We start from the raw sequence: 57,671 nt of genomic DNA, 5'->3' as shown, positions 1-57,671 counted from the left end.
TGTTATTTTTGCCTTCATCGCCTATCTAATTTGGGGAGTCGCACCCGCGTACTTCAAGCTGATCAAACAGGTTCCTGCTGACGAAATTCTGACTCACCGGGTGATCTGGTCATTCTTCTTTATGTTAGTGCTGCTCTCCGTCAGCCGCAGCTGGGGCGATGTCCGGCGGGTACTGGGACAACCGAAGAAAGTCGGCATGTTACTGATTACTGCCCTGCTTGTCGGTGGGAACTGGCTGATTTTTATCTGGGCGATAAATCATGATCACATTCTGGAAGCCAGTCTCGGCTACTTTATCAATCCGCTGGTGAATGTGGTGCTCGGTATGCTGTTTTTGCGGGAAAGGTTCCGCAGTTTACAATGGTTTGCCGTCGCGCTGGCTTTTGCCGGGGTACTGGTGCAGGTATGGATTTTTGGTTCGGTACCAATCATCGCCATCGGGCTGTCACTGACGTTTGCCTTTTACGGTCTGCTGCGTAAAAAAATCGGTGTGGATTCGCAAACCGGTATGCTGATTGAAACGCTGTGGCTGCTGCCGGTTGCGGGAATATACCTGTTCTTTATCGCCAACAGTCCGACCAGCAATCTGGCCGCCAATCCGTGGCCGCTGGATTTACTGCTGATGGCTGCCGGGATTATTACTACCATTCCGCTGCTGTTCTTCACCGCCGCCGCCGCCCGCCTGAAGCTTTCAACGCTGGGCTTTTTCCAGTATCTCGGCCCGACGCTGATGTTCCTGCTGGCGGTGGTGTTTTACGGTGAAACCGTCAATACGTCGCAGCTCATCACCTTTGGGTTTATCTGGGTGGGCTTGCTGTGCTTTATCACCGACGCGCTTTATACGCAGGGCCGTTTACGTCGAGGAGGACGCGGGCACAGCGCTGCGTGAAATAAAGCGCGCCATCGCCGGACCGGTTGCCAGGATGGTGATCAAACGCAACGTCTGCATCGCCATCACAAACCCTAAATCCGCATGACTGCCCGCCGCAATTATCGCCACGGTATCCAGCCCGCCCGGGCTGGTCGCCAGATACGCCGTCAGCATATCCACACCCAGCAATTTGGTCAGCACCCACGCCATACCGCCGCAAATCAGCATCAGCCCGATAATCGACGCAATCATCTGCGGCAACGTGCGCAATGCCAGTTTGAAAATAGGACGCGTGAACCGCAATCCGACACTCCAGCCAATCAGCGTGTAAGCCATCGCAAGTAACCATTCAGGCACCTCTAAGGTCACGGTTCCGGTGGAATGTAAGACCGCACCGACCACCGCCGGAAGCAGTAATGCGCCGGAAGGAATACGCAGGCGCGGCCCGAGCCAGACGCCCGCCAGCGCCAGAAATAGCGTGGCGAAAAAGCGCCACGTCAGAGGCGGAAACCACACGACCGCAGCCGCCAGCGACGCGCTGTCGCCCATCGCCATACGCGCTACAAATGCGGCAGCCGTGGCAACAAACAGCACGCGCAGATACTGCATAAACGCCACCAGACGCACGTCTGCCCCGAAATCACCGGCCATAGCCACCATCGCACTGGCACCGCCGGGGGATGAACCCCACGCACCGGTCGGGCCGGGTAGCTGGCTAAAACGCACCAGCAACCAACCGGAAAGTCCGCTGGCGAGCAGCGTGGCGACCAGCACCATCAGCACCAGCGGCCAGTCATTGAGTAACGGGGGTAATATCGATGGCGACAAGCTTTGGGCAATCATACAACCCAAAATGCCCTGAGATATTTTGAAAAATAGCGGGTGGATACGCACGCTGGCGCCCAGCAGCCCCATGATGACGCCGATAATCATCGGCCCCAGTAACAGTGCGGCTGGCACATGGAAGGTCTGAAAAATAATGCCCAGGACAAGCGAGGCAACAACGAGGATAAACCACTGGCCCGCCGGAGCCATCCTTTCCATCAACATGGGTTCTGGTCTGTAGTTAAGAGAATTCAACGCTCTTTATTAACATATTTCAAACACCGGTGGGAACCGCAGGGGGAAACAACGCAGGAATTTCCCTCTCAGAATGCGCCTGAGAGGGAGAAATTTTGTCTGTCCGGTTATAACCAGTTTTTACGTTTGAAGTACAGATAAGGTGCCAGACCGGCGAGGATCATCAGTGCAATCGCACCCGGATAACCGAATGACCATTTCAGCTCAGGCATGAATTCGAAGTTCATCCCGTAGCTGGATGCCACCAGCGTTGGTGGCAGGAATACGACGGATACCACCGAGAAAATCTTGATGATGCGGTTCTGCTCGATGTTGATAAAGCCCATCGCCGCCTGCATCAGGAAGTTCACTTTCTGGAACAGGGATTCGTTGTGCGGCAGCAGGGATTCGATATCGCGTAATACTTCGCGCGCCTGCTCCAGCTGACCTGCCGGTAAACGGGCTTTACGCACCAGGAAATTCAGCGCGCGCTGGGTATCCATCAGACACAGACGGACTTTCCAGCCGATATCTTCCAGTTCTGCCAGCGTGGAAAGCGCGGCGTCATATTCGTCGCCCTGATGCCCTTCCATAATCACGCGGCTGAGTTTTTCCAGATCGCTGTAAATATTTTCAATTTCGTCCGCCAGCTGTTCGATTTTGGTTTCGAACAAATCCAGCAGCAATTCATAAGCATTTCCATCGACCAGTTTCTGGTTGCGGGCACGCATACGGTAAAGGCGAAATGCCGGTAATTCGCGCTCACGCAGAGTGTACAGACGGCCTTCGCGCACGGTAAATGCGACGGTGCTGTTGCCCGCATGGTCTTCGGCATCTTCGTAATAAAAGAAGGAGTGAATGTGCAGACCGTCTTCGTCTTCAAAGAAACGCGCAGAGGCTTCGATGTCGTCCAGTTCAGGACGCGTCGCCAGGCTTTGCCCTAATTCACATTGAACGCGCTCACGTTCCTGCTCGTCAGGCTCAACCAGATCGACCCACAGTGAAGTTTTGAGATCGTCTGACTCGTCCAGCTCTAAACGGGATAAGCGGCTGTTTTCTAATTTAAAAGCACTCAGCATGTGCCCGTTCTCCCAAAAATTACGGAAAGTGGACAACGCGTTGAAGCACAGAAAATCACGGAGTGAAAAAAGTCACCGGCGTAATTCAGACCAAATTCAGATCTGACTCACAGCGACAGAACGGGGGTCGCTGACAACCACTAAGGCCATCAGCAATGAGGAGGGCCTTAGAAGTGGTACCTGGAAAACAGGTTATTGAGCCAGTATCTACTGGGTGTGTCCAAGGCGCAGTTCCTCATTGATAATAGTGCGCGCATGTTACGACGGTAATAAAAAGACTGTCAACCGCCAACAAATCTATTCTGGCAACATTAATGCATAAATTTCAGGCGGTATTGATAACCTTTCCCGGCTTATGTCTGGCCGTTTTTTTGGCTACACTCAGACACCGTATTTCTCCGATACCAGGCTTCTCAGGCAGAGACTGAAATGATTAAACAAATAAACCAGGACACGCTGTGTGATCTGATCACCAAAGCCGCTCATTCCCCGCGACTGCGCCAGAATCTGAATATCCATCCGGCACCGGAAGATGACGTGCAACGTCTGGCAATTGCGATGGAACCGGGTACATATGTGCGCATCCACCGCCATCCGCACACCTGGGAAATGCTGACCGCCCTGCGCGGACGTTTTCTGGTACTGATTTACGATAACAGCGGTAAAGTCACCGACCGTCTGTGGCTCGGCGCAGAAACCCGTCTGCTGGAAATCCCGGCCAATACCTGGCACAGCGTGTTATCCCTCGACGAAGGTGGCGTGATTTTTGAAGTGAAACATGGCGCGTATCAGCCCGTGCAGGAACAAGACTATCTGTCAGGCACGCCGCCGGAAGGCGAAGAAGGCGTAAAAGAAACGCTGGAATGGTATGCGAAAGCCGAAGTGGGTGAGGTTTTCGCCCTTTAATACACCGCTGTGCAAGCGTCAGCGGCGCAGGGCTTTTGAGTGCGGACAGCGCGCAGCAACCGGAGCGTACTAAAGTACGTGAGGATTGCGAGCACTGCCCAAGCTCAAAAGCACCAGTAAGCTAGTTTGCGGCTTCTAACCTGGCGTAGGCGGCAACGAGCCACTTGATCCCCTCGCCCGGAAACGCCACTTGCAACCGGCTGTGTTCGCCGCTGCCTTCCATGTTGACGATGGTGCCTTCACCGAATTTTGGATGCGTGACGCGCTGACCGAGTTTGAAACCGGTATCGCTGACGCTGGTTGGCGTGCCAACGCTGCGGTTGCTCATCGGGCGTGACACGTTGGCGCGCATCCTGACTTCTTCGACACAATCTTCCGGTAATTCACCAACGAAACGCGACGGACGATGTGAGACTTCTTTGCCGTATAAGCGGCGGGTTTCGGCGTAAGTCAGGGTCAGTTTCTGCATGGCGCGGGTGACGCCAACGTAGGCCAGACGACGTTCTTCTTCCAGACGACCGCCTTCTTCCAGCGACATCTGGCTCGGGAACATGCCTTCTTCCATCCCGACGATAAACACCTGCGGGAATTCCAGACCTTTCGCCGAGTGCAGCGTCATCAGCTGGGTGGCATCCTGATTGGCATCCGCCTGCCCTTCACCTGCTTCGAGCGCAGCATGCGACAGGAACGCCTGCAACGGCATCAGGTCTTCGTCTTCATCCTGATAGCTGAACTGACGCGTCGCCGTCACCAGTTCCTCTAAGTTTTCAATTCGCGCCTGACCTTTTTCGCCTTTTTCCTGCTCATACATAATGAACAGGCCGGAATCCTTGATCACCCGGTCAGTCTGCACGTGCAGCGGCATGTCTGACGTTTCATGTGCCAGCGCGTCCACCAGTTCGGTGAAACGTTGCAGGGAAGACGCTGCACGGCCCGCCAGCACCTTCTCCTGTAACAGCGCACGCGTAGCCTGCCACATGGTCAGCTGACGGTCACGGGCGGTCTGGCGCACCACATCGAGCGTGCGGTCACCGATGCCGCGCGTCGGGGTGTTCACCACGCGCTCGAACGCCGCATCATCATTGCGGTTGGACATCAGGCGCAGATACGCCAGCGCATCTTTGATTTCCTGACGGTCGAAGAATCGCTGCCCGCCATAAATTCGGTAAGGCATCGCCATCTGCAACAACGCTTCTTCCAGCACACGCGACTGGGCATTGCTGCGGTAAAGAATGGCGCAATCTTTCAGTGCACCGCCGTTGTCCTGCCAGGTTTTGATGCGGTTAACCACAAACCGCGATTCATCCAGTTCGTTGAATGCGCAATACAGTGAAATCGGTTCACCCTCGCCGTCTTCGGTCCACAGGTTTTTCCCCATACGACCGTTGTTGTTTTCAATCAGCGAGTTAGCGGCTTTCAGAATGGTGCTGGTCGAGCGGTAGTTCTGCTCCAGACGGATGGTTTCCGCATTCGGGAAATCTTTCAGGAAGCGCTGAATATTTTCGACCTGCGCCCCGCGCCAGCCGTAGATCGACTGGTCATCGTCGCCGACGATCATCACGTTATTGTTGTCGCCCCCCAGCAGACGGATCCACGCGTACTGAATGCTGTTGGTGTCCTGGAATTCGTCCACCATCAGGTTGGTAAAGCGTTCGCGATAATGCTGCAAAATATGCGGCTTGTTCAGCCAGAGTTCATGGGCGCGCAGCAGTAACTCGGCGAAATCCACCAGCCCGGCGCGGTCACAGGCTTCCTGATAGGCCTGATAAATGCGTAACCAGGTCGCTTCGACAGGATTGTTATACGTTTCAACGTGCTGTGGGCGCAAACCCTCGTCTTTTTTGCCGTTGATGTACCACATCGCCTGACGCGGCGGCCATTGTTTCTCGTCGATGTTCAGCGCTTTGATCAAGCGCTTAATCAGCCGCATCTGGTCGTCGCTGTCGAGGATTTGGAAATCCTGCGGCAGATTAGCGTCCAGATGGTGCGCACGCAGCAAGCGGTGCGCAAGGCCGTGGAAGGTCCCAATCCACATGCCACCCTGACTGGTACCAATCAGCTGGTCGATACGGTGGCGCATTTCCGCCGCCGCTTTGTTGGTGAAGGTGACCGCCATAATGGAATATGGCGAGCACTTTTCTACTGCCAGCAGCCATGCAATGCGGTGAACCAGCACGCGGGTTTTGCCACTGCCTGCCCCGGCCAGCACCAACAGATTGCTGCGCGGCGCGGCCACGGCTTCACGTTGTTTTTCATTCAGGCTGTCGAGCAGGTCAGAAACGTCCATAGGCACCGTTTGTCAGGATGAGAAAAGCACTCACCAGGTGAATGCTTTTCTACTGTGAATTTATACAGAGTAATTTAAGAAGGGATTATAGCAATGCTGTCAGCGATGCCAACTGCGAAATCTCAATATGCGGTAACAGGCGGGCATCCTTAATGTGCATCAGGTCGCCTTCGCGCAAATTAATCCAGCACGATTGCATGCCGCAACGCACGGAACCCGCGACGTCCGTCGTCAGGTCATCGCCTACATGGAGGATGTTTTCAAGCGGAATATCCAGCTTCATCGACGCCTTTTTATACATGTCGGCGTAAGGTTTCGCCCGTCCATGATCGCCCGCACGCAAGGTAAACTGGAAATATTGCGCCAGACCGCAGGCGTGCGGATCGGCATTGCCGTTGGTGATCGCCACTAAAGGCCAGCGTTCGGCAAGAGAGGCCAGCGCGTCGTGATTTTCTCCCGGCACATAAATCCGGCTACGCCACAGGGCGAAGGTTTCCATCGCGGCTTTTGTGCCGAGTTTCGCGTCACTTTCGCTCAGGCCCGCACGCGTCATTGCCAGCAATACGGCCTGACGACGCCATTCGGTGACGTCGTGATAAATCTCAGCGTCCTCTGCCAGCAATTCTGCACGCATCAGGCGGATGGTGTCCGGTGCCATTTCAGCCAGTGACGGATGGAAACCCTGAATCGATTTCAGCGTTTCAGAATCGGTACGACGAATAACATCGTAATTGTCATACAGCGTGTCGTCTAAATCGAAAGTGATCGCTTCAATGCGTTTCAGCGGACGATAGAACTTCATCATGATTTTCCTCGTTTTGCGCGGGGATGCGCGGCGTCGTAAACCGTCGCCAGATGTTGAAAGTCCAGATGGGTATAGATTTGTGTCGTGGACAAATTCGCGTGGCCCAGCAGTTCCTGTACTGCGCGTAAATCACCGCTGGATTCCAGTACATGCGTGGCAAACGAGTGACGCAGTTTATGCGGATGAATATGGCTGTTGACGCCCTGTTTCACGCCCCATTCGGCAAAACGCTTCTGAACATTCCGCGCAGAAATACGGCTGCCTTTGCTCGACAAAAACATCGCGTCATCCTGCGGATTAAAATCAGCGCGGCGTTCCAGCCAGTGCTTGAGCCAGGTGACGGCAGTGCGCCCGATCGGCACCTTGCGTTCTTTACTGCCTTTACCCAACACGCGCACTTCGCCGGAGGCCATATCGATATGCTTACAGTCGATACCCACCAGTTCAGAAAGACGCAGTCCGCCGCCGTACATCACTTCCAGCATCGCGCGGTCACGCACGGAAAGCGGATCGTTGAGGTCGATTTCCAGCAGTTTATTCACCTCATCGACATCAAGATTCTTTGGCAGATGTTTCGGTGAGCGTGGCGTGGAAATCCCTTTGGCAGGATTGGCGCTTAATACGCCCTGACGCACCAGCCAGTCGAGAAAACTGCGCAGCGAAGACATGCGCAGCGCCAGACTGGAAGGCCCTAAACCGGCGCGCTTGCTGCGCGCGAGTAACATGCGGACTTTTGGCGCATCGAGTTGCTGCCAGTGAGAAATACCTATTTCGCCGGAAATGGCGATCAGGGCTTCTAACTGGCGGCTGTAATTGGTGGTGGTAAGCGGACTGAGTTGACGTTCGACGTGCAGGTAACGCAGAAACGCCTCCACTGCGGGATAGAGAGGCGATTCGGTGTGGCTCATACCCGTTCTATCCAGCGTTCCAGCAGGCCGGGTAACATTTTAGCCAGCTGATCGAGTAAGACCGTGCCCATCCCCGGCTGATAGTGTTGCGGGTCGCGGCTGCTGAAAATCAGCATGCCCAGTTCGCCCTGCTCACCCATCAGGGAAAGCGCGACGGAACCGACAGCTTTGGCCTGCGGCAATAGCAGCAACAGTTCAGGACCATTCAGGCCGCCGAGATAGTGCGGGGTTTCACCCAGCCGCTGAATACGCATTGATTCAAACGCCCCGCGACTCACCGCCAGATGGGTGAAATCAGAAGGGGCACCGATACGCCAGCCTTCACTGAACAGACGCACATTGGCGCCCGCCAGTCCGAGACTGCGCGCCCAGCGTTGCAGGCGGTTAAGCATATCCTGCAAACTACTGGCCGCCGCGAGCGTGGCCTGCAACTCGATCATCCGTCCGAACAACGATTCGTTGATCGAGGCCTGCTCCATCAGCAAGGTAATTTCTTCTTCAAGCTGCGCAATCTGATGACGCTGACGTCCGAGCTGCCATTCAACCAGCGAAATGCTGCCTTTCACCGGATGCGGTACGTGCATCTGCTCGACACTGCGGGCATTGCGAATAAAGAAATCCGGGTTTTGCAGCAGATATTGCATCACGCTGTCGTCGTCGAGTGCTATCACCGGTTCAATCTGGTCATCAAGATTGTTCATAGATGAATAAATCCGTCGTAAACATGAGTGGCAGGTCCGGTCATATACAGCGGGTGACCCGGCCCTTTCCAGCGAATTTCGAGGCTGCCTCCCGGCAGTTCCACCTGAACTTCTTCAGCAAGTAACCCTTGCTGGATACCGACTGCAACAGCGGCACAAGCACCACTTCCGCACGCCTGTGTTTCACCGGCACCCCGTTCGTACACGCGCAATTTCACGCTTTCCGGACTGAGGATCTGCATGAACCCCACGTTCACACGCTCGGGAAAACGCTCGTGGCTTTCCAGCAACGGCCCGAGGACATCGACTTCTGCCGTTAACACGTCCTCGACCTGCAATACGCAGTGCGGGTTTCCCATCGACACTACGCCGCAGAATACTGTGCGCTCTTCTGCACGCAGAATATAGGTCTTTTCCGGTTTCGCTGCACGGAAAGGAACCTGTTGCGGTTCAAACACCGGCTCACCCATATTGACCTGAACTTCTTCATCTTCCGTTACCGTCAGCACCATGCGGCCAGTCTGCGTACTGACGCGAATATCGCGTTTGTTGGTCAGACCTTTAATGCGGACAAAGCGGGCAAAGCACCGCGCGCCATTGCCGCACTGCGCCACTTCGCTGCCGTCTGCATTGAAAATACGGTAATGAAAATCTAATTCGGGGTCATAAGGTGGCTCTACCACCAGCAGCTGGTCAAAACCCACGCCACGGTGACGATCGGACAAACGGCGGATCAACTCAGGCGAGAAGTAGACATTTTGAGTGACGGCATCAACGACCATAAAATCGTTTCCCAGGCCGTGCATTTTGGAGAACTGCATAACTGACTCCGTTTACCGCTGGTCAAATCCAGTCGCGATGATCCCTGAAGGAAAGGGCTCCGGCAGTACTGCACGAAACCCCCGGCACTGGCCGGTTAATCTCTGGAATTAGTCGTGAGATCTTCTGGTGATACACCTTTCTGCTGCGATGAACCGTCGTTAGCAGTACCTGGAACATTACTGGTTTTCTGAGTCGTTGATTTTTCCGGTGGTGGGAAATACAACGGCCCTTTCAGTCCGCAACCGGAGAGAGAAAATAATATCGTCGCGGCCAGAGACCAGCGTAAAGCGTTTTTCATTTTATGAATGCCCGTAATTCATGCGACCAAGCTCTCTATAATCGCAGGTGGATCATGAAAAGCAACAGGAATCGATAAAACACGCGGGCACATTTTCAGGGTTTAAGGAGAAGGAAAGCCAGATATTCTGCCGCGTGTCCGGGATTGGGACGTCTTTTCTAATGCAACTGAAATTGCTGTTTCAACCGGGAAGGTTCGACTTCAGTTTCAGGCAAAGGCGCGCAGGTCGCAGATAACGCGTTGCTGCGAAATGGGATCACCTGAATGCGCTCATCAAGGGACACAATCTGGTAGAACTGCGGCAGGTTAAAGTTGATGAAGCTTGAGCCGTAGGTAAACCGGTCGTGCGAGGAGGAGTAAAAGCGACTGACGTCACGCACCAGATCTTCTTTACTGCCTTCACAATGGTGATAGACCTCGACGCGGTTCGACTCGTCGAGAATGTAGATATTAAAACCAATGTCGTCAGCGCTGTCTTCAAAGAAGAACTGAATGATCCCTTCGCTGGCGTAGCCGTCAATGACCGCAGGCAAATGCGCCTGGTCAGTCTGCAATTTCACCGACAATCCGTGCAGTTTGTTGTTGGAAATCGCACCGTAAAACTCGATGGCGTTTTCCAGCTTCTGCACTGAAACACTCAGGCGTTCGAAGAACAGACCCCAGGTTTGTCCCGCGACACGCACGGCTTTGAAACGGCCAGGTTCGAGACGTTTGCTCGAGAGGCGAAGTTCGATGCATTCCGACACCAGCTGCTGAACACGCGTGCGGATAAGGCCGCGTAAATGCTGGCTGTAGCAGAACACTTCCACCGATTCCGGCGGTGCGGCGTCCTGATGCATTTTGCCCAGAATGGTTTTCAGCGCTTCCAGCACCGCCTGTTCACCGCTGAAGTGCAGCGTACGCACTTCGTTCCACGAGTTGCGATAAAGCAGGTCGATACTGCCGACCATACATTCCTGATTCTGCCCGAAGCTGAAAACATCCAGTTTACGGAAATCGAAATGCACCACCTGATTGCGGAAGGCCGCAGTCGGATCGTGTTCCAGATTGACGATAATTGCTAAGTGGCGAATTTCACACGGGCTGTACAGCGCTTTCGGCGTCGGTGCAGCCAGTCGCAGCGGGAAGTTATGCGAAACATCCGCCACCAGTTCGCGCAATTTAGCGATATCACACAGACTGCCACTTTTAATGTGCAGGCGCGTGGTGGACGTCAGCAGACCGTTGAAATAGGCCCACGCCACCAGTTTGTTCAGATAACGGTTATATTCCAGCGGCTGATGGCTGACGATGGATTCCATCGACGGCGACTGGTTATACAGATACCAGCCGGTGCGGTTTGCACGACCAATCGGCACATGAATAAAGGTTAAATCGTTCTCAGACAAGTCAGGCGAAATCTGCGGGTTCACCAGCGTCACTTTGCCCGGCAGCGCTTCAAATGCGGCATACAACTTACGGGTCAGCACGCCGATATCCTGCGGGCTGGCGCTGACACTTAAATTGTTGCGACGGGCAAAGCGGATCAGGTTGCGATAGCTTTGCATCATGGCATCGAGCAGTTCGTTATGCGCTTCGCGCACACGTTCGATTTTCCAGTTCGCCCGGTTATCCAGGATCGCCAGACGCTCTTCATCCCAGCCCCATTCCGCCACCAGCTGGCTGAGAATTTCACGACGCCAGCCAACCGATGCACGTGCCCGGGAGAGTTTTTCGCAGACTTTTAAATAGAAACAGCGGCGGACTAAATCGAGGCGGGTAGTGTCTTCAATCTGGGTGAGATAGCGGGTCACGCGGTCGAGCATCATACAGTAAGGATCCAGCCCGAAGCTGACAATCTCACCCTGATGCAGACGTTGTTTGATATCCATCGCCAGTAACTGGGTTTGCGGGTATTCCCACGAATAGGCTTCCAGCAATAGCGTTTTAAGCACCGCTTTATAAGGAGAATCGATACTTTTATATAACTGCCACAGACTCGCGCCGAAATACTCTTCCGCCGAAAGCGTGCTGAGGCCGCCCAGATCCAGCCATTCATTCGGCGTCAGGGCGCCCTGCGCGTAAAGCGAAAGGACATATTCATCGTAATGGGCTTCTTCTTCGCCCGGCACCATATTCCACAGAATGCGTTTACCGGCCATACGCACCGCAGTGCGATAGAATTCGTCGAGTAATAAGATGTGCTGCGTTGAACCGCAGTCTTCGCCGCCCAGACTGCCACTTTCGTTATGACGGAAGCGGTTTTCGTCGATCAGGAAGAAGCTGACTTCCACGCCCAGCGAGGCCGCCCATTTTTCTAACAGGCTGCATTTTTGCTGTAAGCGGTTGCGTTCTTCGTTATCGAGCCAGGACTGATGACAGACCCAGATATCCAGATCAGAACTTTGGCTCTGACCGATTGAGGAGGTGCTGCCCATCGAATAGACGCCGGTTATCGGCAATTCGCCTTTAACCGTAGGTTCAAGTGCGCTGCCCCATTTATCTTCGAGGTCAGTCAGATAGGATTGCTGGGATTCATCAGGCGTGAAAATGCAGATACCATGCGGAACCTTACCTTCAAGGTATCCCGGCATCAGAGGGTGATGTTGATGTAAAAAGACAGGAAGCAGTGTGTAGACCTGTTGAAACGCAGGACCCATGGCTGCCAGCGCACGATCGACTCGTAACTGGTTGATCGCATCCAATCTTTGCTTCAATGTCTCGATGTAGAGGTACAAGACGTTTCGCCTGATTATACAGTGTCTGGAAATAACCCCGTTCCAAATCCGTCATTTATCGTGATGCTTATGCTTTGAACAATCATGATTGTGCAAATAGTTGACGAATAATTGCTGGAAACGTGATCAATTTAACACCTTGCTGATTGACCGTAAAGAAAGTAACGCACCACAATTACTCTTCCGCTTCTCTGGATTTTACCGTCTGTTCCATTAAGGAACAATTCCCCGCAGTAACCGTTGCCCTACTTTTCCGAATGGCTTCTTACGCTGACAGCTTTCTATTGTCAGTGGTAGGATGGTCACAGAGACAGTTAAACGGTAACAAACATGTTAGACAAAATCATTCGAATTGCCACCCGACAGAGCCCTCTGGCTCTGTGGCAGGCACAATATGTTCAAAGCCAGCTGATGGCCTGTCACCCCGGTTTGCAGGTGGAACTGGTCCCGATGGTCACTAAGGGCGATATCATTTTAGATACCCCGCTGGCCAAAGTGGGCGGCAAAGGTTTGTTTGTGAAAGAGCTTGAACTGGCGATGCTCGATGGCCGCGCGGATATTGCTGTGCACTCTATGAAAGATGTGCCGGTGGAGTTCCCGGAAGGCCTGGGACTGGTCACAATTTGTGAACGCGAAGACCCGCGCGATGCTTTCGTCTCAAATCATTATGCCAGTCTGGCCGAGTTGCCTCATGGCAGCGTAGTGGGTACCTCAAGCCTGCGCCGTCAGTGCCAACTGCGCCAGAAACGTCCGGATCTGGTGATCCGTGATTTGCGTGGCAATGTGGGCACCCGGTTATCCAAACTCGATAACGGCGAATACGATGCCATTATTCTGGCCGTCGCCGGACTCAAACGCCTGGGTCTTGAGAATCGTATCCGTACGGCGCTGACGCCGGAAGAGTGTCTGCCAGCGGTCGGACAGGGTGCCGTCGGCATCGAATGCCGTCTCGACGATCAAACCACCCGCGATTTACTCGCACCCCTGGCGCACCGCGAAACCACGGTACGCGTTGAGGCTGAACGGGCAATGAATATGCGCCTCGAAGGCGGATGTCAGGTGCCGATTGGCAGCTACGCTGAACTCGACGGCGACCAGCTGTGGCTGCGTGCGCTGGTTGGCGCACCCGACGGCAGCCAGATGGTGGCCGGCGAACGTCGCGGTCCTGCCGCTGACGCACACAGTATGGGCGTGGAACTTGCCGAAGAACTGCTGGCCAACGGGGCACGTGAAATTCTGCAAGAGGTCTATAAAGGGAACGCTCCCCAATGACCATTCTGGTTACCCGTCCCTCTCCGGCAGGAGAAAAGCTGGTTAACCGGCTGCGTACACTGGGCCGGGTAGCCTTTCATTCTCCGCTGATTGAATTTGCGCCGGGGAACCAGCTCGCAATGCTGCCGAACCTGCTATCCTCATTAAATCAGCAGGATCTGGTATTTGTACTCTCTCAACATGCCGTGAACTACGCCGATCGCGCATTACGTCAGTCTGCCACCCGCTGGCCGGATAACGTCAGCTATTATGCGATTGGCCGCACCACAGGCCTGCTGTTTCATCGTGCCAGCAGTCTCCCGGTTATCTATCCACAGGATGGGGAAACCAGCGAGATGTTATTGAATCTCCCGGCGTTGCAACGCATACAAGGCAAAAAAGCGCTGATATTGCGTGGCAATGGCGGAAGAGAATTGCTGGCCGAAACGCTCACCGAACGCGGCGTTGAAGTGACCTACTGCGAATGTTATCAGCGCAGCCCGGTTTACTATGATGCCAGCGAACAGAGCGCTCTCTGGCAACGCGCCGGAATTGATACGCTGGTCGTGACCAGCGGAGAAATGCTGCAACAGCTGTACCAGTTAGTTCCTGATTACTACCGAAACTCATGGTTACTGCGCTGTAATCTGGTCGTGGTCAGTGAACGTTTGGCAACCCTCGCCCGCCAGCTCGGCTGGCGTGCTGTTCGGGTTGCCGAGAATGCAGACAATGATGCGCTGATCCGCGCATTACAACTACCTGACTAAGGGATGTGCCAAAATGACGGAACAAAAAAAACCTTCCGCGCCGGATGAGAATGTTGTTATCTCCCCAGCGGTTGAGAGCCCCCAGCCAGAAGCTTCAGACCGTGACCAGGAGCTGACAACGCTGCGTAAAAAGCAACGTACCGCGCCGGTGTTAGGCGCTATCGCGATTGTATTAGTGATCGCACTTGGTGCTGGTCTTTACTATCACGGACACCAGCAATCGCTGGCCCAGGCCGCCTCCAACGAGGCGCTTTCTGCACAGCTTGATGCCCTGCAAAAAAGCCAGCAACAGGATAAGCAGCAAATCGCCGCCCTGCTCGCTCAGCAGGATAAAACCCAGCAGGCCGCTGACCGCCAGCAGGCGTCGTATGGCCGTCAGCTGAATGAGTTACAAGATAAAGTTGCCAGCATTTCAGGCAGCGATGCCAAAACCTGGTTACTGGCTCAGGCCGATTATCTGGTGAAACTCGCAGGTCGCAAGCTGTGGAGCGATCAGGATGTCACCACTGCGGCCGCACTGCTGAAAAGCGCCGATGCCAGCCTTGCGGACATGAATGATCCGAGCCTGATTGACGTGCGCCGCGCGCTGAACGAAGACGTGGGCAGCCTTTCTGCTGTTGCACAGGTTGATTTCGACGGTATCATTCTTAAGCTGAATCAGCTGTCAAATCAGGTGGATAACCTGCGTCTGGCCGACAATGACACTGACGATTCCCCGATGGACAACGACAGCTCAAGCCTGTCCGGTTCAATGACGGAATGGCGTCAGAACCTGACCAAAAGCTGGCACAACTTTATGGATGACTTCATCACCATACGCCGCCGTGATAGCAGTGCCGAGCCGTTGCTGGCCCCGAATCAGGATGTGTATCTGCGCGAGAATATCCGTTCGCGCCTGTTGATTGCCGCACAGGCCGTTCCGCGTCATCAGGATGAAGTCTACAAACAGTCGCTGGAAAGCGTATCGACATGGGTTCGCGCCTATTTTGATACGTCTGATCCGTCAACCAAAGCTTTCCTGGAAGAACTGGATAATCTCAGCCAGCAGTCCATTTCTATGGATGTACCTGACGAGCTGAAAAGCCAGCCGTTGCTGGAAAAGCTGATGCAGACCCGCGTGCGTAACCTGCTCCAGCAGCCCGCCGCCGCCACGCAGGGGGAATAACGCATGTTACGAGTCTTCGTGTTATTCCTGATTGTCTTCGCCGGGATTATTGTCGGCCCGATTCTGGCCGGCCACCAGGGCTATGTCCTGATCCAGACAGACAACTACAACATTGAAACCAGCGTCACCGGTTTAGTCATTATGTTGGTCGTGCTGATTCTGGTGCTGTTCTTTATTGAATGGATCCTGCGACGCGTTCTGCGCACCGGTGCACGTACCCGCGGTTGGTTTGCCGGGCGTAAAAGCTCTAAAGCACGCAAGCAAACTCATGCTGCGATGCTCAAACTGGCAGAAGGCGATCATCGCCAGATGGAAAAACTGCTGGCACGCAATGCCGATCACGCTGAACAGCCGGTGGTGAACTATTTACTGGCTGCGGAAGCGGCACAGCAGCGCGGCGATGACATCCGCACGAATCAGTATCTGGAACGTGCGGCCGAAATCGCTGATACCGATCAGATGCCGGTGGATATTACCCGCGTGCGTATTCAGCTGGCGCAGGGTGAAATTCATGCCGCGCGCCACGGCGTTGACCATTTACTCGGGCAGTCGCCACGCCATCCGGAAGTTTTACGTCTCGCGGAACAGGCCTATCTGCGTACCGGCGCGTACGGTTCGTTGCTGGAAATTTTGCCTTCGATGGCCAAAGCCGATGTTCGTAGTGACGATGAAATCCGCGTTCTTCAGGAACAGGCCTATATCGGCATGATGAATCAGCTGATGGCAGAAGAAGGCAGCGAAGGTCTGAAACGCTGGTGGAAAGATCAGAGTCGCAAAACCCGTCATGAAGTGGCGTTGCAGGTGGCAATGGCGACGCATCTGATTGAATGCAACGATCAGGATCTGGCGCAGGAAGTGATCCTAGACGGGCTGAAACGTCAGTACGACGACCGTCTGGTCGCGCTGATGCCTAAACTCCGTTCGGGTAATCCTGAGCAGCTGGAGAAAACTCTGCGTCAGCTCATCAAACAAAACGGCACCACACCGTTGCTGAGCAGCACGCTGGGTCAGTTGCTGATGAAGCATGGCGAATGGCAACTGGCGAGCGATGCGTTCCGTGAAGCGCTGAAACAACGTCCTGACGCGTATGATTATGCGTGGCTGGCTGACGCGCTGGATAAACTGCACAAACCGGCAGAAGCGGCCGAGATGCGCCGTGAAGGGCTGATGCTGACGCTGAATAATTCACAGCAACCGTAATAGAATTGCTGTTTGTAAAAGGCTCCTTCGGGAGCCTTTTTTATGGCGGTCGTAAATTTCAGGCAAAAAAAACACTTGTCTGGAAGACAAGTGTCTAAAAACAATCAGGTCTAGGACAACAGATTTAGTGCCTCACTCAACGTTTTGCCTTCTGGATGATAACGCTTGCGCGATATCGGTCAGGATGACAATAGGCACTGTAAATTGGCTCTGCATCATTCCCAGGTTTATGAAGCCGGAGCAAACATAATGGGTGGAATGAGCATCTACGGCGGGAATATTGCAGGACACGTGCCAGGATGGCAAGTATCTGTTTAAATTTTTCTATTTATATAATAATTAACGACTTTATTTTATCAGGCTATGGCGCTTAGTTTTTGCCGGAGGCCGGCATCACACGGTTAACCGCCATTCTGTCGCCGGTAAACGACGTTTGAATGTCAGCTTATGTGACCCTTTAATTATCAATAAGATAAGTGTCTCCTGAAAGAGACAGGCATACAGAGGAATGTCGCGGATAAACAACAAGATGAGTTGGAATACTACACACGAAAAAAAACCTGCTTAAAAAAGCAGGTTTTTCAAATGTGGTCGGCGAGAGAGGATGACGCGCATCTTCGATGCTTGCCCTGCGGGTCGTTGCTAAAGCAACGTTGTCTCGCTTCGCTCGGCTCAAACCTCCTTCGGAGGTTCTCATCCTCATTTACTTCAGACGAAAAAAAACCTGCTTTAAAAGCAGGTTTTTCAAATGTGGTCGGCGAGAGAGGATTCGAACCTCCGACCCACTGGTCCCAAACCAGTTGCGCTACCAAGCTGCGCTACTCGCCGATGTCGTGCATCTTACTACTTTCTGATGCTAACTGCATCATTTAAATGAAATTTGTGTGTGGTGCGAAGGGAGGGACTCGAACCCTCACATCCGAAGGACACTAACACCTGAAGCTAGCGCGTCTACCAATTCCGCCACCATCGCATGTCACAATCACAAAATCATTTTTAGAGTGGGGTGGCTAATGGGGCTCGAACCCACGACAACTGGAATCACAATCCAGGGCTCTACCAACTGAGCTATAGCCACCATATCTCTAACTACTAACGTGAACTGTCAGACTTCAACATTTCACCGCAACTCTAGCGCATACTAAATGGTGCGCCCGACAGGATTCGAACCTGAGACCTCTGCCTCCGGAGGGCAGCGCTCTATCCAGCTGAGCTACGGGCGCTTAGCGCCGTTGCGGGTGGGGATACTACGGTTTTAACGCTTGGCTGTCTAGTGCTTTTTTTCAGAAATATTGCGTTTGATTACGCTTTATCCAATACGCCTTAAAAGTAAACGCCTTCCCTTCCCCACCCATGACTTACAGCGTTATTTTGTCTTTTCCACCGTCAGCGCGGCACGTTTGTGCATACCGAGGCCGAAGTATATCAGCGACACCGCCGCGATGAAAATACCGCCTACCAGTAAAGAAACTCGTGTATCCGGATTAATTGCCATTCCCACCAGCACGCACGCCAGGAAAATCAGCGTCAGGTAATTGGTATAAGGGAAGAGAATCGATTTAAACGGATGGTTTTTCAGTTTCTCTTTATGCGCATCACGAAAACGCAGCTGACTGACCAGCACCACAAACCACGGCACCATACCCGGCAATACGCTGGCGCTGTAGACGTACACAAAGACTTTCTCAGGATTCGGGATGATGTAGTTCAGACATGAACCGACCAGCAGACACAAGATGGTTATCGCAATCCCGTAAACCGGCACGCCGCTTTTCGAGACGTTGCTCAGAAACGCAGGCAACTGACGATTCTGCGATAACGCATAAAGCATGCGCCCGCAGCTGTACATGCCGCTGTTACAGCCCGACAACGCTGCCGTAAGCACCACAAAGTTGATGATGCCTGCCGCTGAAGCGATACCAATCTTCGCGAACGTCAGCACGAACGGGCTGCCGTGCGTGCCCATTTCGTTCCACGGAAATATTGTAATGATGACGAAAATCGCGCCGACGTAGAAAATCAGAATACGCCACAGGATATTATTGATGGCACGTTTAAGCGTAACTTGCGGATTCTTCGCTTCACCGGCGGTGATCCCCACCAGTTCCACGCCCTGGTAGGACGCCACCACAATACACAGCGCAAACAGGAAACCTTTCCAGCCACCGGCAAAGAAACCGCCGTGTGCCGTTAGGTTCGCAAAACCAACAGCTTCTCCGTGATTACCAAATCCGAAGAAAATCACTGCCAGGCCGACCACGATCATCACAATGATGGTGGTGATTTTGATCAGCGCGAACCAGAACTCCATTTCGCCATACAGTTTGACCGCAGCCAGGTTTGCTGCTGCAACGATTGCGACCGCCGCCAGCGCGGGGATCCACTGCGGTAAATCCGGGAACCAGTACTGCGCGTAAACGCCAATCGCGGTGATTTCGGAAATCCCCACCGCTATCCACATGAACCAGTAACTCCATGCGGTGAGATAGCCGTAATACGGCCCGAGATATTTATGCGCATATACCGCAAACGAACCGGCGACAGGCTCAAGATGGAGCATTTCGCCCATCGAGCGCATGATAAAGAAGACAAATACACCGGCCAGAATGTACGCCAGTAATACTGACGGCCCGGCCCATTTCAGGGTGCTCGCCGCGCCCATAAATAATCCGACACCGATGGTGCCGCCCAGTGCAATCAGCTCGATATGTCTCGCTTCAAGCCCCCGGTGCAGACCCCCCTTCTCTTCTTTATTCTCCATAGATCCTCAATTTCTCTGTAATTGTGTTTGCCTTCCGGAAGGACCGGAATGTTATTTTTATGATGAAAATGCCCGTATAGGGCGGAAAAACGGCGTTATGTTTCCGTATTTCCCGAAGAGTTGCAAACGTCTATTGAGAAAGATAAGCATTGATATGCAGAGCGGGTAGTAAAGGCAGGCAAAAAATGAAGAAATGAGAGGTGACACGCCGTCCTGAAGATTCAGAACGGCGAATTCGTTACAGACGACCGGTGTAGTAATAACGAACGAATTTGAGAAGTTTGAGCTGACGGCGCAAACGGCTGGGCTGTGAAATCAGACGATAGAGCCATTCCAGCCCCATGTTTTGCCAGATTTTCGGCGCCCGTTTAACGTGGCCGGTGAAAACGTCATAGGTGCCTCCGATGCCCATGTAGAGCGCATCCGGATGAACCAGACGGCAATCACGCATCAGGATTTCTTGTTTCGGTGAGCCCATCGCCACCGTCACAATCGCGGCCCCGCTGCCTCTGACGCGTTCGAACAACGCGCCGCGCTGCTCAGGCGTAAAGTAGCCATTCTGGCTGCCGACAATGTTGACGTTCCACTGCGTGCGCAACTTTTCTTCCGTTTGTGCCAGAACGTCAGGTTTACCGCCAATCAGAAATACCGGCGTTCCTTCACGACCGGCGCGTTCCATCAGGCCCTCCCAGAGATCAGCACCGGCGATACGGGAAACCTGCGCCTGCGGGTATTTACGGCGGATAGCCCGCACCATGCTGATACCGTCGGCATATTTGTATTCCGCGCGGCCAATCAGTTCGCTCATTTCCGGATTACTTTCGACGGTGAGCACTTTCTCGGCATTCATCGCCACCAGCGCACCAGTTTTCACCTTGTGGCCGGCAAAAAGGTAATCGAGAAAATGCGCCATATCACGAAAGCCCCAAAGGCGTATCCCGCGGATATCGTATTGCGGAACGTTATTCTCCAGATTCATGACTCTTCCTTACTGCCAGCGGCTCCATGAGGTTTTTTCTGCGGGGTATTTTGACACGTATCAGTCCGGCGGCGTCAAACATCCAATACAACAATTTAGCGACTACCAGACACGCCCCGAAAACAACGCAGAAAAAGACCACCCGTGAAAAGAAGGAATCCACGCCTTCACGGGCCAACACAATCATATTAAAGACCGCACCGAAGCAAAAACTTTGCAGGATAGCGGCTTTGTAGCGGTTGATGTCTGCTTTGCCTTTTTCATATAACCAGTCGAACCATTTGATGATCATACCGACGGCAACAGCGCCCAGCGGGATGAACCACACGCCGCCCATCACAACCAGGGAACCAATCAGCGTCGGCGAAATCGCCAGTCCGGAATGGTTATCCAGCACATCCCAGGTGAAATAGTTGGCGGTGTTGAGCACCACGCTTGGGCGGTCGTGCCACAGCCAGCTCGGGATAAAGACGTAGAAGTCGCGCACAATAGGCGCCAGCCCCTGAAAACTGATTTTGTCGTAGTTTTGCAGCAGCAGCCCCAGATTCTCCCACGGCGAGAACGTATCGCGCGTCAGATAAAGGAACGTATAAATGGCTTCAGGACCGCTGACGTTCAGACCGTAGCGTTTAAGCGCCAGCCAGAACATCCCGACGATACCCAGCACCCCCGCCGCCGCCAGCATCCACAAGCTGATCCAGCCGCGGACAATGCCAATAAATAAAAACAGGGCGAAGGCGATAATGATATTAGCGCGGGTTCCGCCGACGATCACATAGGTCAGGAAACCAAACGCCACGGTACTGGCGAGGAAAAACAGCCAGCGTCGCACGTCGGGTTTAAGGAAAAAGACCACCAGCATGGCCGGAATAAAGAAGTAGAAGAAGCGTTTGAGCGCCACACCGGATACATCGCTGGAAAATATCTGGCTGTAAGATTTCAGTTTAAACAGCAAAAAACCGTTATGCATAAAGAAGATGGACACTGTTACCACCGCAATCAGCGCCAGCATCATCCAGGTGAGATGGGTTTCCACACGGTTCATGGTAAACAGCGGGCGCGAAGGCCCGTCACGCTTTGCCTTCAGCCGCGTTTTATAGCTGACGTAGTAGATACCGTAGAAACACGTAGCTGCCAGCATGGCCTGCAACAGGTTTTCGACCGGCACCACTTTTACGTCAAACTGAAAAACCAGCAGGCAGGTCAGCGGGAAACCGAAATAAAAAGTCAGCAGATAGAGCAGTGAAAACAAGACATTGAAGTTAAAGCGCACGCGGCGGAACTCTTTATACGTCAGCGTCAGAATGAACAGCAGCGAGAATGCATACACCAGTGACAAGCCACCCAGCTGTGTCAGCGTCATGATGCGTCTCCCGCCGCCAGCTGCAAGGCCTGCTGCCAGCCTGCAATGTAATTCGGATTAAAGAAGGCGATATTTTCACGGTCTGCGCTCAGTAACTGGCGGCGCGCTTCTGCCACTGTTCTGGCATCCAGCGCATCCCCGTAAAACAGTACCGGCAAATGCTGCTCAGCCAGATCCTGCCAGAACGGGTTCTGACGGCTGACCACAAATGGCACACCAAACTGGATAAGCAAACACTGCGTCCCAATGCCCTGCTGGCGGTCGAAAATAAAATACCCCAGCGAACAGCGGCGCAGCACATTGAGATAGTCGTCAAACGCCATCGCGCCGGTCATCAGTTCAATGTTTTCAGGCGCAAAAAGTTTTAACGCTTCACTGCGAACCTGTTCAATATAGGCGTCATTATTGACCGGATAGCCCATCGGGATAATCACCCGGATATCAGCACCGAACTGCTGATGCAACGAACGCAGCGCTTCAATATGGCGGTTAGTCCGGTCGCCGGAGTTGCCGACCAGAACCGTCACCGGTCCTTCCGGCTCTGGCAAATCCGCAGACTGCGTCAGCGCCGGATCCATCCGGGTCGGGAAATAAAGCAACGAAGACGGCACTCGGGGATGGCGCTGATGGAAGTGAATCAGGTCTCCGCGGGTCGCGAAAACATGCCCGATACGCCCCTGTGCCAGCCGGCGCATGAGGTAAAACAGCCGGTATTTCAGACCGCCCGCCGATTCATAGAGATCTGCACCCCAGATATGCCAGCTGACCTGCCGTGCTTTAATTTTGCCAGTCAGCAGTGCCAGCCAGAGCGTCGGGTTAAACTGACCGTGGAAGAATAAGTGATGCGTCCGGTCCTGCGCGCGGGAAATCACCGCCGACGCCAGCGCCTTTTTATCCGGATAAACACGAATATCCAGACGCGTGAATTCTGCAAATGCCGAAGCATCCGCCGCCGCGACCATAAAATGACAAATCAGCTTTTCTGGCGCGCATCCGGCCAGCACATCATTAAAAAAGCGCAGTACGGTGACATTATGGTGGGGAATGTCAGATCCCAAAACGTGAATCAGCGTTGTCATGCTCGTCTACGATAGATAACAAATACGGTGCAACACAGGGTGAAATAGACGATGTAGGTCGCCATATAAGCCTGCGCTGCGCCAAGAGAACCGTGTATCGGGATCAGCCAGTGAGAGAAACCTGTCAGTAACGCGAACTGACTGATTTCAGTCAGCACGTAAAAGCGCAATGACGCTCTGGCGATCACCAGATACCCAAAAACATACGAGCCGACTTTCAGCACATCGCCGACCAGTTGCCAGGCGAATAAATCGCGCATCGCGATAAATTGTTTTGAAAACAACAGCCAGATAGCGAAGTCCCGCAGCAGCCAGACGGTAAAACTGACCGCTGCCACGGCAGGCAAAACGAATTTCAGCGATTTCACTATCTCGCGCGTGACGTCCCGTTTGTCGGTCAGGCGCGATAATGTTGGCAACAGATATACGCTGAAAGAGGCGGTAATGAACTGCAGATAGGCATCTGAAATACTGCTCACACCCTGCCAGATCCCCACATCTTTCCAGCTGTAATGTTCCGCCAGCAGGTTTCGCATCATCACATACGCTACCGGCAAGGTAACGGATGTAATCAGCGCCATCAGCGTAAATTTGCCAAGATGGCTGGCGATAAAACGATCCCAGCCCGGTTTTAAATAGTGCAGCGGGAAGGATTTTCGCCGCCACAACATACCGCCCGCCGGCAGGACAACCAGCGCAGGCACCAGCGCCAGTCCGGCCAGCGCGCCTTCATAGCCGCCGAGTTTAAAGCACAGCAGATAGGCCAGAAGGCCGATCAGGCTGCCGCCGATCACCGCCAGCGCGTTGCCCATGGCATCGCGATAGCCTTTCAGGATCGCCTGGAAATAGTTGGCGTAGGCGATACCCATCTGAATCAAAGCCACAAAGCGGACAACCGCCTGATAGCGGTCATGGCCGAACAGCGCGACACTCACCGGTCCGGCGGCCAGCAGAAAAACAGCCGCCAGCACCGTCGAGAAACTTAAAATCAGCGTGGAGGACGTGCCGAGAACCGCATGTAACCGCTCCGGGTTTTCATGATGTTCGGCGACGTATTTGGTGACGCCGTTGAAAATTCCGGCGCCGGATAGCACGCCAAGCACCGTCACCAGCTGGCGGAAATTCCCCGCCTGCCCGACACCATCAGGTCCGAAAGCCACAGCCAGCAGTTTCACCACCAGAAGCCCGGCACCAATTTTAATCAGCGTGGAACCGGCGGTCCAGACGGACGCTTTTGCCAGCGACATATCAGGCGAAGTATTGCAGCATAGCCGCAATTACCGTGCGCTGCGTGTCATCAGTCATGTTGTAAAACAACGGCAGACGCACCAGACGTTCGCTCTCTTTTGTCGTGAAGCGGTCCACGCCAGCGAAACGACCAAAATCTTCACCCGCCGGACAAGCGTGCAGCGGAATGTAATGGAAGACGGTCAGGATATCGGCCGCTTTCATGTGACGAATAAACGCGTCGCGGTCTTCGATATCGTTCAGGCGCACATAGAACATATGGGCGTTCTGCACGCAATCTTGCGGTACTGAAGGCAACTGCACGCGGCCCGCATCGGCCAGATCCTGCAACGCTTCGTAATACTGATTCCAGATACTCAGACGACGCTGGTTTATCTTTTCCGCGGCATCGAGATTTCCCCACAGATACGCGGCCTGTAAGTCAGACATCAGATAGCTGGAGCCGATATCGCGCCAGGTGTATTTATCCACCTGTCCGCGGAAGAACTGACTGCGGTTGGTGCCCTTTTCGCGAATGATTTCAGCGCGATCAATCAGTTCCGGATCGTTAATCAGCGTTGCCCCGCCTTCGCCACCCGCGGTGTAATTTTTGGTTTCGTGGAAACTGAAACAACCGATGTGACCGATAGTGCCCAGCGCTTTGCCTTTGTAAGTCGACATCACACCTTGCGCCGCATCTTCCACTACGAACAAATGATGTTTTTCGGCCAGCGCCATAATAGTGTCCATTTCACAGGCCACTCCGGCGTAATGCACCGGAACAATCACTTTAGTTTTCTCAGTGATCGCCGCTTCAATCAGAGTTTCATCAATATTCATGGTGTCCGGACGGACATCCACAAACACGATTTTGGCGCCACGCAGCACGAACGCGTTAGCGGTCGAGACAAAGGTGAAACTCGGCATGATCACTTCGTCGCCGGGCTGGATGTCGAGCAATAACGCCGCCATTTCCAGAGAAGCGGTGCACGAAGGGGTCAGCAAAACTTTCGGGCAGTTAAAACGTTGTTCGAACCACTTCTGGCAGCGCAGGGTAAATCCGCCATCGCCACACAGTTTGCCGCTGCTCATCGCCTCGCGCATGAAATCAATTTCAGTACCCACAATCGGTGGCGCATTAAAAGGGATCATCGTTTCACCTGTACAACCAGTACGCCGTGCGGATGACTTTGCCACCGCTGGCGTGATAAAGATTCAAAGCCGCAAGATTGCTGGTTTGCGTGGCGACATACAATCGCGTCACGCCCTGTTCAGCACACCATTTTTTCGCAGCCGCCATTAACTTTTTGCCCGCTCCCTGTCCCTGAAACTCAGGTTTCACAGCCAGCAGACCAATTCTTACTTCATCTGCAGAAAGACGCCGCAGGGTAACAAATCCCAGTCCGTTGCCCTGTTCATCGTCTGCCCACAGGCAAAGGTGATCAAAGGTGCCAAGGACCGCTTTTTCCGCCCACATCGCGTAGAACCGCGCGCTGTCATCCGGCTGATACCAGGGCGCGCGAAAACGGCTGAGGCGAAATGCCTGACGGGCAATCGCCGTCACATCCGCAATATCTCCCGTCACCGCCAGACGGCCTGACATCAGTGCGTTATCCTGCGCAGTTACCGCCACGCAAAGGTCAGTTTCACCCTCTGCCAGCCGGAAACCCAGCGTCGAAAGCGCGTCCAGCGCGTGAGTTTCTGATGCATCCACTTTTGCCTGCACCAGCGCATAGTTATCCAGCGCCTGCGTCGTAATATCTGTCGCTGCGGTATCCGGTGTCAGTCGCGCGCTTTTCAGCCGGAAGAATTCACTCTCCCAGACGAGTGGTTCAAGCACGGCGCGCAACGACAGGTTTATCGCCATACGCCTTTGGTATCCACAATCCATGACTGTTGGATCTGATCGGCGGGGATCGCTTTAAACGATTTATGATCGACCAGCATCACCAACAGATCGGCTTCTTTCAGTGCACGATCCAGCGGTTGAAGGGTGACTTTTTCCGCGAGAGCAACAGGAAGCTGATGCACATTAGGCTCAACCGCCCAGGTTTCTCCTGAGTGCCAGTCAGCAATCAGATGGGTCACTTCCACTGCAGGGCTTTCACGCAGATCGTCGATATTCGGTTTGAACGCCAGACCGAAGCAGGCGATTTTGATGTCGGCAGCCCGCTTACCGGTCACGGTCAGGCAATCAGCCAGCGCGGCTTTCACACGATCGACTACCCAGTGTGGCTTGCTGTCGTTCACTTCGCGCGCCGTGCGGATCATCCTTGCCAGCTCAGGGTTTTGCGCCACAATAAACCACGGATCAACCGCGATACAGTGGCCGCCAACGCCCGGACCGGGTTGTAAAATGTTTACGCGCGGATGACGGTTCGCCAGACTGATCAGTTCCCAGACGTTAATCCCCTGCGCATCGCAAATCAGCGAAAGCTCGTTCGCAAAGGCAATGTTTACGTCACGGAAACTGTTCTCGGTCAGCTTGCACATTTCGGCGGTGCGGGAATTGGTAATCACGCATTCGCCTTCGAGGAAAATGTTGTACAAATCGCTGGCACGCTGTGAACAAACCGTGGTCATGCCACCAATCACGCGGTCATTTTTAATCAATTCAACCATCACCTGCCCCGGCAAAACACGCTCCGGACAGTAGGCAATGTTGATATCAGACTGTTCACCGGCCTGCTGAGGGAAGCTCAGATCAGGGCGGGCTTCTGCCAGCCACTGCGCCATTTGCTCTGTCGCCCCGACCGGAGAAGTGGATTCCAGAATAATCAGGTCGCCTTTCTTCAGAGCCGGCGCCAGCGAGCGGGCGGCGGATTCGACGAATTTCATATCCGGCAAGTGGTCGCCTTTAAATGGCGTCGGGACAGCAATCAGGAAAGCGTCAGCAGGTTCAGGCTGCGTGACTGCGCGCAGGAAACCTTCGTCAACGGCACGCTTTACCAGCACATCAAGATCCGGCTCAACAATATGGATAGCCCCGCGGTTAATGGTCTCCACGGCGTGCTTATTGATATCTACGCCCACCACTTTTTTCTGGCGGGAGGCAAAAGCGGCGGCGGTAGGTAAACCGATGTAACCCAGGCCGATAACAGAAATAGTGTTAAAACTCATTGTGATACCCAATGATTTTTCAAAGCGTCAAGAATATGGCGGCAGGCATGCCCGTCACCGTAAGGATTGTGCGCCCGGCTCATGCTGTTGTATTCATTTTCATCGTCCAGTAGGCGATTCACTTCCTCTACTATTTTAGCGGGGTCTGTCCCTACCAGCCGTACCGTTCCGGCATCCACCGCTTCCGGACGCTCTGTGGTTTCGCGCATCACCAGCACCGGTTTACCCAGCGACGGCGCTTCTTCCTGCACGCCACCGGAATCAGTCAGGATCAGGTACGCTTTATCCATCAGATAAACAAACGGCAGATAGTCCTGCGGGTCAATCAGAACAATATTATCAATGCCTTGCAGAATGCGGTTCACCGGTTCACTGACGTTCGGATTGAGATGCACCGGATAAACGATTTGTACGTCAGGATGCTGGCGGGCAATATCGGCCAGCGCCGAGCAGATGCGCTCGAAGCCGCCGCCGAAACTTTCGCGACGATGGCCGGTGACCAGGATCAACTTTTTAGCGGCATCAAGGAACGGATAGCTGTCAGCCAGTTGCTGAGCCAGCGACGCATCACTGCTAAAGCGGTCGCGCACCCACAGCAGCGCATCAATCACCGTATTTCCGGTGACAAAAATGCCCTGCGGGGAAATATTTTCCTGCTGCAAATTTGCGCGGGCATTTTCCGTCGGCGCAAAATGCCATTTTGCCAGATGTCCCGTCAGAAGGCGGTTGCCTTCTTCCGGCCAGGGCGAGGAGAGATCACCGGTACGCAATCCGGCCTCAACATGACCGACAGGGATCTGGTGATAAAACGCGGCGAGGCTTGCCGACAAGGTAGTCGTCGTATCACCATGAACCAGCACGACATCAGGCCGGAACTCATCCAGAACGGGTTTTAGCCCGGTCAGGATGCGGCTGGTAATTTCAGTCAGCCCCTGCCCCGGTTTCATGACGTTAAGATCATAATCCGGTGTAATTTCAAAGAGTCGTAATACCTGGTCGAGCATTTCACGGTGCTGAGCCGTGACACAAACTTTGGATTCAAATGCCGCATCCTGCGACAAAGCGAGCACCAGCGGGGCCATTTTAATGGCCTCCGGACGGGTGCCGAAAATCGTCAACACTTTCACAATGTGTTTCTCTTATTTTTACGACGAGTCAGGGCCACGCCAGCCCCGATTAAACCACCGACAATTCCCCACATAATCATCAGTAATACCCTGCGGGGACTGTCACGTTTTACTGGCTCTTCCGGCGTTCTCAGATAACGATAAGTCTGGAATTTCGCGGTCAGCGTCGGGCCGACATTGAGGGTGGAAAGCATCGCGCTGTTCTGGTCGTAATCGAGATCAAAACCCGGGCCTGAAGCCTGCAATAATTCCAGACGCGCTTTCAACATCGGTACGCCCAGCAGGAACATATCGGAATCTGGCAGCTCTTCGGCAGGCGTATCGGTCACGCTTTTATTGATATTTTGCTGCTGAGCTATCTTTAATGCCTGCTCGGTATTGTTGGTCGTGCGGGCGAAAATGGCCTGCGCAACGGCTTCCTGACGTTTCACCTGGGCTTTCATGGACTGTGTCCGAGCGGCCCACGCGCCTTCAAGTTCATCATATAAATGCTGTGCCGCGCGCTGGCTGGCGAAATTAACATACTGACGCAACAGCTTATTGGCGTCAGGGGCGTTTTCCGCCGTCAGTTTAACAATGTCATTCGGGACTTTTGCCGCATCACGCGCGGTAAACTGAATATCATTGATCAGTTCATCGAGCAGAACGGCATCCGCACGCGGGTCATTTTCCTGACGCTGCTTGTAATAAGGACTTTTCAGCCAGAAATCGCGGCGTGTGTCATAGGCCGCCAGCTGCATCACAAACTCGTTATACGCTTCATCAGAAATCGCCGGACGGCTGACGTCCGATTGCGGCGCATTACGGATATCTAAATTGCGCAGGAACTGTGCCTGGGAGAAATAAGAAGACAGGTTGTTCACGGTCGGACGATCGGTGATCGCCGTGGAACTCCACTCCTGTTTCATCAGATAAGACGAACCCAGTGCCACCAAAGCAAACAGTATCGCCAGGCCAGCAATCCAGAATTTACCTTTCCATAGCGTGCAGCACAGGCCGCGAATATCGAGTTCATTCTCGATGTCGTGTTCGTTCTGGTTTCTGATCATTTCTGGTTTATCCACAGCTGGTATGCCCCTGCTTAAATATAGGATTAATGAGCGGTCAAGCGACGAATGCGTCTTTTCATTCGTTTAACAAATCGCGCGACTTTCCAGGCTCGTTTTATGCAGACCCCGTAGAGCAGGAACGCGAAGAAGAATAAAACTAACATCGCCCATTCGGGCACGAAGGAGAGATGTTCTCCGATAACGCCTATAGCCGCCAGTATTGCGGCAGCCAAAGTAATCAAAACAAAAGCCTGACGGGAAGTAAAACCGGCGCGCATGATCAAATGATGAATGTGCTGGCGATCGGCTGAGAAAGGGCTCATTCCCTTACGCAGACGGCGGTACATAATAGCAATCATATCCATCAGAGGAATGGCGATAAGCCAGAGCGCGGTTACCGGGTTCATAGGGTGTGATTCCCCTTGCGTGCTTTGCAAAAGGATCCAAATTACCGTGAAACCAATCAGCGTGCTGCCCGCATCACCCATAAAGACTTTGTAACGTGGCCCCAGAATTCCAAGGTTTAGAAGGATATAGGGTAGCGTCGCCGCAATCATAGCAAAGCACCACAGCGCCAGTTCCATATGCCCGCTGTCATACATGATGATGCCTAATGAGCCAAAGCTGACACAAGACAGGCCGCCCAGTAATCCATCGATACCATCGACCATATTAAAGGCATTGATTGCAGCCCAAACGGCAAACAGGGTGATGAGATAACCAAATGGCCCAAGCAGCATTTCCCAGGGACCAATAAGATGTCCGAGATTTCGTAAGGTAAGGTTGGCGAAGCTCATCATCAGAACAGCGACTGCAGCCTGCACAAGCGCGCGGACTTTAACGCTGATGTCGTATCTGTCGTCCAGCGCGCCGACGAGCACCAGCAATCCGGCACAGGCCAGATAAAGCGAAGCGTGAGGAATACGATAATCAGTGATCAGGAAGGTAAAGCAAATTCCTGCGTAGACGGAAATTCCGCCGACCAGAGGTATCATCCCCTGATGACGTTTACGAAAGTTGGGTCTGTCAACCAAGCCGACAATATTCGCCATCTTCCGGATAACGAATAAAAAGAGGAATGAAAACACAAAAACACTGGCTAGCTCAGTACTCATATTGAGTAAATTCACAGTTAAGAGATCTCTTCTGCAAAAATAAGGCGCGGGGGATCGGAAACATCATAAACCTCACAGCCTTAAATCATATCCTATGGTGACAGTTATGGTTTTGTCTCGGGCAAGACCTTATCTGCTGCCATTTCTCGGGCAATCTACCGACAAAGTAAAGAAAGGGCATGTGAAAAACCATCAGCTATTATCCGAATAGTCTGACAATCTTCCCAAAGTAGCATTATGGTAGCTACCAAAAGCAAAAAACGCCACGACTGAGCGTGGCGTTAGACTGAGTTTTACACCAACTTACGAACGTTTCATCATGTCGAAGAAGTCGTCATTGGTTTTGGTCATGGCGAGCTTGTTAATGAGGAATTCCATCGCATCAATCTCACCCATCGGATGAATGATTTTGCGCAGGATCCACATTTTTTGCAGCTCTTCAGACGTGGTCAGCAGCTCTTCTTTACGGGTACCAGAGCGGTTGTAGTCAATCGCAGGGAATACACGTTTTTCAGCGATTTTACGCGCCAGATGCAGTTCCATGTTGCCGGTACCTTTAAATTCTTCATAGATAACTTCATCCATTTTAGAACCGGTATCGACCAGCGCTGTAGCGATGATGGTCAGGCTTCCGCCCTCTTCCACGTTACGTGCCGCACCGAAGAAACGTTTTGGACGATGCAGGGCGTTGGCGTCCACACCACCGGTCAGGACTTTACCTGAAGCGGGAACTACGGTGTTGTATGCACGCGCCAGACGGGTGATGGAATCCAGCAAGATAATAACGTCTTTCTTATGCTCAACCAGACGCTTCGCCTTCTCGATAACCATTTCGGCTACCTGAACGTGACGGGATGCAGGCTCGTCAAAGGTAGAAGCGATAACTTCGCCTTTTACCAGACGTTGCATCTCGGTCACTTCTTCCGGACGTTCGTCAATCAGCAGAACCATCAGTACGCAATCAGGATGGTTGTACGCGATGCTGGTAGCGATGTTTTGCAGCAACATGGTTTTACCGGCTTTCGGCGGCGCAACAATCAGACCACGCTGGCCACGGCCAATCGGGGAAGCTAAATCGAGTACGCGAGCGGTCAAATCTTCTGTTGAACCGTTACCACGTTCCATACGCAGACGTGAATTTGCATGCAGAGGGGTTAAGTTTTCGAACAGGATTTTACTGCGGGCGTTTTCTGGTTTGTCGTAGTTAACTTCGTTAACTTTCAACAGGGCAAAATAACGTTCACCTTCTTTAGGTGGGCGGATTTTACCGGAAATGGTGTCGCCAGTGCGAAGGTTGAAGCGGCGGATTTGGCTTGGTGATACGTAGATGTCGTCGGGGCCTGCGAGGTAGGAACTGTCTCCGGAGCGGAGGAAACCAAATCCATCCTGCAATATCTCCAGTACGCCATCACCGAAGATGTCTTCTCCGCTTTTCGCATGCTGCTTCAATATTGAAAAGATAATGTCTTGCTTGCGCATGCGGGCCTGGTTTTCCAGTCCCATATTTTCGCCGAGTGCAATAAGGTCAGAGACCGGCGTATTCTTTAATTCGGTAAGATTCATAATGGTGGGTTCTTAAACTCGGGGTATGTCTCGAACATCTGTCGTGAATGGGTATGGCAGGGTCATCCATGCCTGTTTATTGTATGACACTCAAATAACAGCCCAGAAATTCAGCCGCAGGCAGTCGCTCGCGGGCGATTCTTGAGGGGTAATGCTGATATTGAAGGTGTCTTAAAGCCGATTTTGTCAAAACCGTTAGATGGTCAAGCACAGTGCCAGTTCAATTTAATTATTATTCAAAGAAACTTTATAGGCAGATGTTTTTGACACAACAGAGTAAAACGTAAGAATCAAACTACAGGTAAGCTCTATTTGCAGTAAGTGTAAACTTAGCACGCTTCTTGACAGGCGTCTAGCGGACAATGTGAAAAACACGGCAGCCCGCTAAACACCTGGCTTTGGTCATCCGGACCGATTACAGATTAGCTGTTAAAAACTCTTTCAGCTGACCTTTCGACAGTGCGCCAACTTTAGTTGCTGCGACTTCGCCGCCTTTAAATAACAGCAGGGTAGGAATACCACGGATGCCGTATTTAGGTGCAGTACCTGGGTTTTCATCGATATTCAGTTTCGCGATGGTCAGCTTGCCTTCGAACTCAGTGGCAATCTCATCCAGAATCGGAGCGATCATTTTGCATGGTCCGCACCACTCTGCCCAGAAATCGACCAGCACCAGCCCTTCGGCTTTCAATACATCGTTGTCGAAACTGTCATCGGTCAGGTGAATAATTTTATCGCTCATGTTTACTCCAAAGGATTATCTTTACCTTGTTGATGTAGCATTAACCAACATCAGGTTGACTTTATTTCACCGGATACGCTTTCGTAAAGCAATAGTTAGCTGATATTCTACCACACTATGAGCAAAACACACTTGACCGAACAGAAGTTTTCCGACTTCGCCCTGCACCCGCTGGCAGTAGAAGCCCTTGAAAAGAAAGGGTTCCATTACTGTACGCCAATTCAGGCATTGGCATTGCCGATCACGCTCGCTGGGCGTGATGTTGCAGGTCAGGCGCAAACCGGTACCGGCAAGACGCTGGCTTTTCTAGCGTCTACTTTCCATTATCTGCTTTCTCACCCTGCTGCGGAAGGTCGTCAGACTAACCAGCCGCGTGCCTTGATCATGGCACCTACGCGTGAACTCGCGGTGCAGATCCACTCCGACGCCGAAGCATTATCTGAATCTACCGGACTGAAATTAGGTCTGGCCTATGGCGGCGACGGTTACGACAAACAGCTTAAAGTGCTGGAAAGCGGCGTGGACATCCTGATCGGAACCACTGGCCGTTTAATCGATTACACCAAACAGAACCACATCGACCTGGGCGCGATTCAGGTGGTGGTGCTGGATGAAGCAGACCGTATGTTCGATCTGGGCTTCATCAAAGATATCCGCTGGTTGTTCCGCCGGATGCCGCCTGCTAATCAACGCCTGAACATGCTGTTCTCAGCAACGCTTTCCTATCGTGTGAAAGAACTGGCGTTCGAAAACATGAACAATGCCGAGTCGATTGAAATCGAACCGGAACAAAAAACCGGTCACCGTATTCAGGAAGAGCTGTTCTACCCTTCAAATGAAGAAAAAATGCGCCTGTTACAGACGCTGATTGAAGAAGAATGGCCAGATCGCTGCATTATCTTCGCAAACACCAAACATCGCTGTGAAGACGTCTGGGGCCACCTGGCTGCCGATGGTCATCGCGTTGGCTTGCTGACCGGCGACGTTCCGCAGAAAAAACGCCTGCGCGTTCTTGAAGATTTCACCAAAGGCACGCTGGATATTCTGGTCGCAACCGACGTTGCTGCCCGTGGTTTGCACATTCCTGCCGTTACGCACGTCTTTAACTATGACCTGCCTGACGACTGTGAAGACTACGTTCACCGCATCGGCCGTACCGGTCGCGCAGGTCTGAGTGGTCATTCCATCAGCCTGGCCTGTGAAGAATATGCCCTGAATCTGCCGGCGATTGAAACTTACACCGGCCACAGCATTCCGGTCAGTAAATACAACAGCGATGCGCTGTTAGCTGATTTGCCTCCTGCAAAACGTCTTGCCCGCTCGCGTACCGGTAACGGCCCGCGTCGCAACAGCAATTCGTCTTCACGTCGCAGCAGTGCACCACGTAGCAACCGTAAACGTCCGGGCTGATAACCTATGCTAAGCTCCACCTCACTGTATGCAGCGATTGATCTGGGCTCTAACAGCTTTCACATGCTGGTTGTTCGTGAGGTGGCAGGCAGTATCCAGACCCTCGCCAGAATTAAACGCAAAGTGCGTCTGGCAGCAGGTCTGGATAAACAAAACCTGCTTTCTCAGGATGCCATGCAGCGTGGCTGGCAATGCCTGAAGCTGTTTTCTGAAAGATTGCAGGATATCCCCCGCGACCAAATCCGTGTCGTTGCCACCGCAACGCTGCGGCTTGCCAGTAATGCCGACGAATTTCTGGGTAAAGCGCAGGAAATCCTCGGTTGTCCGATTCAGGTCATCTCCGGCGAAGAAGAAGCGCGTCTGATTTATCACGGCGTTGCCCATACGACGGGTGGCCCGGATAAACGTCTGGTCGTTGATATTGGTGGCGGCAGCACAGAGCTGGTCACCGGTGTCGGCGCACAGGCCACTACGTTGTTCAGCCTCTCAATGGGCTGCGTGACGTGGCTTGAGCGCTATTTTACCGACCGCAATCTGGCCAAAGAGAACTTTGATCAGGCGGAACAGGCCGCGATCGATATGATCCTTCCTGTTGCTCCTGAACTGATAGCTAACGGCTGGCAGATTTGTGTCGGCGCTTCCGGTACCGTGCAGGCATTGCAGGAAATCATGGTCGCTCAGGGCATGGATGAACGCATCACGCTGCCTAAACTTCAGCAACTCAAACAGCGCGCCATTCAGTGCGGCAAGCTGGAAGAGCTGGAAATTGAAGGCCTGACTCTCGAACGTGCGCTGGTTTTCCCAAGCGGACTGTCCATTCTGATCGCTATTTTCAAAACGCTGAACATCGAAATGATGACTCTGGCGGGCGGTGCGCTGCGTGAAGGATTGGTCTACGGCATGCTGCATTTGCCTATTGAGCAGGATATCCGCCAGCGTACGCTGCGAAATCTGCAACGCCGTTACCTGCTCGATAATGAACAAGCCGAACGCGTGGCTCAGCTGGCAGAGAATTTCTCGCTGCAGGTGGCTCAGGAATGGAAACTGGACGCCCGCGCCCGTGATTTACTCAACAGCGCTTGTCTGATCCACGAAATCGGATTGAGTGTCGATTTCAAAAAAGCGCCACATCACGCCGCGTATCTGATCCGTCATCTGGATTTGCCGGGCTTCACGCCTGCGCAAAAAAAGCTGCTGGCAACGCTTTTGCAAAATCAAAATGGCACACTGGATTTACCGCTGCTGAATGAACAAAACGCCCTTCCGCCGCGTCAGGCGCAACGGCTTTGCCGCATTATGCGACTGGCGATTATCTTTGCCAGCCGTCGTCGTGACGACACATTGCCTGCGGTGCGTTTGCGCGCCAATGATGATGAACTGAGTGTGATTGTGCCGCAGGGATGGCTGGAACAACATCCGCTGCGCGCTGAAGAGTTAGAACAGGAAAGCCATTGGCAGAGTTATGTCCACTGGCCGCTGTTTGTCGAAGAGCAGTAATTGCTGGCTCGATAAATCATCACCAAAAAGCAGAGCCTGTGTTATCAGCCTCTGCTTTTTTTGTAATTAATGCTTAATTGCTGCCCTTGGCTTTCGCCAGCTGTTCGCGGATTTTTTCCAGATGGCTCTGTCCTTTCACCATCCGTTCCTGCGCACTCACCACTTTACGTTCACTTTCCCACGCCAGATCGTCCTGCGGTAATTCCATCAGGAAACGGCTTGGTTCCGGGCGGATCAGCTCGCCGTACTGACGGCGTTCGCGGCAAAGGGTAAACGTCAGCTCTTTCTGCGCGCGGGTAATTCCCACGTAGGCCAGACGCCGCTCTTCATCCACGTTGTCTTCATCAATGCTGCTCTGATGCGGCAACAGCCCTTCTTCCATACCGACCAGATAGACATACGGGAACTCCAGACCTTTCGAGGCATGCAGCGTCATAAGCTGAACCTGATCGAGTTCTTCATCATTCTCGCCACGTTCCATCATGTCGCGCAGCGTAAAGCGCGTGACCACCTGAGTGAGCGTCATCGGCTCATCCAGATCGGTGCCTTCGAGCATTTCTGTCATCCAGCTGAACAGCTGATTGACATTTTTCATCCGCATTTCAGCCGCTTTCGGGCTAGGGGACGTTTCAAACAGCCAGCTTTCGTAATCGACGCCGTGGATCAAATCCCTTACGGCAGCGACCGGTTCACGTTCTGCCAGTTCAGAAATATTGCCCATCCAGTGCGTGAAACGTTGCAAAGATTCCAGCCCGCGGCCGGTCAGAGACTGGCTCAGCCCCATATCAAAACTGGCTTTGAACAATCCTTTGTTGCGCTGATTAGCCCACTCGCCCAGTTTCTGCAACGTCGCTGCACCGATTTCACGGCGCGGTGTATTCACGATGCGCAGGAAAGCGCTGTCGTCGTCCGGGTTGGTCAGCACACGCAGATACGCCAGCAGGTCTTTAATTTCAGGACGTGAGAAGAAAGAGGTGCCGCCAGAAATCCGGTAAGGGATACGGTTCTGCATCAGCATTTTTTCGAAAAGACGTGACTGATGGTTACCACGGTACAAAATCGCGTAATCGCCATACGCCGTTTTATTAATGAAGTGATGCGCGATCAGCTCCCCCACGACGCGTTCCGCTTCATGGTCTTCATTATTTGCCGTCACAACTTTCAGTGATTCCCCATAAGCCAGCTCAGAGAACAGGCGCTTCTCGAACACATGCGGGTTATTAGCGATCAGAATGTTGGCGGCTTTCAGAATGCGCTGCGTGGAACGGTAGTTCTGCTCCAGTTTGATAACCTGCAACTGCGGGAAATCTTCTTTCAGCAGCACCAGGTTTTGCGGACGTGCGCCACGCCAGGAGTAAATCGACTGGTCATCATCGCCCACCACGGTGAAGCGGCCGCGGTTACCGACCAGCAATTTCACCATCATGTACTGGCTGGTGTTGGTGTCCTGATATTCATCCACCAGCAGATAACGCAACTTGTTCTGCCAGCGCTCACGCACTTCTTCATTTTTCTGCAACAGCAGCGTAGGCAGCAGGATCAGGTCGTCGAAATCGAGAATATTACAGGCGCGCATGTGGTCGTGATAAAGGCTGTAGCAATGCGCGAAGATCTGATCGCGTTCCGATCGCGCCAGACCGGCGGCATGGGAAGGATCAACCAGATCATTTTTCCAGTTGGAGATCGTCGACACCAGCTGCTGCAATAACGTTTTATCGTTTTCCAGCCATTTCTCGCTCAATTCTTTGAGCAACGCCAGCTGGTCCTGATCATCAAATAAGGAAAAGTTAGATTTCATCCCCAGCGCGGCAAATTCGCGTTTGATGATTTCCAGCCCGAGCGTATGGAATGTCGCAATCAGCAAGCCCCGCGCTTCTTTGCGCCCGAGGGTTTGCGCGACACGCTCTTTCATTTCGCGCGCGGCTTTGTTGGTAAAGGTGACGGCCGCAATGTGACGTGCCTGGTAGCCACATTCACGGATCAGGTGTGCGATTTTATTGGTAATCACCCGGGTTTTACCGGAGCCAGCCCCCGCCAGAACCAGGCAGGGTCCGGTGACGAATTCGACGGCGTTTTGTTGGCTGGGGTTTAATCGCATGGCGTATTTTTGCTCACCTGATAGACAAGGACGGCGATTGTAGCAGAAACATCGTCCGAGATTGACTGGCTTTACAGCGCAATTTCTTATCCCGGAACGCAGGCCGGATTCCACTCAGGTGGTTGCAGATGTTACATTACCCGCCTGGAAACACTCTCGCAAAAAAGGTCTTATCATGGCAAAAACTGCCGCAGCAATGCATATCCTGGTAAAGGAAGAAGCACAGGCGCTTGATCTTCTTGAACAACTCAAGAACGGTGGCGACTTCGAGAAACTGGCTAAGAAGCACTCTACCTGTCCGTCAGGTAAGAAAGGCGGCCATTTAGGTGAATTCAAGCAAGGCGCAATGGTGCCGGCTTTCGATAAAGTGGTTTTCTCTGCGCCGCTGATCGAGCCACAAGGCCCGCTGCACACTCAGTTCGGTTACCACATCATTAAGATTTTGTACCGCAACTAAGTTCTGACTCTGCCAGAACCAAAAGAAAGGGCACCGCATTTTCATGCAGTGCCCTTTTGTTTGCATCTGTAGTTCGAAGTATGAAGGGTATCAGCTTGCTACGGCGATACGCTTCATATCAGTCATATAGCCACGCAGAGTGCGGCCGATAGACTCGATTGAATGGTTACGAATCGCTTCGTTAACGTCACGCAGCTGCGCATTATCAACCTGCGTTTCAGCAACAGATTTGCCCAAATCGCCCGCCTGCAGAATGGTCATGAACTCTTTCAGCAAAGGTACAGCGGCGTTAGCGAACAGGTAGTTGCCGTATTCAGCGGTATCAGAGATAACCACGTTCATTTCGTACAGACGCTTACGTGCAACGGTGTTGGCGATCAGCGGCAGCTCGTGCAGTGATTCGTAGTAAGCAGATTCTTCGATGATGCCGGAAGCGACCATGGTTTCGAATGCCAGCTCAACGCCTGCTTTCACCATCGCAATCATCACAACACCGTGGTCGAAGTATTCCTGCTCGGAAATTTTACCGTCGAACTGTGGTGCATTTTCGAACGCGGTTGCGCCCGTTTCTTCACGCCAGGTCAGCAGGTTTTTGTCATCGTTCGCCCAGTCAGCCATCATGCCGCTGGAGAATTCGCCGGAGATGATGTCGTCCATGTGTTTCTGGAACAGTGGCGCCATGATCTCTTTCAGTTGTTCGGACAGCGCGTAAGCACGCAGTTTTGCCGGGTTGGACAGGCGATCCATCATCAGCGTGATGCCGCCTTGTTTCAGCGCTTCGGTGATAGTTTCCCAGCCGAACTGCAGCAGTTTTTCTGCGTATGCTTCATCAACGCCGTCAGCAACCAGTTTATCAAAGCACAGCAGAGAACCAGCCTGCAACATACCACACAGGATAGTCTGCTCACCCATCAGGTCAGATTTTACTTCGGCAACGAAGGAGGATTGCAGAACGCCCGCACGGTGGCCGCCGGTGGCTGCTGCCCAAGCTTTAGCAATCGCCATGCCTTCGCCTTTCGGGTCGTTTTCCGGGTGAACCGCGATAAGCGTCGGTACACCGAAACCACGTTTGTATTCTTCACGAACTTCAGTACCGGGGCATTTCGGGGCAACCATCACCACGGTGATGTCTTTACGGATTTGCTCGCCGACTTCAACGATGTTGAAACCGTGGGAATAGCCCAGCGTCGCGCCATCTTTCATCAGAGGCTGAACCGCTTTAACCACGGCGCTGTGCTGTTTGTCTGGCGTCAGGTTTACAACCAGATCGGCTTGCGGGATCAGTTCTTCGTAGGTGCCTACTTTAAAGCCGTTTTCGGTCGCTTTACGCCATGAAGCACGCTTCTCAGCAATCGCTTCTGCACGCAGGGTGTAAGACACATCCAGACCGGAATCACGCATGTTCAGACCCTGATTCAGGCCTTGTGCGCCACAGCCTACAATCACCACTTTTTTACCTTTGAGGTAGCTGGCTTCGTCTGCGAATTCATCGCGACCCATGAAGCGGCATTTGCCCAGTTGTGCCAGCTGCTGACGCAGGTTCAGTGTGTTGAAATAGTTAGCCATGTATTGCTCCGTTCTATCGAGGTAAGTGCTGTTATTTTTTGTTTCACCGGTGAGCCGGTGAACGCCGTGAATTCACTATATGTCATGTGACACATTGCTTAAATTGATATATTACGAAGATGACGTTGCAGAATATGCAATACTCTTAGTCAGTCATCTTTAACGCTAAAGAGCCGGACATTCTTTATGGACTTACGTGATCTGAAACTGTTTTTACATCTGGCGGAAAGCCGCCATTTTGGGCGTTCGTCGAAGGCGATGCATGTCAGCCCGTCCACCTTGTCGCGCCAGATACAGCGGCTGGAAGAAGAACTCGGCCAGCCATTATTTCAGCGAGATAACCGCACCGTGCAGTTGACCAGTGCGGGCGAACAACTCAAAAACTTTGCCCAGCAGACGCTGTTGCATTACCAGCAACTGCGCAGCGGATTGGATCAGCATGGCCCGACGCTTAGCGGCGAGCTGCATCTGTTCTGCTCGGTGACAGCTGCCTACAGCCATCTGCCGCCAATCCTCGACCGCTTTCGTGCGCAGCATCCGCTGGTCGAAATCAAACTAACCACAGGCGATGCTGCCGACGCGGTGGAAAAAGTGCAGTCCACCGAAGCGGATCTGGCGATTGCCGGTCGTCCGGAAAGTTTGCCGGGTAGCGTCGATTTCACGCAGATCGGCGAAATTCCGATGATCCTGATTTCCCCTTCCCTGCCTTGCGCGGTTCGTACGCAAGTCAGCGAACCTCATCCTGACTGGTCGCAAATTCCGTTTATCCTGCCGGAACATGGCCCGGCGCGAAAACGCATTGACGTGTGGTTCAAACGCAACCGTCTGAGCAATCCGTTGATTTACGCCACGGTATCCGGCCATGAAGCCATTGTGTCGATGGTCGCGCTAGGTTGCGGCATCGCGCTCATTCCGTCAGTGGTGGTCGATAACAGCCCGGAACCGGTGCGCAACCGTATTTCTATTCTGGATAACGTCACGCTCGGCGCACCGCTGGAACTGGGCGTTTGCGTGCAGAAAAAACGGCTGAACGAACCGCTGATCGACGCGTTCTGGCAGCTGTTATAACTGGTCTTCGCGACAAAATGATGGCAAAGAAAAAGGGGCCCGTTTGGGCCCCTGGATTTTCTAGCCCGCTAAGAAGAAGCGGAACGCCGGATTATCACTTTCGTTGTGACAGTCATAACCCAGAGCAGAGAGGTTCTGCTCGAACTCCGGCTCCTCTTCATTCAGCTCAAACGCCGCCAGCACGCGACCAAAATCGGTGCCATGGCTACGGTAATGGAACAGCGAAATATTCCAGTGCGTGCCCAACGTATGCAGGAATTTCAGCAAAGCACCCGGCGATTCCGGGAACTCAAAGCTGTAAAGCCGCTCACGCAGAGGTTTGGTCGGGCGGCCACCCACCATGTAACGCACGTGAAGTTTCGCCATTTCATCGTCGGACAGATCCACTACCTGATAACCGTCATGATTCAGTTCGTCGATGATTTCCTGACGTTCTGCGTGACCGCGCGTCAAACGCACGCCCACAAAGATGCAGGCGTTATCCGCATCGGCATAACGGTAGTTGAACTCCGTCACCGAACGGCCACCCAGCAGCTGACAGAATTTCAGGAAACTGCCTTTGCGCTCAGGAATAGTCACCGCCAGCAGCGCTTCGCGTTGTTCGCCCAACTCGCAGCGTTCTGACACATAACGCAGACCATGGAAATTCACGTTCGCGCCGGAAAGCACATGCGCCAGACGCTCGCCCTGAATGTTGTGCTGCTGCACGTATTTCTTGAGCCCCGCCAGCGCCAGCGCACCGGAAGGTTCTGCAATCGCACGTACATCTTCGAATAAATCTTTCACGGCTGCGCAGATGGCATCGCTGTCGACGGTGATGACGTCATCGAGATATTCGCGGCACAGACGGAAGGTTTCGTTACCGATACGCTTCACAGCCACGCCTTCTGCAAACAACCCGACACGCGCCAGATCAACCGGCTCACCGGCATCCAGCGCAGCACGCAGGCAGGCAGAATCTTCGGCTTCGACGCCGATCACCTTAATCTGCGGCATCAGCTGTTTGATAAGCACCGCCACACCGGCAGCCAGACCACCGCCACCGACGGGAACAAATACGCGATCGAGATGCGCATCCTGTTGCAGCAGTTCCATCGCCAGCGTGCCTTGCCCGGCGATTACCGCCGGATGGTCGAACGGCGGCACAAACGTCATGCCCTGTTCCTGCGAAAGCGTGATCGCTTTGGCTTTCGCCTCATCGAAATTCGCACCATGCAGCAACACTTCGCCACCGAAATTACGTACGGCGTCGACTTTGATATCAGCGGTCGCGACCGGCATCACAATCAGCGATTTGATGCCTTTTTTGGTGGCAGAAAGCGCCACGCCCTGCGCGTGATTACCGGCTGATGCCGTGACGACACCGCGTGCGGCCTCGTCTTCGGTCAGGCTGGCAATCATCGAATACGCACCGCGCAGTTTAAAACTGTGAACGGCCTGGCGGTCTTCCCTCTTCACCAGAATGGTGTTACCCAGCCGGGAAGAGATCTTTTCCATGACCTGCAAAGGCGTCACCTGCGCGACTTCATAAACCGGCGCACGCAGCACGGCACGCAGATATTCTGCGCCGCACGGCTGGTCGGGTAGAGGTTGTGATACCGCCATGGCTGTCAGCCTCCCAGCTTAGACTTGTCGCGTACTGCGCCTTTGTCCGCACTGGTCGCCAGCAATGCGTAAGCACGCAGCGCCAGAGAAACCACGCGTTCACGGTTTTTCGGCGTCCAGGCTTTGTCGCCGCGAGCCAGTTCGGCTTCGTGACGTGCAGCCAGTTCAGCCGCAGGAACGTCCAGCACCATTTTTCGGTTTGGAATATCGATATCGATGATGTCGCCATCTTCAACCAGTGCAATCAGACCGCCGCTGCCCGCTTCCGGAGAAACGTGGCCGATGGACAGACCGGAGGTACCGCCGGAGAAACGACCGTCGGTGATCAGCGCGCATTCTTTACCGAGACCCATGGATTTCAGATACGTGGTCGGATACAGCATTTCCTGCATGCCCGGCCCGCCTTTTGGCCCTTCGTAACGAATCACTACCACGTCGCCGGACACCACTTTGCCACCGAGAATTGCGGAAACGGCATCGTCCTGGCTTTCGTAAACTTTTGCCGGGCCACGGAAGGTCAGGTTGGATTCATCCACGCCTGCGGTTTTAACGATACTGCCCGCTTCAGCGATGTTGCCGTAAAGCACGGCCAGACCACCGTCTTTGCTGAACGCGTGTTCCAGAGAACGGATACAGCCTTCGGCACGGTCATCATCGAGCGTGTCCCAGCGGCAATCCTGTGAAAACGCCTGAGTGGTGCGGATACCGGCCGGGCCCGCGCGGAACATTTTTTTCACCGCTTCGTCTTTGGTCAGCATGATGTCGTACTGATCCAGCGTCTGGTTCAGGGTCAGGCCGAGAATGTTTTTCACGTCGCGGTTAAGAAGATTGGCACGATCAAGTTCGCCCAAAATGGCCAGCACGCCACCGGCACGGTGAACGTCTTCCATATGGTATTTCTGGGTGCTCGGCGCGACTTTACACAGATGCGGCACTTTGCGAGACAGGCGGTCGATGTCGGTCATGTCGAAATCGATTTCACCTTCCTGGGCCGCTGCCAGCAGGTGCAGAACGGTGTTGGTGGAACCGCCCATGGCAATATCCAGGATCATGGCGTTTTCGAATGCGGCTTTGCTGGCGATGTTGCGTGGCAATGCGCTTGCGTCGTCCTGCTCGTAATAACGCTTGGTCAGCTCAACAATACGGCGACCGGCATTCAGGAACAGGTCGCGGCGGTCGGCGTGCGTTGCCAGCAATGAACCGTTACCCGGCTGAGACAGACCCAGCGCTTCGGTCAGACAGTTCATGGAGTTAGCGGTGAACATACCGGAACAGGAACCGCAGGTCGGACAGGCAGAACGTTCGATTTGTTCGCTGTCGGCATCGCTGACGTTCGGGTTTGCGCCCTGAATCATCGCATCGACCAAATCGAGTTTGATGATTTTGTCAGACAGCTTAGTTTTACCGGCTTCCATCGGGCCGCCGGAAACGAAGATCACCGGAATGTTCAGGCGAAGTGACGCCATCAGCATTCCCGGCGTGATTTTGTCGCAGTTTGAAATACACACCATGGCATCGGCGCAGTGCGCGTTAACCATGTATTCCACGGAGTCAGCGATCAGCTCACGTGAAGGCAGTGAATACAGCATGCCGCCATGACCCATGGCGATCCCGTCATCCACGGCGATAGTGTTGAACTCTTTCGCCACGCCGCCGGACGCTTCGATTTGCTCGGCAACCAGTTTACCCAGGTCGCGCAAATGCACGTGGCCCGGTACAAACTGGGTGAATGAGTTGACGACGGCAATAATTGGCTTGCCGAAATCGTCATCGGTCATGCCGGTGGCACGCCATAAAGCGCGGGCACCAGCCATGTTGCGGCCATGAGTCGTGGTATGGGAACGGTACTTAGGCATGCTCTGTTCACTCCAAATCATTTCTGTTTAGCAGGCTGCGAAATCGCTGCCTGCTGAATTTCATTCTTAAAATTATTGTGGGTTGATTGGATCCAGCCAACCCCATTTGTCTTCGGTCTTGCCTGTGAACAAGCCGAAGAATGCATCCTGAATTTGTTTGGTGACCGGGCCGCGTTTACCGATGCCGACCTGAATACCGTCAACGCTGCGAACCGGCGTGATTTCTGCGGCGGTACCGGACATGAAGACTTCGTCTGCCAGATACAGGGACTCGCGGGACAGAACCTGCTCACGCACTTCGAGACCCATGTCTTTCGCCAGTTTAATAATAGCGTCGCGGGTGATACCCGGCAGAGCGGAAGAGGTAAACGGAGGCGTAAACAGAATGCCTTCTTTCACTTCAAACAGGTTTTCGCCAGCGCCTTCAGAAACATAACCGTGAACGTCCAGCGCGATACCTTCCTGATAACCGTGGCGACGTGCTTCGCTGCCAACCAGCAAGGAGGACAGGTAGTTACCACCGGCTTTCGCGGCAGTTGGAATGGTGTTAGCGGCAACGCGGTTCCAGGAAGACACCATCGCGTCGATACCCTGCTCCAGTGCTTCTTCGCCCAGATACGCGCCCCACGGGAAAGCGGCGATGATCACGTCAGTTTTGTAGCCGTCCGGCGGATTAACGCCCATACCCACATCGCCGACAAACACCAGCGGACGGATATACGCGCTGACCAGATTGTTTTTGCGCAGAGTTTCGCGGCAAGCTTCCATCAGCTCATCCACGCTCTGAGAAACCGGCATACGGTAGATTTTTGCGGAATCGCGCAGACGCTGCATATGTTCACGGTGACGGAATACGACCGGCCCTTTGTGGGAGTCGTAGCAACGCACGCCTTCGAATACGGAAGTGCCGTAATGCAGTGCGTGTGACATGACGTGAACTTTTGCTTCTGCCCACGGAACCATCTCGCCATTGAACCAAATGTAATCAGCTTTCTTCGTCATTCTCTCGTTCCTTTACTCACGCATTCGCGCGTATTTGTTGTGATGTATGTTGCTGGATCTCGACACAAGCGACATCCATAAGTTTGCGTAACTGTGAAGACAGTAAATCTACCGGGCGCTGGCTGGCAACGGTCAATTCGATATTTATGTTTTCCGCATTGACCATGGGGGTCATGTTCATCGCGCACACCTGGAAACCACGGTGGCGAACAACGCGTAATACGCGTTCTAACATTTCAGGGCGGAAACGGGCCTGGATTGAGACGTTATGCTGCATCATGACATTTTCTCCAACATGGTTTCGTTGCCTGCGCCCGGTGGAACCAGCGGCCAGACATTCTCATTTTCATCGATGGAAACCTGAAGCAAATATGGGCCTTCGCTATTGAAGAACGCGTTCAGAGCAGCATCGACTTGGTCTTTACGGTGGATACGCTGGCCGGGGATGTTGAATGCGCTGGCCAGCGTCACAAAATCGGGATTATCAGAAAGGTTGGTTTCACTAAAGCGGCCGTCAAAGAACAGTTCCTGCCACTGCCGGACCATTCCTAACCGCTGGTTATCCAGTAACAGGATTTTGACTGGCAGCTGTTTTCGCTTGATGGTACCCAGCTCCTGAACGTTCATCATGAATGAACCGTCACCGGAAACGCAGATCACCATGTCGTCCGGACGGGCGACCTGTGCGCCAACGGCAGCCGGAACGCCAAAGCCCATCGTGCCCAGACCGCTGGAAGTGATGAAGTTTTCCGGGCGGCTGAACTGCATATGTTGCGCAGTCCACATCTGGTGCTGACCGACGTCGGTGGTCACTACGGTGCTGGCAGATTTACGATCAGAGATTTGTTTCAGCAACAGCGGCGCATAAATCGCTTCACCCGGGTGGTCGTATCGCCATTCGCCCTGCGCTTTCAGCGTCATCACTTCGTCACGCCATGCGCTGATGCTCAGCGGTTGCTGCAATGCCGGTAACAGGGAGTTCAAATCACCCTGCAACGCCACGTGCGCCTGACGTAATTTGTTCAGCTCGGCGGGATCGATATCCATGTGGATAACGGCCGCGTTTGGCGCGAAGGTATTCAGTTTGCCGGTCACCCGGTCATCAAAACGCGCACCGACGGCAATCAGTAAATCACAGGACTGAACCGCCAGATTCGCCGCTTTGGTGCCATGCATACCCAGCATCCCCAGATAACACGGGTCAGCGGCATCCGGTGCGCCCAACCCTTTCAGCGTGGCGACGGCCGGCATACCGGTGGCTGAGATAAACTCACGTAAAGCCGGAACCGCCTGCGCCATACCCACGCCGCCGCCGACGTAGATCATCGGTTTTTGCGCCGCAGCGATCATCGCGCTGGCTTGTTGCAGTTCAGCTGCCGGATGCGGGAAGGTTTCTTCTACCGCCAGCAAATGCGGTGGCAATTCGCCGGTCGCCAGCTGAATGTCTTTCGGGATGTCGATCAGAACCGGACCCGGACGCCCTGAAGTGGCGATGGCAAAGGCTTCTGCCATGATCTCGGGCAGCGCGTCCAGCGATTCAACCAGGAAGCTGTGCTTGGTGCAGGCCAGGGACAAACCTAAAACGTCGATCTCCTGAAAGGCGTCGGTGCCGATGAACGCGGAGCCTACCTGACCGGTGATAGCCACCAGCGGAACGGAATCTAACAGCGCGTCGGCCAGACCGGTGATGAGGTTGGTCGCGCCAGGGCCGGAAGTGGCGATACACACCCCGACTTTACCGGTTGAACGGGCATAACCGATGGCCGCCATTGCGGCGCCCTGCTCGTGCCGGCACAGAAGGTGTTCCACGCCGCCGTCATACAATGCATCGTATACCGGCATGATTGCCCCGCCAGGATAACCAAATACTGTATTTACACCCTGCGCACGCAACGCTTGTACTACCCACTGTGCTCCGTTCATCCTTATTCTCCTGCCTTTTTGCGACAAGTGCAGAACATTATGCTGTTGCTCATTTTCCGACCCCGCTTCACTGTTCTCTGAAATTCCTGACCCCAAAAAAAAACCCCGGACCTTTCGGTGCGGGGTTTCTTTTCAGGTTCAGGCTTGTTTAATAAGCCTTTCTTCGTCCAAGTGCAGCCCCGCACGGTGGGATAATAATCACCACCACGCTAATCACGACTAGGCTAACTACGAGGAGAAGGGCTTTCATTTTTAGGTTTCTGTAATTCATATTGCGAACGATTGCCTACAGAGTTATCACAGTCAGCTATTTAATGACAACACTTTTCTTGCGTTATTATTTGCAGTCCGTTGCATAATCCGCGAGAAATCGTCAGAGAAATCAAACCTTAGCGTGATCATTGACCGCCTGATTATTTATTGCTCCGGCAATGGCTTTTCCCCGGGTATCGCGGCCAAATGCCACCAGAACAGAAATCAGGATAGCAACGGTACCGGCCACAATCGCCATCGCCAGTCCGTAATTGTGTCCGTGACTTTCAGCAATGTAGGCCTGAAGCGTCGCATTGACTGAAGCAATCAGGTTCCCGAGCTGATAAACAAACCCCGGCAGAACAGCGCGCGTGTTGGCGGGCACCAGTTCGGTGAGATAAGTTGGCACCACGCCCCATGCGCCCTGCACCATGAACTGCATCAAAAACGCCCCGAGTCCCAGCATCCACGAGCCGCCGGAGAATGCCCACAATGGAATGACCGGCAGGGAAAGCAGCGCGGCGATGATGATGGCTTTCTTACGGCCAATCTTTTCAGAAAGCGCACCGAAGAAGACCCCGCCAATAATTGACGCGATGTTGTAGCTTATGGCAATTAAACTGACGGTATGAGCATCGAAACCATGCTGAACTTTCAGAAAGGTCGGGTAGAGATCTTGCGTGCCGTGACTGAAGAAATTAAAGCCCGCCATCAGCACCACGAGGTAGACACACAGCTTCCAATTTTTCTTCAGCACCGGCATCAGGGCCGTGCTTTCGTTGCGTTCCCGTGCGGCCAGCCAGACGGGTGATTCCTGCACTTTGAACCAGATGAAAGGCAGCAGGAAAATGGGCACCGCACCAATCACAAACATTCCACGCCAGCCCACTACGTTAAACAGTAAGCCGTAGACCACAGCGGCCAGCAGATACCCAAAAGGATAACCAGCCTGGAAAATCCCGGACATCAGGCCGCGTGAACGGTCAGGAATGGTTTCCATCGCCAGCGAAGAAGCTACGCCCCAGACACCGCCCATCGCGATGCCGTAAATGACGCGAAGGATGAGGAATACGGTCAGCGATGGTGCCGCCGCGGTACACAATTCGAAGAATGAAAACAACGCGATGTTGACCATCAGCACCGGCTTGCGCCCGTATTTTTCCGCAGCACGCCCGAAGAGCAGCGCGCCGATTGGCCGCACGGCCAGCGTCAGCAATATAGCCAGCGTGACCTGTTTGATATCAACCTGAAACGCCGTGGCAATATCACTGAGCAGAAAGACCAGAACGAAGAAGTCAAAGGCATCGAGAGTCCAGCTCAGGAAGCTGGCGATGGCAACGTTACGCTGCCGAGAAGTCCAACCAAACATGGGTGTATCCCTATTCCGGAATAGCTGTAGGTTATGCACTCACCGGAGCGTTCCGGAAAACCCTCAGTAAGGCCGCGAGATGTTAATCAATGATTCGCATTTGTTTATTTATTGTTAAATACAATCAAATTAAACACCTCACTTTGTATAACCAGCAACTTAATTAGCGGGCTAATTTGTTTCCGAACACATCAAACTGTTAATGAGTATTGCAGCAGTTGCGGCGTCCTTCGCATCTGTTGGTGTTAACTGGCTGACTTACAGACTATTTCTTCGCGATGGTACGCATCGTGCAAATCTTCTCTGCGCAAGAGTTTCAGGCTCAGGCATGCTGCCGTCAGGAAATCTCACAGCAAAGGAAAAAGCATGTCATTAGCCGTGGTGCATACCCGCGCCTCACTGGGTGTTCAGGCACCCGGCGTCTCGGTCGAAGTACATATCAGCAACGGTTTACCGGCTCTGACACTGGTCGGGTTACCGGAAACCACCGTCAAAGAGGCCAGGGATCGGGTGCGCAGTGCCATCATCAACTGCGGATTCACTTTTCCGGCAAAACGTATCACCGTAAATCTCGCGCCAGCCGATTTGCCTAAAGAAGGCGGCCGGTATGATTTATCCATTGCTCTGGCGATACTGGTGGCTTCTGAGCAACTTCAGGGGGATAAGCTCGAGGAATACGAGTTTGTGGGAGAACTCGGGCTTTCCGGTGCGTTACGCAGCGTGAATGGCGCAATTCCGGCGGCACTTGAGGCGCAAAAAGCTGGCCGGATACTCATCCTGCCGCAAAATAATCAAACGGAAATGACGCTGCTTGATCCCGGCGTTGCAAAAGTTGCCGGGCATTTGTTGCAGGTCTGCGCATTTTTGCAGGGCGAAGACAATTTGCCTGCCATCGAATTTCCCACTCATCCACCGGTTCAGGCAAATCAGCCTGACATTTCTGAGATCATCGGTCAGGAACAATCCAAACGCGCACTGGAGGTCGCGGCGGCTGGTGGCCATAACTTATTGCTGATAGGCCCCCCCGGCACAGGAAAAACCATGCTGGCGAGCCGTTTGCCGGGATTGTTGCCACCGCTGACCAATGAGGAAAAGTTAGAAACCGCCGCCATCGCCAGTCTGGTGTATAACCCGGAAGAAGACGGCGGGTTTTCACGCGTCCGGCCATTTCGGGCCCCCCATCACAGTACGTCGATGAGTGCGCTTGTCGGCGGTGGTTCGCTGCCCAGACCGGGGGAAATATCGCTGGCCCATAACGGCGTGCTATTTCTCGACGAGTTGCCTGAATTTCAGCGGCAGGTTCTGGATGCGTTGCGCCAGCCAATGGAATCCGGCGAAATCACGATTTCCCGCGCAAGGGCGAAAGTCCGCTATCCGGCAAGAGCGCAGCTGATTGCCGCGATGAATCCCAGTCCGACCGGGCATTATCAGGGCATCCATAACCGCACTCCGCCACAGCAGGTTTTACGTTATCTGAGCCGTCTTTCCGGGCCTTTCCTCGATCGGTTCGATCTTTCGATTGAAGTCCCGCTGCTGCCGCCCGGCATTTTGAGTCAGCAAAACCATACTCCCACTCTCCGGGAAAGCAGTGCACAAGTGCGAGAACGGGTGCTGATCGCCAGAGAAATTCAGTTAAAGCGCGCGGGAAAAATCAACGCCCATCTGAGCAGCAGCGAAGTGGAAACGTACTGCGTATTAACCAAAGCGGATGCGGAATTTCTCGAAGAGGTGCTGCATAAACTGGGATTGTCGGTCAGAGCCTGGCATCGCATTCTGAAAGTCGCGAGAACATTGGCTGATTTGGGCGGTGTGGAGGCCATCGAAAGAAGACATATTGCTGAGGCGCTGAGCTATCGCAGCATGGATAGGCTATTGTTAACTCTGCATAAGAGTCTGGCATAAAAAAACGGGGCATCGCCCCGTTTCATTAGTCATCGCTTTCCGTGTAGTCTTCTACAGCGTCAGCCTGCGGTTTACCGCCAGACAACGTGTGGAATTTCTTCGGACGACGGGTGCGGACAATGTATTTGTTCCACACTTTTTCTGCGTCTGTCACAGGTTCACGTGTACCGCGGCAAACCTCCAGGAACAGTTTTTCTTCGTCGGTAGCAGGCTCACGTTTTCCCAGATCCAGCTCGTTAAAAGCAAAGCCGTAACGTTCTAGCATTTGCGCTTCTTTAATGGTGAAATCGCCATGCCGGGAGAACCCGCGAGGGTAATGTTTATTATCAAAAAAACGATTTGTCGTGGTGAAGCTTTCCGCCATCTGACACGCTCCTAATTCTCTCATGGTCGTGCTGTTATGGCGCGGAGTATTAGTTAGGCTTGACATTGTGTAAAACAAAACATTTAAATCTTAACGACAAAAAATATTGGAGATAGTTTTGGACACGGAATTACTGAAAACCTTTTTGGAGGTCAGTAGAACTCGCCACTTTGGTCGGGCGGCGGAATCCCTTTATCTGACGCAATCTGCTGTCAGCTTTCGTATCCGACAACTGGAAACCCAACTTGGCGCCAATTTATTCACACGGCATCGCAATAACATCCGCTTAACGCCCGCAGGAGAGCGCCTGCTGCCTTACGCAGAGAATCTGATGTCGACCTGGCAGATGGCGAAAAAAGAGGTAGTGCGCTCATTACAGCACACGGAATTGTCGATTGGCGCGACAGCATCGCTCTGGGAAGCCTATCTGACACCCTGGATGCAGTCGCTTTACACTCAGCGAGGCACGCTGAGGCTCGAGGCACGCATCGCCCTTCGCCAGTCACTGGTCAAACAATTGCATGAAAGACAACTGGATTTACTGATAACCACCGAACCGCCGAAGATGGATGAGCTTTCAAGCCAGCTGTTAGGTAATTTCTCGTTACGACTTTTTTCATCACAGAAAACGGTCAGGGAAGAACATCCCCCGTATGTGAAACTGGAATGGGGCGCAGATTTTCCTCAGCAGGAAAAACTGCAAAACAGCGATCAGGAACCGGTGCTGACAACAACGTCTGCGCATCTGACGCGTCAGTTGCTGGAAAACACCGGCGGTTGCGCTTTCCTGCCTGCGCATTGGGCGAAGGAATACCCGCAGCTGGCGGTGCATGAAGAGATCCCTCCGGTGATCCGCCCGCTGTACGCTGTCTGGCTGCAAACCAGCGATCAGCAGGTTCTGATCCGTCAGTTACTCAAAACACCGCTGCTCACTAATTTCTGAAAGCCGTTCTGGTTCAGGACGGCTCAGGCCTTGGATGACGCGCTCTTCTGGCTGTCCAGAAGGTGCCCATGCCTTTTTGCAATCCGATGAAGATGAACAGCAAAACGCCCATCACGATTTTGGTCCACCACGAGCTGAGCGTGCCATCGAAGGTAATGTAGGTTTGTATCAGCCCCTGAATGAGAACGCCAAACAGACTGCCTAACACTGTGCCTACGCCGCCGCTCAGCAACGTGCCGCCAATGACTACAGAAGCGATAGCATCGAGCTCAACGCCGCTGGCGGCAAGTGCGTAACCCGCCGACGTATACAGCGAAAAAATGATGCCAGATAACACGGCCAGCGTGCTTGAGAGCATGTAGATATGAATCGTAGTATGACGAACCGGTACTCCCATCAGCGCTGCCGAGACATTACTTCCGCCAACGGCGTAAACGTTGTTACCAAATCGTGTACGATGCGCCAGAATAATCCCGCCGAACACCACCAGCAGCATGACCAGAGCCAGTAAAGTGAAACGGCCTCCTCCGGGCATTTTCCAGGCATAATTGGCCAGAAAATCGTAAACCGGATGGTTAATCGGTAACGATTCTTCCGAGACGATAAAACTCATCCCGCGCACAAAAAACATGCCCGCCAGCGTGATGATGAAAGCAGGCAATTTCAGCGTATCGATGATCCAGCCCATCAGCGCCCCGAAAAGCGCACCCATCAGCAGCACAATGACGAACGCGTAACCCGGTGCTACGCCGTAAGTGCCGATCAGTTTCGCCAGCAATACGCCCGTGAAAGCGATAACCGAGCCCACAGAAAGGTCGATGCCACCGGAGAGAATAACGAATGTCATACCGACCGCGACAATGCCGAGGAATGCGTTGTCCGTCAGTAAATCAAAGAATACGCGCGTGGACGCAAACCCCGGAAACTGCGTGAAGCAGTAAGCATATCCGGCCAGAAAAACCACAATAGTAATCAGCAGGGGCAGATTTCTTTTAAGCATTATCCCTTCCTCCGAAACAGATTACTTAATGAAACGCGGGGTGACTGAACCACCAGCACGGCGAGAACCACCAGGGCTTTCAGGACCAGATTAAACTCCGGTTTAAAGCCGGAAAGCAGAATACCTGTATTCATCCCCTGAATAATCAGCGCACCGACCACTGAAAGAAGCAGGTTAAAGCGTCCGCCCAGCAGCGAACCGCCACCGATGACAACAGCAAGAATTGCATCGAGCTCCAGCCATAAACCGGCGTTATTGGCATCGGCACCGCGGATATCAGCCGTCACGATAACGCCTGCGACAGCAGCGCAAATGCCGCAGATAACGTAAGTCGAAATCAGTACCAGACGGGCATTTACACCGGCGTTGTAAGCAGAACGGATGTTGATACCGACAGATTCAATAAACAGCCCGAGCGCCGTTTTGCGCGTCAGTGCCCACACCAGTACCAACATGACGACGGCAATAATCACCGGCATTGGCAGATAGAACAGAGAGCCGCTGCCAAACTGCGATAAACCGTTGTGTTCAAACGTGACGATCTGCCCTTCCGTAATCAGCTGCGCGATGCCCCTTCCGGCAACCATCAGCATCAGCGTGGCAACAATCGGTTGTATCTGCAGGACGGCGACCAGGAATCCATTCCACAAGCCGCATATCGCGCCAACACCAATTGACGCCAGTAATACGATCGCCAGCGGATATCCCTGAACGGTCATGGTCGCCGCGGTCGCACCCGCTATTGCCATCACAGCCCCGACTGAAAGATCGATACCGCCAGTGGCGATCACCAGCGTCATCCCCAGAGCCAGCAATGCGACGGGAGCGCCGCGATTGAATATGTCCACCAGGCTGCCAAACAGACGGCCATCCTGAATATGAATAGAGAAAAATCCGGGCGCGACCAGGCTGTCGATCACTAATATGGCGATAAAGGCGCCGATTTGCGTAGCACCTTTAGGAAACACAAATCTTACTTTGCGCGGTCTTCCCGTCATTGGCAGACTCCTGTTGCTCATCGATATCTCCTCATTGCGCCGCAATGGCTTTCATAATGGCTGGCACGGAGATTTCAGCCTGCTCGATTTGGGTAATATGACGGCGGTCGCGTAACACCACGATCCGGTCGGCATAACCCGACAACTCTTCCAGTTCAGATGAAATGACCAGTAAGGCCAGCCCTTCATCACAAAGTTTCTCAATCAGACGGATGATTTCTGCGTGAGCACCGACGTCAATTCCACGGGTGGGTTCATCGAGAATGAGGAAACGGGGATGGGTCGCCAGCCAGCGGGAAAGAAGCACTTTTTGCTGATTACCGCCGGAGAGATACTGAATTTCCTGCTCTGTTCCGGGTGTGCGGATACCGAGCAGTTTGATAAATTTTTCGGCGATCTGATGCTGCTCTTTCATCGGCAGAGGACGCAACCAGCCGCGCTGTGCCTGTAAGGCAAGTATGATATTTTCACGCACTGTCGCGGCCCCGATAATGCCGTCGGTTTTGCGATCTTCCGGACAGTAACCAAACCCAAGTTTCGCTGCTTTACGGGGAGTAGTGATGGTTTCTGATTTACCATCAACCAGCGCACTGCCGCTGTCATGGCCTTTGATACCGAAGATCAGCTGCGCGGTTTCTGTTCGCCCTGACCCCAGTAAACCGGCAAGCCCTACGATTTCGCCACGTCGCACTTTCAGATCGAAATTTTCAATCACCCCGCGGCGACCATAATCTTTGAAATCCACCAAAGGCTCGCCCGTTACATTACGGTGCTCTGTGCGTTTAAGCAGGCTTTCATCAAAACTGTGCCCCAGCATCATCGGCACCAGATCGATACGTGGCAGATCGGCAGTACGTTCAGATCCCACCCGTTTGCCGTTACGTAAAACCGTTATCCGGTCGCTGATCCGATAAACCTGATCGAGGAAATGGGTGACGAAAATCATCCCGACACCTTTGTCGCGCAACTGGATGAGAATATCGAGCAACATGCTGACTTCTTTGGCATCCAGACTGGCGGTGGGCTCATCGAGAATTAATACCTGCGCAGAAAGATCAACGGCACGCGCAATCGCCACTATCTGCTGGATAGCAATGGAATAGGTGGAAAGAGGCTGGCTGACATCCAGATGCAGGCCATAACCTTCCAGAAGCGCTTCGGCCTGCTGTTCCATCTTACGCTGATTGACCAGCCCGAATCGGGTCGGTTCGCGCCCGATGAAGAGATTCGCCGCAACCGAGATATTAGGCAGAAGGTTAACTTCCTGATATACCGTGCCGATCCCAAGCGACTGGGCATCAGCGGTATTGACAGGTTCAATCGATTTTCCGTTGAGGAAAACGTGTCCGGAAGAGCGCCTATAAACGCCGGTAAGCGCTTTAATCATCGTGGACTTGCCTGCACCATTTTCACCTAACAGTGCCACTATTTCGCCACGTTCAAGCGTGAAGTCGACATTTTCCAGTGCTTTCACGCCTGGAAACTCTACGGATAAACCGCGGACTTCAAGCAGTGTTTCTGAACCAGGATTATCCGTCACATCACTACTCCTGCTGCATTCGCCAGAGGGCGAAAAGGGAATAATTTTTACCGGCCTGCCGCAAAAGCAAGCCGGTAAACCGGCTTAATAACCCATGTCTTTTTTCATGTCATATTCTTTCTGCGCCATATCCGGCAGGATCAGCGCTGACTGAGTCTGAATGAATTTCTTCGGCTGAGTGCCATCCTTTTTCATTGCGATCAGGGCATCAAATGCAGGGCCTGCCATATTAGGCGTCAGTTCGACAGAAGCATTCGCTTCACCGGCTAACATCGCTTTGTAGATGTCAGGAACACCATCGATTGAAACGATTTTAATTTGCGAGCCAGGTTTCAGACCGGCTTCCTTGATGGCCTGAATCGCACCGATTGCCATGTCATCGTTATGGGCATAAACGGCACAAATGTTCTTACCGTTTTGTTCTGCCTTGATGAAGCTTTCCATGACTTCTTTGCCTTTACTACGGGTGAAGTCACCAGATTGTGAACGGATGATTTTGACGTTTGGCGCAGCTTTCAGTGCATCTGCAAAGCCTTGCTTACGGTTTAACGCGACGCTGGCGCCCACGGTGCCTTGTAATTCAACAACATTACATGGCTTACCGGCGACATCTTTGACTAACCAGTCTCCGGCTACTTTACCTTCATATACGCTGTCCGACGCTACAGCGGCGGTGTACAGGGAAGGATCACTGACTTCGATTGTACGGTCTAACAGGAATACCGGGATTTTGGCTTCTTTCGCTTCTGTCAGAACCGGAGCCCAGCCAGTAGCCACTACAGGCGCAATGAAAATGGCATCCACCCCCTGAGCGATAAACGAGCGTATGGCTTTGATTTGGTTTTCTTGTTTCTGCTGAGCATCAGCAATTTTGAGCGTGATCCCGCGTTTTTCAGCCTCGGACTTAGCTACTTTTGTTTCTGCAGAACGCCACCCAGACTCAGAGCCGATCTGCGAAAAACCAACAACCAGCGGAGCTGCATGAGCTGCGCCACAAAGTGCTGTTGCCACTGCTGCTGCCACAAATAAGCGTTTGTACATGTTTCTTTCCTCGCGTGTAGTCTGAGCTACTTTTTGTTATGGCTCGTAGGGTACGGCCAGGACGTTCACCCGACCTCTGTCTTCATTTTTCACGACTCGACGTCAGGAAAAAGAATGAAAACAGTATTGTCAGGAGCGGTTTGTCGTCACAGGACGATGATTAGGTTTAGTACACTGGAAAAAAGGGAGCATGAGCGGGGTCACATACGGGGATAACAATCAATTAGTGCATGTATTCAGCCAAAACATGACAAAAAACAACCAGGAAAATAAGACATATTGAGCCTAAATGGTGCAACAACGGGCAAGGAAGGAATTTAATTGAAGGGTTTATGAGCACGGGTTGAAAGGAGGAGAAATTACAGGCAAAAAAAAACCCCTCGCTTTCGCGAAGGGTTTCAATATGGCAGGGGCGGAGAGACTCGAACTCGCGACACCCGGTTTTGGAGACCGGTGCTCTACCAACTGAGCTACGCCCCTAAATGACGCTTAACATTATGCCTGCTAAAATTAGCAGGCATAATCAAATAAGTGGCGGAACGGACGGGGCTCGAACCCGCGACCCCCTGCGTGACAGGCAGGTATTCTAACCAACTGAACTACCGCTCCACCGGTTCTTTCACACGCATCAGCAATCGGCTGATACCTGTTTGTTCCTGTTATTTTCCTTGTCAGGGGAAAAGGAACACGTTCTTTACTAATTTGATGCCTGGCAGTTCCCTACTCTCGCATGGGGAGACCCCACACTACCATCGGCGCTACGGCGTTTCACTTCTGAGTTCGGCATGGGGTCAGGTGGGACCACCGCGCTACTGCCGC

49 protein-coding genes, 6 tRNA genes, 1 rRNA gene and 1 other RNA gene (1 of these 57 running past the window's edge) are annotated in these 57,671 nt (G+C 53.2%); 12 read left to right on the top strand and 45 right to left on the bottom strand.

Annotation, left to right across the window (positions count from 1 at the left end; all coding sequences use genetic code 11):
* Positions 1-889 carry the 3' portion of an EamA family transporter RarD gene (rarD, locus tag J1784_RS09755; protein ID WP_217149027.1) on the top strand. Its footprint begins 26 nt before the window's first position, so 889 of the gene's 915 nt are visible here — the last part of the coding sequence; its start codon lies beyond the left edge, outside the window; the stop codon is at positions 887-889.
* Here rarD and J1784_RS09750 read toward each other — a convergent pair.
* From J1784_RS09750 to ysgD, 3 genes are all read right to left on the bottom strand, one after another.
* Positions 854-1,906 (bottom strand): AbrB family transcriptional regulator, encoded by a 1,053-nt coding sequence (locus tag J1784_RS09750; protein ID WP_420803963.1) that lies wholly within the window; start codon positions 1,904-1,906, stop codon positions 854-856. The genes rarD and J1784_RS09750 overlap by 36 nt on opposite strands.
* A gap of 152 nt (positions 1,907-2,058) precedes the next feature.
* Positions 2,059-3,009, bottom strand: a complete 951-nt coding sequence (gene corA, locus J1784_RS09745) for a magnesium/cobalt transporter CorA (protein ID WP_104924058.1) — start codon at positions 3,007-3,009, stop codon at positions 2,059-2,061.
* 167 nt (positions 3,010-3,176) lie between these two features.
* Positions 3,177-3,233 carry a YsgD/CorL family protein gene (gene ysgD / locus J1784_RS26875; protein ID WP_369921081.1) on the bottom strand — a complete coding sequence of 19 codons (57 nt, stop codon included), beginning with the start codon at positions 3,231-3,233 and terminating at the stop codon, positions 3,177-3,179.
* Between the two features lie 205 nt (positions 3,234-3,438).
* Here ysgD and J1784_RS09740 point away from each other — a divergent pair, with 205 nt between their 5' ends.
* Entirely contained in the window at positions 3,439-3,915 is a 477-nt protein-coding gene (locus J1784_RS09740; protein ID WP_217149025.1) for a WbuC family cupin fold metalloprotein, read from the top strand.
* A gap of 121 nt (positions 3,916-4,036) precedes the next feature.
* Here the strand turns inward: J1784_RS09740 and uvrD are convergent, their stop codons facing one another.
* From uvrD to J1784_RS09705, 7 genes are all read right to left on the bottom strand, one after another.
* Positions 4,037-6,202: a DNA helicase II gene (gene uvrD, locus J1784_RS09735; RefSeq protein WP_217149024.1), complete on the bottom strand. Its 2,166-nt coding sequence runs from the start codon at positions 6,200-6,202 to the stop codon at positions 4,037-4,039.
* 85 nt (positions 6,203-6,287) lie between these two features.
* Entirely contained in the window at positions 6,288-7,004 is a 717-nt protein-coding gene (yigB, locus tag J1784_RS09730; protein WP_217149094.1) for a 5-amino-6-(5-phospho-D-ribitylamino)uracil phosphatase YigB, read from the bottom strand.
* Positions 7,004-7,915: a tyrosine recombinase XerC gene (gene xerC, locus J1784_RS09725; protein WP_217149023.1), complete on the bottom strand. Its 912-nt coding sequence runs from the start codon at positions 7,913-7,915 to the stop codon at positions 7,004-7,006. Before xerC ends, yigB begins: the two co-directional genes overlap by 1 nt.
* Positions 7,912-8,616 (bottom strand): DUF484 domain-containing protein, encoded by a 705-nt coding sequence (locus J1784_RS09720; protein WP_217149022.1) that lies wholly within the window; start codon positions 8,614-8,616, stop codon positions 7,912-7,914. Before J1784_RS09720 ends, xerC begins: the two co-directional genes overlap by 4 nt.
* Positions 8,613-9,437 carry a diaminopimelate epimerase gene (gene dapF / locus J1784_RS09715; protein ID WP_217149021.1) on the bottom strand — a complete coding sequence of 275 codons (825 nt, stop codon included), beginning with the start codon at positions 9,435-9,437 and terminating at the stop codon, positions 8,613-8,615. Before dapF ends, J1784_RS09720 begins: the two co-directional genes overlap by 4 nt.
* 95 nt (positions 9,438-9,532) lie before the next feature.
* The gene (gene lptM / locus J1784_RS09710; protein ID WP_112290268.1) at positions 9,533-9,736 is read right to left on the bottom strand and encodes an LPS translocon maturation chaperone LptM; all 204 of its coding nucleotides are present in this window, start codon (positions 9,734-9,736) and stop codon (positions 9,533-9,535) included.
* Between the two features lie 158 nt (positions 9,737-9,894).
* Positions 9,895-12,453, bottom strand: a complete 2,559-nt coding sequence (locus J1784_RS09705; RefSeq protein WP_217149020.1) for a class I adenylate cyclase — start codon at positions 12,451-12,453, stop codon at positions 9,895-9,897.
* A 330-nt stretch (positions 12,454-12,783) separates the two neighbouring features.
* Here J1784_RS09705 and hemC point away from each other — a divergent pair, with 330 nt between their 5' ends.
* Genes hemC through hemY form a run of 4 tightly spaced genes read left to right on the top strand, consistent with a single transcriptional unit; the run spans position 12,784 to position 16,836 of the window.
* A complete protein-coding gene (gene hemC, locus J1784_RS09700; RefSeq protein WP_217149019.1) occupies positions 12,784-13,725 on the top strand; it encodes a hydroxymethylbilane synthase in 942 nt (313 codons plus the stop codon).
* Positions 13,722-14,471 carry a uroporphyrinogen-III synthase gene (gene hemD, locus J1784_RS09695; RefSeq protein ID WP_217149018.1) on the top strand — a complete coding sequence of 250 codons (750 nt, stop codon included), beginning with the start codon at positions 13,722-13,724 and terminating at the stop codon, positions 14,469-14,471. The genes hemC and hemD overlap by 4 nt, the downstream gene beginning before the upstream one ends.
* A 13-nt stretch (positions 14,472-14,484) precedes the next feature.
* Positions 14,485-15,636, top strand: coding sequence for a uroporphyrinogen-III C-methyltransferase (gene hemX / locus J1784_RS09690; protein ID WP_217149017.1), 1,152 nt, complete (start codon positions 14,485-14,487; stop codon positions 15,634-15,636).
* 3 nt (positions 15,637-15,639) lie between these two features.
* Complete coding sequence (hemY, locus tag J1784_RS09685; protein WP_217149016.1) at positions 15,640-16,836, top strand: protoheme IX biogenesis protein HemY; 1,197 nt, start codon at positions 15,640-15,642, stop codon at positions 16,834-16,836.
* A gap of 588 nt (positions 16,837-17,424) precedes the next feature.
* Here hemY and J1784_RS09680 read toward each other — a convergent pair.
* The 18 genes from J1784_RS09680 to trxA all read right to left on the bottom strand — a co-directional run bounded on the left by J1784_RS09680 (position 17,425) and on the right by trxA (position 32,961).
* Positions 17,425-17,554: non-coding RNA, RtT sRNA (locus J1784_RS09680), on the bottom strand.
* A gap of 33 nt (positions 17,555-17,587) precedes the next feature.
* Positions 17,588-17,664: transfer RNA gene (locus tag J1784_RS09675), tRNA-Pro, on the bottom strand.
* Positions 17,665-17,723: 59 nt separating this feature from the next.
* Positions 17,724-17,809: transfer RNA gene (locus tag J1784_RS09670), tRNA-Leu, on the bottom strand.
* 29 nt (positions 17,810-17,838) lie between these two features.
* Positions 17,839-17,914 (bottom strand) — tRNA-His (locus J1784_RS09665).
* Positions 17,915-17,982: 68 nt separating this feature from the next.
* Positions 17,983-18,059: transfer RNA gene (locus J1784_RS09660), tRNA-Arg, on the bottom strand.
* A gap of 143 nt (positions 18,060-18,202) precedes the next feature.
* The gene (gene thrP / locus J1784_RS09655) at positions 18,203-19,597 is read right to left on the bottom strand and encodes a bifunctional threonine/serine APC transporter ThrP (protein WP_217149015.1); all 1,395 of its coding nucleotides are present in this window, start codon (positions 19,595-19,597) and stop codon (positions 18,203-18,205) included.
* 238 nt (positions 19,598-19,835) lie between these two features.
* On the bottom strand, positions 19,836-20,576 hold the full coding sequence (gene wecG / locus J1784_RS09650) for a lipopolysaccharide N-acetylmannosaminouronosyltransferase (protein ID WP_217149014.1): 741 nt from the start codon (positions 20,574-20,576) through the stop codon (positions 19,836-19,838).
* Positions 20,560-21,939 carry an ECA oligosaccharide polymerase gene (gene wzyE / locus J1784_RS09645; protein WP_217149013.1) on the bottom strand — a complete coding sequence of 460 codons (1,380 nt, stop codon included), beginning with the start codon at positions 21,937-21,939 and terminating at the stop codon, positions 20,560-20,562. Before wzyE ends, wecG begins: the two co-directional genes overlap by 17 nt.
* A complete protein-coding gene (locus J1784_RS09640) occupies positions 21,936-23,018 on the bottom strand; it encodes a TDP-N-acetylfucosamine:lipid II N-acetylfucosaminyltransferase (protein WP_217149012.1) in 1,083 nt (360 codons plus the stop codon). The genes wzyE and J1784_RS09640 overlap by 4 nt, the downstream gene beginning before the upstream one ends.
* Positions 23,015-24,265, bottom strand: coding sequence for a lipid III flippase WzxE (gene wzxE, locus J1784_RS09635; RefSeq protein ID WP_217149011.1), 1,251 nt, complete (start codon positions 24,263-24,265; stop codon positions 23,015-23,017). Before wzxE ends, J1784_RS09640 begins: the two co-directional genes overlap by 4 nt.
* 1 nt (position 24,266) lies before the next feature.
* Positions 24,267-25,397, bottom strand: coding sequence for a dTDP-4-amino-4,6-dideoxygalactose transaminase (rffA, locus tag J1784_RS09630; protein WP_217149010.1), 1,131 nt, complete (start codon positions 25,395-25,397; stop codon positions 24,267-24,269).
* A 4-nt stretch (positions 25,398-25,401) separates the two neighbouring features.
* A complete protein-coding gene (gene rffC, locus J1784_RS09625) occupies positions 25,402-26,136 on the bottom strand; it encodes a dTDP-4-amino-4,6-dideoxy-D-galactose acyltransferase (protein WP_217149009.1) in 735 nt (244 codons plus the stop codon).
* Complete coding sequence (wecC, locus tag J1784_RS09620; RefSeq protein ID WP_217149008.1) at positions 26,103-27,365, bottom strand: UDP-N-acetyl-D-mannosamine dehydrogenase; 1,263 nt, start codon at positions 27,363-27,365, stop codon at positions 26,103-26,105. Before wecC ends, rffC begins: the two co-directional genes overlap by 34 nt.
* Complete coding sequence (wecB, locus tag J1784_RS09615) at positions 27,362-28,492, bottom strand: non-hydrolyzing UDP-N-acetylglucosamine 2-epimerase (protein ID WP_217149007.1); 1,131 nt, start codon at positions 28,490-28,492, stop codon at positions 27,362-27,364. The genes wecC and wecB overlap by 4 nt, the downstream gene beginning before the upstream one ends.
* Positions 28,489-29,541 (bottom strand): ECA polysaccharide chain length modulation protein, encoded by a 1,053-nt coding sequence (wzzE, locus tag J1784_RS09610; RefSeq protein ID WP_217149093.1) that lies wholly within the window; start codon positions 29,539-29,541, stop codon positions 28,489-28,491. The genes wecB and wzzE overlap by 4 nt, the downstream gene beginning before the upstream one ends.
* Before the next feature lie 44 nt (positions 29,542-29,585).
* Positions 29,586-30,671 carry a UDP-N-acetylglucosamine--undecaprenyl-phosphate N-acetylglucosaminephosphotransferase gene (gene wecA / locus J1784_RS09605; protein WP_217149006.1) on the bottom strand — a complete coding sequence of 362 codons (1,086 nt, stop codon included), beginning with the start codon at positions 30,669-30,671 and terminating at the stop codon, positions 29,586-29,588.
* Between the two features lie 288 nt (positions 30,672-30,959).
* On the bottom strand, positions 30,960-32,219 hold the full coding sequence (rho, locus tag J1784_RS09600; RefSeq protein ID WP_013577536.1) for a transcription termination factor Rho: 1,260 nt from the start codon (positions 32,217-32,219) through the stop codon (positions 30,960-30,962).
* Positions 32,220-32,634: 415 nt separating this feature from the next.
* Positions 32,635-32,961, bottom strand: a complete 327-nt coding sequence (trxA, locus tag J1784_RS09595; RefSeq protein ID WP_013577537.1) for a thioredoxin TrxA — start codon at positions 32,959-32,961, stop codon at positions 32,635-32,637.
* Positions 32,962-33,078: 117 nt separating this feature from the next.
* Between trxA and rhlB the strand changes: the two genes are divergently transcribed.
* Entirely contained in the window at positions 33,079-34,371 is a 1,293-nt protein-coding gene (gene rhlB, locus J1784_RS09590; protein ID WP_217149005.1) for an ATP-dependent RNA helicase RhlB, read from the top strand.
* A gap of 6 nt (positions 34,372-34,377) precedes the next feature.
* Entirely contained in the window at positions 34,378-35,868 is a 1,491-nt protein-coding gene (gene gppA, locus J1784_RS09585) for a guanosine-5'-triphosphate,3'-diphosphate diphosphatase (RefSeq protein ID WP_217149004.1), read from the top strand.
* Between the two features lie 73 nt (positions 35,869-35,941).
* On the opposite strand, the gene rep is transcribed toward gppA, so the two are convergent.
* Entirely contained in the window at positions 35,942-37,966 is a 2,025-nt protein-coding gene (rep, locus tag J1784_RS09580; RefSeq protein ID WP_217149003.1) for a DNA helicase Rep, read from the bottom strand.
* 175 nt (positions 37,967-38,141) lie between these two features.
* Here rep and ppiC point away from each other — a divergent pair, with 175 nt between their 5' ends.
* Positions 38,142-38,423: a peptidylprolyl isomerase PpiC gene (gene ppiC, locus J1784_RS09575; RefSeq protein ID WP_015690589.1), complete on the top strand. Its 282-nt coding sequence runs from the start codon at positions 38,142-38,144 to the stop codon at positions 38,421-38,423.
* Between the two features lie 90 nt (positions 38,424-38,513).
* Here ppiC and ilvC read toward each other — a convergent pair whose 3' ends face one another.
* Positions 38,514-39,989 carry a ketol-acid reductoisomerase gene (gene ilvC / locus J1784_RS09570; RefSeq protein ID WP_217149002.1) on the bottom strand — a complete coding sequence of 492 codons (1,476 nt, stop codon included), beginning with the start codon at positions 39,987-39,989 and terminating at the stop codon, positions 38,514-38,516.
* Between the two features lie 186 nt (positions 39,990-40,175).
* On the opposite strand from ilvC, the gene ilvY reads away from it, so the two are divergent.
* A complete protein-coding gene (gene ilvY, locus J1784_RS09565) occupies positions 40,176-41,057 on the top strand; it encodes an HTH-type transcriptional activator IlvY (protein ID WP_217149001.1) in 882 nt (293 codons plus the stop codon).
* 60 nt (positions 41,058-41,117) lie between these two features.
* Here the strand turns inward: ilvY and ilvA are convergent, their stop codons facing one another.
* From ilvA to J1784_RS09530, 7 genes are all read right to left on the bottom strand, one after another.
* On the bottom strand, positions 41,118-42,662 hold the full coding sequence (gene ilvA / locus J1784_RS09560) for a threonine ammonia-lyase, biosynthetic (RefSeq protein WP_217149000.1): 1,545 nt from the start codon (positions 42,660-42,662) through the stop codon (positions 41,118-41,120).
* 5 nt (positions 42,663-42,667) lie between these two features.
* Positions 42,668-44,518, bottom strand: coding sequence for a dihydroxy-acid dehydratase (gene ilvD, locus J1784_RS09555; protein ID WP_217148999.1), 1,851 nt, complete (start codon positions 44,516-44,518; stop codon positions 42,668-42,670).
* A gap of 72 nt (positions 44,519-44,590) precedes the next feature.
* Positions 44,591-45,520 carry a branched-chain amino acid transaminase gene (locus J1784_RS09550; RefSeq protein ID WP_095924174.1) on the bottom strand — a complete coding sequence of 310 codons (930 nt, stop codon included), beginning with the start codon at positions 45,518-45,520 and terminating at the stop codon, positions 44,591-44,593.
* A gap of 16 nt (positions 45,521-45,536) precedes the next feature.
* On the bottom strand, positions 45,537-45,800 hold the full coding sequence (gene ilvM / locus J1784_RS09545; RefSeq protein WP_013577547.1) for an acetolactate synthase 2 small subunit: 264 nt from the start codon (positions 45,798-45,800) through the stop codon (positions 45,537-45,539).
* Complete coding sequence (gene ilvG, locus J1784_RS09540) at positions 45,797-47,443, bottom strand: acetolactate synthase 2 catalytic subunit (protein WP_217148998.1); 1,647 nt, start codon at positions 47,441-47,443, stop codon at positions 45,797-45,799. Before ilvG ends, ilvM begins: the two co-directional genes overlap by 4 nt.
* A 148-nt stretch (positions 47,444-47,591) precedes the next feature.
* Complete coding sequence (gene ilvL, locus J1784_RS09535; protein ID WP_015699153.1) at positions 47,592-47,693, bottom strand: ilv operon leader peptide; 102 nt, start codon at positions 47,691-47,693, stop codon at positions 47,592-47,594.
* A gap of 132 nt (positions 47,694-47,825) precedes the next feature.
* Entirely contained in the window at positions 47,826-49,064 is a 1,239-nt protein-coding gene (locus tag J1784_RS09530) for an MFS transporter (protein WP_120509225.1), read from the bottom strand.
* Positions 49,065-49,430: 366 nt separating this feature from the next.
* Here J1784_RS09530 and J1784_RS09525 point away from each other — a divergent pair, with 366 nt between their 5' ends.
* A complete protein-coding gene (locus J1784_RS09525) occupies positions 49,431-50,966 on the top strand; it encodes a YifB family Mg chelatase-like AAA ATPase (RefSeq protein ID WP_217148997.1) in 1,536 nt (511 codons plus the stop codon).
* A 25-nt stretch (positions 50,967-50,991) separates the two neighbouring features.
* Here the strand turns inward: J1784_RS09525 and J1784_RS09520 are convergent, their stop codons facing one another.
* Positions 50,992-51,330, bottom strand: a complete 339-nt coding sequence (locus tag J1784_RS09520; protein ID WP_217149092.1) for a MaoP family protein — start codon at positions 51,328-51,330, stop codon at positions 50,992-50,994.
* A gap of 118 nt (positions 51,331-51,448) precedes the next feature.
* On the opposite strand from J1784_RS09520, the gene hdfR reads away from it, so the two are divergent.
* Positions 51,449-52,273: an HTH-type transcriptional regulator HdfR gene (gene hdfR / locus J1784_RS09515; protein ID WP_217148996.1), complete on the top strand. Its 825-nt coding sequence runs from the start codon at positions 51,449-51,451 to the stop codon at positions 52,271-52,273.
* A gap of 13 nt (positions 52,274-52,286) precedes the next feature.
* On the opposite strand, the gene yjfF is transcribed toward hdfR, so the two are convergent.
* The 7 genes from yjfF to rrf all read right to left on the bottom strand — a co-directional run.
* Positions 52,287-53,273 (bottom strand): galactofuranose ABC transporter, permease protein YjfF, encoded by a 987-nt coding sequence (yjfF, locus tag J1784_RS09510; protein WP_217148995.1) that lies wholly within the window; start codon positions 53,271-53,273, stop codon positions 52,287-52,289.
* Complete coding sequence (ytfT, locus tag J1784_RS09505; protein WP_120509221.1) at positions 53,273-54,292, bottom strand: galactofuranose ABC transporter, ATP-binding protein YtfT; 1,020 nt, start codon at positions 54,290-54,292, stop codon at positions 53,273-53,275. The genes yjfF and ytfT overlap by 1 nt, the downstream gene beginning before the upstream one ends.
* Before the next feature lie 10 nt (positions 54,293-54,302).
* On the bottom strand, positions 54,303-55,784 hold the full coding sequence (gene ytfR, locus J1784_RS09500; protein WP_217149091.1) for a galactofuranose ABC transporter, ATP-binding protein YtfR: 1,482 nt from the start codon (positions 55,782-55,784) through the stop codon (positions 54,303-54,305).
* 111 nt (positions 55,785-55,895) lie between these two features.
* Positions 55,896-56,852, bottom strand: coding sequence for a galactofuranose ABC transporter, galactofuranose-binding protein YtfQ (gene ytfQ / locus J1784_RS09495; protein WP_217148994.1), 957 nt, complete (start codon positions 56,850-56,852; stop codon positions 55,896-55,898).
* 404 nt (positions 56,853-57,256) lie between these two features.
* Positions 57,257-57,332: transfer RNA gene (locus J1784_RS09490), tRNA-Trp, on the bottom strand.
* A gap of 52 nt (positions 57,333-57,384) precedes the next feature.
* Positions 57,385-57,461: transfer RNA gene (locus tag J1784_RS09485), tRNA-Asp, on the bottom strand.
* Positions 57,462-57,559: 98 nt separating this feature from the next.
* Positions 57,560-57,671 (bottom strand): 5S ribosomal RNA (gene rrf / locus J1784_RS09480); the annotation flags it as partial.

It is taken from the genome of Rahnella ecdela, from assembly GCF_019049625.1.
In the GTDB taxonomy this organism is placed as follows: Bacteria; Pseudomonadota; Gammaproteobacteria; order Enterobacterales; family Enterobacteriaceae; genus Rahnella; species Rahnella ecdela.
Note: the sequence above shows the minus strand (reverse complement) of the source record. Positions and strands in the feature narration are given on the sequence as shown.

Excerpts from the sequence above, each read along its gene's own strand:
- J1784_RS09750 (WP_420803963.1), bottom strand. The coding sequence starts at position 1,906 with ATGGCTCCGGCGGGCCAGTGGTTTATCCTCGTTGTTGCCTCGCTTGTC.
- corA (WP_104924058.1), bottom strand. The coding sequence starts at position 3,009 with ATGCTGAGTGCTTTTAAATTAGAAAACAGCCGCTTATCCCGTTTAGAG.
- J1784_RS09740 (WP_217149025.1), top strand. The coding sequence starts at position 3,439 with ATGATTAAACAAATAAACCAGGACACGCTGTGTGATCTGATCACCAAA.
- uvrD (WP_217149024.1), bottom strand. The coding sequence starts at position 6,202 with ATGGACGTTTCTGACCTGCTCGACAGCCTGAATGAAAAACAACGTGAA.
- yigB (WP_217149094.1), bottom strand. The coding sequence starts at position 7,004 with ATGAAGTTCTATCGTCCGCTGAAACGCATTGAAGCGATCACTTTCGAT.
- xerC (WP_217149023.1), bottom strand. The coding sequence starts at position 7,915 with ATGAGCCACACCGAATCGCCTCTCTATCCCGCAGTGGAGGCGTTTCTG.
- J1784_RS09720 (WP_217149022.1), bottom strand. The coding sequence starts at position 8,616 with ATGAACAATCTTGATGACCAGATTGAACCGGTGATAGCACTCGACGAC.
- dapF (WP_217149021.1), bottom strand. The coding sequence starts at position 9,437 with ATGCAGTTCTCCAAAATGCACGGCCTGGGAAACGATTTTATGGTCGTT.
- lptM (WP_112290268.1), bottom strand. The coding sequence starts at position 9,736 with ATGAAAAACGCTTTACGCTGGTCTCTGGCCGCGACGATATTATTTTCT.
- hemC (WP_217149019.1), top strand. The coding sequence starts at position 12,784 with ATGTTAGACAAAATCATTCGAATTGCCACCCGACAGAGCCCTCTGGCT.
- hemD (WP_217149018.1), top strand. The coding sequence starts at position 13,722 with ATGACCATTCTGGTTACCCGTCCCTCTCCGGCAGGAGAAAAGCTGGTT.
- hemX (WP_217149017.1), top strand. The coding sequence starts at position 14,485 with ATGACGGAACAAAAAAAACCTTCCGCGCCGGATGAGAATGTTGTTATC.
- hemY (WP_217149016.1), top strand. The coding sequence starts at position 15,640 with ATGTTACGAGTCTTCGTGTTATTCCTGATTGTCTTCGCCGGGATTATT.
- thrP (WP_217149015.1), bottom strand. The coding sequence starts at position 19,597 with ATGGAGAATAAAGAAGAGAAGGGGGGTCTGCACCGGGGGCTTGAAGCG.
- wecG (WP_217149014.1), bottom strand. The coding sequence starts at position 20,576 with ATGAATCTGGAGAATAACGTTCCGCAATACGATATCCGCGGGATACGC.
- wzyE (WP_217149013.1), bottom strand. The coding sequence starts at position 21,939 with ATGACGCTGACACAGCTGGGTGGCTTGTCACTGGTGTATGCATTCTCG.
- J1784_RS09640 (WP_217149012.1), bottom strand. The coding sequence starts at position 23,018 with ATGACAACGCTGATTCACGTTTTGGGATCTGACATTCCCCACCATAAT.
- wzxE (WP_217149011.1), bottom strand. The coding sequence starts at position 24,265 with ATGTCGCTGGCAAAAGCGTCCGTCTGGACCGCCGGTTCCACGCTGATT.
- rffA (WP_217149010.1), bottom strand. The coding sequence starts at position 25,397 with ATGATCCCTTTTAATGCGCCACCGATTGTGGGTACTGAAATTGATTTC.
- rffC (WP_217149009.1), bottom strand. The coding sequence starts at position 26,136 with ATGGATTGTGGATACCAAAGGCGTATGGCGATAAACCTGTCGTTGCGC.
- wecC (WP_217149008.1), bottom strand. The coding sequence starts at position 27,365 with ATGAGTTTTAACACTATTTCTGTTATCGGCCTGGGTTACATCGGTTTA.
- wzzE (WP_217149093.1), bottom strand. The coding sequence starts at position 29,541 with ATGATCAGAAACCAGAACGAACACGACATCGAGAATGAACTCGATATT.
- rho (WP_013577536.1), bottom strand. The coding sequence starts at position 32,219 with ATGAATCTTACCGAATTAAAGAATACGCCGGTCTCTGACCTTATTGCA.
- trxA (WP_013577537.1), bottom strand. The coding sequence starts at position 32,961 with ATGAGCGATAAAATTATTCACCTGACCGATGACAGTTTCGACAACGAT.
- rhlB (WP_217149005.1), top strand. The coding sequence starts at position 33,079 with ATGAGCAAAACACACTTGACCGAACAGAAGTTTTCCGACTTCGCCCTG.
- gppA (WP_217149004.1), top strand. The coding sequence starts at position 34,378 with ATGCTAAGCTCCACCTCACTGTATGCAGCGATTGATCTGGGCTCTAAC.
- rep (WP_217149003.1), bottom strand. The coding sequence starts at position 37,966 with ATGCGATTAAACCCCAGCCAACAAAACGCCGTCGAATTCGTCACCGGA.
- ppiC (WP_015690589.1), top strand. The coding sequence starts at position 38,142 with ATGGCAAAAACTGCCGCAGCAATGCATATCCTGGTAAAGGAAGAAGCA.
- ilvC (WP_217149002.1), bottom strand. The coding sequence starts at position 39,989 with ATGGCTAACTATTTCAACACACTGAACCTGCGTCAGCAGCTGGCACAA.
- ilvY (WP_217149001.1), top strand. The coding sequence starts at position 40,176 with ATGGACTTACGTGATCTGAAACTGTTTTTACATCTGGCGGAAAGCCGC.
- ilvA (WP_217149000.1), bottom strand. The coding sequence starts at position 42,662 with ATGGCGGTATCACAACCTCTACCCGACCAGCCGTGCGGCGCAGAATAT.
- ilvD (WP_217148999.1), bottom strand. The coding sequence starts at position 44,518 with ATGCCTAAGTACCGTTCCCATACCACGACTCATGGCCGCAACATGGCT.
- J1784_RS09550 (WP_095924174.1), bottom strand. The coding sequence starts at position 45,520 with ATGACGAAGAAAGCTGATTACATTTGGTTCAATGGCGAGATGGTTCCG.
- ilvM (WP_013577547.1), bottom strand. The coding sequence starts at position 45,800 with ATGATGCAGCATAACGTCTCAATCCAGGCCCGTTTCCGCCCTGAAATG.
- ilvG (WP_217148998.1), bottom strand. The coding sequence starts at position 47,443 with ATGAACGGAGCACAGTGGGTAGTACAAGCGTTGCGTGCGCAGGGTGTA.
- ilvL (WP_015699153.1), bottom strand. The coding sequence starts at position 47,693 with ATGAAAGCCCTTCTCCTCGTAGTTAGCCTAGTCGTGATTAGCGTGGTG.
- J1784_RS09530 (WP_120509225.1), bottom strand. The coding sequence starts at position 49,064 with ATGTTTGGTTGGACTTCTCGGCAGCGTAACGTTGCCATCGCCAGCTTC.
- J1784_RS09525 (WP_217148997.1), top strand. The coding sequence starts at position 49,431 with ATGTCATTAGCCGTGGTGCATACCCGCGCCTCACTGGGTGTTCAGGCA.
- J1784_RS09520 (WP_217149092.1), bottom strand. The coding sequence starts at position 51,330 with ATGGCGGAAAGCTTCACCACGACAAATCGTTTTTTTGATAATAAACAT.
- yjfF (WP_217148995.1), bottom strand. The coding sequence starts at position 53,273 with ATGCTTAAAAGAAATCTGCCCCTGCTGATTACTATTGTGGTTTTTCTG.
- ytfT (WP_120509221.1), bottom strand. The coding sequence starts at position 54,292 with ATGAGCAACAGGAGTCTGCCAATGACGGGAAGACCGCGCAAAGTAAGA.
- ytfQ (WP_217148994.1), bottom strand. The coding sequence starts at position 56,852 with ATGTACAAACGCTTATTTGTGGCAGCAGCAGTGGCAACAGCACTTTGT.